This window comes from Saccharothrix coeruleofusca (assembly GCF_014648515.1).
Lineage (GTDB): Bacteria > Actinomycetota > Actinomycetes > Mycobacteriales > Pseudonocardiaceae > Actinosynnema > Actinosynnema coeruleofuscum.
In genome coordinates this window covers 36,630-92,367 of sequence record NZ_BMRG01000007.1, presented here as the reverse complement: position 1 = coordinate 92,367, position 55,738 = coordinate 36,630, and the positions used below count along the sequence as shown (strand labels likewise).

Below are 55,738 nucleotides of genomic sequence, written 5' to 3'. Positions count from 1 at the left end.
ACCCGCCGATCGACGACCTCCTGGAGCAGGTCAGCTCGAAGTACGCGCTGGTGATCTACGCGGCCAAGCGGGCGCGCCAGATCAACGACTACTACGCCCAGCTCGGCGAGGGGCTGCTGGAGTACGTCGGCCCGCTGGTCGAGCCGGGCCCGCGCGAGAAGCCGCTGTCGATCGCGCTGCGGGAGATCCACGCGGGTCTGCTCGAGCACACCGAGGGCGAGTGACCGAGACCCCGGATGCCCCCGCGCGACCCCGCGTGATCCTCGGGGTGGGTGGGGGCATCGCCGCGTACAAGGCCTGCGAGGTGCTGCGCAGGCTCACCGAGTCGGGTCACGACGTGCGCGTGGTGCCGACGGCGGGCGCGCTGGAGTTCGTCGGCGCGGCCACGTTCGAGGCGCTGTCCGGGCAGCCGGTGCGCACCGGCGTGTTCACCGACGTGCCCGAGGTGCCCCACGTCAAGCTCGGGCAGGGCGCGGACCTGGTGGTGGTGGCCCCGGCCACGGCGAACCTGCTGGCCAAGGCCGCCCACGGGCTGGCCGACGACCTGCTGACCAACACCCTGCTGACCGCGCGCTGCCCGGTACTGCTGGTGCCCGCGATGCACACCGAGATGTGGGAGCACCCGGCCACCCGTGACAACGTGGCGCTGCTGCGCTCCCGCGGCGTGGTCGTGGCCGAGCCCGCCAGCGGCAGGCTGACCGGCAAGGACACCGGCAAGGGCAGGCTGCCCGACCCGGCCGAGATCGTGGAGCTGTCCCGGTTGCTGCTGGAGCGCGCCGACGCGCTGCCGCGCGACCTGGAGGGCGTGCGCGTCGCGGTGTCGGCGGGCGGCACCCGCGAACCGCTGGACCCGGTGCGCTACCTGGGCAACCGCTCGTCGGGCAGGCAGGGCTTCGCGCTGGCGCGGGTGGCCGCCCAGCGCGGCGCGCGGGTGACGCTGGTCGCCGCGCACACCGCCGACCTGGGCACGCCCGCGGGCGTCGACCTGGTGCGCGTGGGCACCGCGGAGCAGTTGCGCGAGGCCATGCACGCGGCGGCCGCCGAGGCCGACGTGGTGGTGATGGCCGCCGCGGTGGCGGACTTCCGGCCGGTGGCACCGGCCGAGCACAAGATCAAGAAGAGCGACCGCGATCCCGACCCGGTCGCGCTGACCCGCAACCCCGACATCCTGGCCGAGCTGGTCGCCGCGCGGCGCCCCGGCCAGGTGGTGGTGGGTTTCGCCGCGGAGACCGGCGACGCCGAGGCGGGCGTGCTGGAGCACGGGCGGGCCAAGCTCAAGCGCAAGGGCTGCGACTGGCTGGTGGTCAACGCCGTCGGCGACGGCCGCGCGTTCGAGGTGGAGGACAACGCGGGCTGGCTGCTGTCGGCCGGGGGTTCGGAAACGCCCATCCCGCACGGGTCGAAGGCCCACCTGGCGTCCGCATTGTGGGACGCAGTCGTCCGTACTAGTAATTTCTGAGGTATCGCGCGCCGTAAGCTGGGTCTCCCAGCCCAGGTCGATGAGTCGAGGGAGTGCCGTGAGCCAGCACAGCAGCAGGCTGTTCACCAGTGAGTCGGTGACCGAGGGGCACCCGGACAAGATCTGCGACGCGATCAGCGACTCGATCCTGGACGCGCTGCTGGCCAAGGACCCCCGGTCGCGGGTGGCGGTGGAGACGCTGGTCACCACCGGCCAGGTGCACGTGGCGGGCGAGGTCACCACCGAGGCCTACGCCGACATCCCCTCGATCGTGCGGGACAAGATCCTGGAGATCGGCTACGACTCCTCGGCCAAGGGCTTCGACGGGCACTCGTGCGGCGTGAACGTGGCCATCGGCTCGCAGTCGCCGGACATCGCCCAGGGCGTGGACACCGCCTACGAGCAGCGGGTCGGCGACGCCGAGGACGAGATCGACAAGCAGGGCGCGGGCGACCAGGGCCTGATGTTCGGCTACGCGTGCACCGACACGCCCGAGCTGATGCCGCTGCCGATCGCGCTGGCGCACCGGCTGTCGCGGCGGCTGGCCGCGGTGCGCAAGGACGGCACCGTGCCCTACCTGCGCCCGGACGGCAAGACGCAGGTGACCATCGAGTACGCGGGCGACCAGCCGGTGCGGCTGGACACCGTGGTGGTGTCGACCCAGCACGCCGACGGCGTGGACCTGGAGCGGCTGCTCGGGGTGGACGTGCGCGAGCACGTGGTGGCCCCGGAGATCGCCGACCTGGGCCTGGACACCTCCGACGTGCGACTGCTGGTCAACCCGACCGGCCGGTTCGTCATCGGCGGCCCCATGGGCGACGCGGGCCTGACCGGCCGCAAGATCATCGTCGACACCTACGGCGGCATGGCGCGGCACGGCGGTGGCGCGTTCTCCGGCAAGGACCCGTCGAAGGTGGACCGCTCGGCGGCGTACGCCATGCGCTGGGTGGCCAAGAACGCCGTGGCGGCGGGCCTGGCCTCGCGCATCGAGGTCCAGGTGGCCTACGCCATCGGCAAGGCCGCGCCGGTGGGCCTGTTCGTGGAGACCTTCGGCACCGAGACGGTCGACCCGAGCAAGATCCAGCAGGCCATCACCGAGGTGTTCGACCTCCGGCCCGCCGCGATCATCCGCGATCTGGGCCTGCTGCGCCCGATCTACGCCCCGACCGCGGCCTACGGCCACTTCGGCCGCACCGACATCGCCCTGCCCTGGGAGAACACCGACCGCGCCGACGCCCTCCGCGCCGCCGCGGGCGCCTAACCCCGCCACACGTCTCCACACGCCCGTCACCGGTGTCACCCGGTTGCGGGCGTGTTGGGCGTGTCGCCCCCCGCGAGTCGAACGCTCAGACACCCTGAATTCAACATTCGCGCACCCCAAGCCGCGCTTCTGCGCCCACGGACCGCGCTTCCGCGCCCCTCGGGCAGTACTTACCGGCCCTCCCACACCCGCCGGGTAGTACTTGCCGACGCACCAGGGGCGCGCGCAGCGGGGTGCCCGCGAGCGCCGTCCTTGGCGACCTGCCGCGCGGCGAGCGCACCTTTGCTGGATAACTCAACCCGAACGACGAACTCAGGGGTCCTGAGGGTTCGACTCGCGGTACCTGGACGTTCGACTCGCGGGTGGTGCGAACGCGGGGGTGGGGGGTTGGGGGTGGGGGCGGGTGGGTACTCGAACGCGCGTTCGAGTTGAAGGGAGACGCGCGTGAACCGCACACCGGAGAAGGACCCGGACGACTGGACCACCGGGGACGAGCCGATGACCGGACCGCAGGAGTCCTACCTGCACACCTTGGCGCAGGAGGCGGGCGAGCAGGTGCCCGAGGAGCTGACCAAGGGCGAGGCGTCCCGGCTGATCGACCAGTTGCAGCAGAAGACCGGCCGGGGGCAGTAGCGCTGTCGGGGGTCTCTGGTACACCTCAGCACGTGGCGGCCAAGACGACGACCAGGCGCGGGGAGCGGGTTCCCGCCGCGACGCTGCCTGTCGCGCGGGTGTGCGTGGACGTGCCGCTGCCGCACCTGGACCGGCCGTTCGACTACCAGGTCTCCACCGAGCAGGACGAGGCGGCGGTGCCCGGCTGCCGGGTGCGGGTGCGCTTCGCCGGGCAGCTGGTCGACGGGTACCTGCTGGAGCGGGTCGAGTCCAGCGACTACGGGCGCAAGCTGACCTTCCTGGACCGGGTGATCTCCCCGGAGCCGGTGCTCGCGCCGGAGGTCGCCGAGCTGGCCCGCGTGGTCGCCGACCGGTACGCCGGGGCGCTGGTGGACGTGCTGCGCATGGCCGTCCCACCGCGCCACGCGCGGGTCGAGGCGCAGCCGTCCCCCGAGCCCGCGCCGCCTCCGGCCGCCCCGGAGCGGACGGGCTGGACCCGCTACCCGTTCGGCGCGAACTTCCTGGACGCGCTCAAGGCCGGGCGGCCCGCGCGGGCGGTGTGGCAGGCGCTGCCCGCCGAGGACTGGCCCGCGCGGCTGGCCGAGGTCGTCGCGACGGTGGCCAGCACCGGCCGGGGCGCGCTGGTGGTCGTCCCCGACCACCGCGACGTGGCCCGGCTGCACGCCGCCTGCGCGGCGCTGGTCGGCCCGGACGCGGTGGTCGCGCTGTCGGCCGACCTGGGGCCCGCCGAGCGGTACCGGCGGTGGCTGGCCGTGCGGCGCGGGTCGGTGCGGGTGGTGCTGGGCACCCGTGGCGCGTCCTTCGCGCCGGTGCACGACCTGGGCCTGGTGGCGGTGTGGGACGACGGCGACGACCTGCACGCCGAGCCCCGGATGCCCTACCCCAACGTGCGTGACGTGCTGGTCCAGCGCGCCCACCTGAGCGGGGCGGCGCTGCTGGTCGGCGGGTTCGCCCGGACCGCCGAGGCGCAGCTGCTGGTGGACAGCGGGTGGGCGCACGAGATCGTGGCGGCGCGGGAGGTGCTGCGGGCGGCGGCTCCGCGCGTGGCGGCGGTGGGCGACAGCGACTGGCAGGAGGTCAAGGACCCGGCCGCACGGTCGGCCCGGCTGCCGTCGATCGCCTTCGAGGCGGCGCGGGCGGCGCTGGCGGCGGATGCCCCGGTGCTGATCCAGGTGCCGCGCCGGGGCTACGTGCCCGCGCTGGCCTGCGGCGCGTGCCGGGCGCCCGCCCGGTGCCGCCGCTGCGCCGGGCCGCTGGCCCTGCCGGGTGGTTCGGACGACGGCGTGCCCCGGCCCGCCTACTGCCGCTGGTGCGGGGCCACCGAGGCGGCGTTCCGCTGCCCGGCGTGCGGTTCGCGGCGGCTGCGCGGCCAGGTCATCGGGGCCCGGCGCACCGCCGAGGAGCTGGGCCGGGCGTTCAGCGGGGTGCCGGTGCGCACCTCCGGCGCGGACGAGGTGCTGGCCTCGGTGCCCGGTGGGGCCGCGCTGGTGGTGTGCACACCGGGGGCGGAGCCGGTGGCCGAGGGCGGTTACGGCGCGGCGCTGCTGCTGGACGGGTGGGCGCTGCTCGGCCGGGCCGACCTGCGTGCCGCGGAGGAGGCGCTGCGCCGCTGGATGACCGCCGCCGCGCTGGTCCGGCCCGGTTCCGAGGGCGGGCGCGTGGTGGTCGTGGCCGAGTCCTCGCTGGCCCCGGTGCAGGCGCTGGTGCGGTGGGACCCGGTGTGGCACGCCAGGCAGGAGCTGGCCGCGCGCGGCGAGCTGGGGTTCCCGCCCGCGGTGCGGATGGCGACGGTGGACGGCTCGCCCGACGCGGTCGCCGGGCTGCTGGACGAGCTGCGGCTGCCGGAGTCGGGCGAGGTGCTGGGGCCGGTGCCGCTGGGCGAGGACCGCGAGCGGGCGCTGGTGCGGGTGCCCAGGGAGCGGGGCCGTGCGCTGGCGTCGGTGCTGGCGGAGGTGCTGGCCGTGCGCAGCGCGCGCAAGGAGCCCGATGTGGTGCGGGTCAAGCTCGACCCGCTCGAAGTCCTCTGACCGTTCGGTCAGGAGTGGTTCTCTTTCCGACCGGGGTGGGGTAGAAGGGGATGATGCTCCGGTCGACCGCGATCCTCGTCCTCGTCGCCGCCCTGCTCAGTCCCACCGGCACCGCCCACGCCTCCACCGCCGCGCCGCGCGTGCCCGAGGCGGTCGGGTTCGGCGGGGTGGTCTCCAGCATCGACCCCGACGCCTCCCAAATCGGGGTCGACGTGCTGCGGCGCGGCGGCAACGCCGTCGACGCGGCGGTGGCCGTGGCAGCGGCTCTGGGCGTCACCGACCCGTTCTCCGCGGGCGTGGGCGGTGGCGGCTTCTTCGTCCACTACGACGCCCGCACCCGCCGGGTGTCCACGCTGGACGGCAGGGAGACCGCGCCCGCCGGCGCCGACGAGGACCTGTTCGTGGAGGACGGGAAGGCCATCCCGTTCGCCGAGGCGGTGACCAGCGGGCTGTCCGTCGGCGTCCCCGGCACGCCGATGACGTGGCAGCGGGCGCTGCGCCAGTGGGGGACGCTGTCGCTGGACCAGGCGCTGCGGCCCGCCGAGCAGCTGGCCCGGCGGGGGTTCACCGTCGACGCGACCTTCCACCGGCAGGTCGGCGACAACGCCGCGCGGTTCGCCGACTTCACCTCCACCAGGCAGCTGTACCTGCCCGGTGGAGCGCCGCCAGCGGTCGGCAGCACCTTCCGCAACCCCGACCTGGCCGACACCTACCGCGAGCTGCGGGAGCGCGGCGTGTCCGCGCTCTACCGGGGGGACATCGGCCGCGACCTGGTGCGGACCGTGCGGCAGCCGCCGCTGGTCCCCGGCGCCACCCGCGTCGTCCGGCCGGGCGACCTGACCGCCGCCGACCTGGCCCGCTACGACGTGCCGCTGCGCGAGCCCACCCGGACCCGCTACCGCGACCTGGACGTCTACGGCATGGCCCCGCCGTCCTCCGGCGGCACCACGGTGGGCGAGGCGCTGAACATCCTGGAGACCACGCGGCTGTCCGCGGAGTCGCCCGAGCAGTACCTGCACCGCTTCCTGGAGGCCAGCAGGCTGTCCTTCGCCGACCGCAACCGGTGGGTCGGCGACCCGGCGTTCACCGACGTGCCTGCGCGGGAGCTGCTGTCCCAGCGCTTCGCCGACAGCCGCGCCTGCCTGATCTCGCCGACCAGGGCGATGACCGGCACCGTCGCGCCCGGCGACCCGCGCAGGCCCGCCGCGTGCGGCACCGCCGGGCAGCAGGCGCCGACGCCGTACGAGGGCACCGACACCACGCACCTCACCGTGGCCGACCGCTGGGGCAACGTGGTGGCGTACACGCTGACCATCGAGCAGGAGGGCGGCAGCGGGATCGTGGTGCCCGGTCGCGGGTTCCTGCTCAACAACGAGCTGACCGACTTCTCCTTCACCCCGGTCACCCCCGGCGTGCCCGACCCCAACCTGCCCGGCCCCGGCAAGCGCCCGCGCTCCTCGATGAGCCCGACGATCGTGCTCCGGCACGGCGAGCCGGTCCTCGCGCTCGGCTCGCCTGGCGGGGCCAGCATCATCACCACGGTGCTCCAGGTGCTGACCGAGCGCTTGGACCGGGGCCGCTCGCTGCTCGACGCGGTGGCCGCGCCGAGGGCGTCGCAGCGCAACGCCGCCACGACGCAGGCCGAGGCGGCGTTCCTGGCCACCCCGGAGGCGGCCCGGCTGGAGGCGCTGGGGCACCGGTTCACCTCCACCGCGGAGATCGGCGCGGCCACGGCCGTCGAGCGGCTGCCCGACGGCCGCTGGCGCGCGGTCGCCGAACCCACCCGCCGCGGCGGCGGTGCGGCCCGCGCCGTCATCCCCCGCTGACCCCGCGAGCCGACCCCGCGAGTTCAACGCTCGGGCACAAGGCCCGCTCACGACGGCCCGCTAAGGCATCAGCGGGCCGTCGTGCAGCACCGCGCCCGCCGCGTCCAAAGCCCGCACGTGCAGCTTGGTGACGTCGAGCTCGTAGCCGGGGCCACTGGTGCCCTCGGCGAAGTGCACCGCGAACGTGCCATCCACCACCGACACAGCCCCCTGCTTGTCCCGGTAAGTGACCACCATCGACGCCACCCGGTCGTCGACCCGGCCGCCGACGTAGGCGTCGAGCGCGGACGGGCCGCCGTGGGCCGAGTCGAGCATGAGCACCACGCCCCTGGACGCGCCGCGCGTGGCGAGGTTGACCGTCTCGGGCATGCCGTTGGCCAACTGGCAGTAGAGCGTCTCGCCGATCCCGTCGCGCAGCACCAGCAACCCGGTGCCGGGGGCTGCGCTCGCCAGCGCCCCGGCCCGCCACGCCTCGGGGCGCTCGGCCCCCGGCAGGTTCTGCCGCATCGCGTGGTCCAGGCAGCGCGCGACCATCTTGTCCTGCTCGGTCGGGTCGGGTCGGGGGAACACCTCCCGCACGGTCGAGTCACCGGGGGTGGTGGCCGCGTCGATCCGCTCGGTCGTGCGGCGCAGGTCCTCGGAGGTGAAGGTCAGGTCGATGTGCTGCGGACCGGGGGCGAGCACGAACCGCCCCTGGTGCAGCAGGACCGAGACCCGCTCCCGCCACCACGTCACGGTGGCCTCCGCCTGGGCGGTGCCCTTCGGCGCCTGGCCGACGACCACCCCGGTGGGGGATCGCCACTGGACCGCCATGCCCTCCTGACCGGAGAGCGCGCCACTGGTCTTTGACTTGGCCACGGTGGTGTAGGTCAGCTCGCAGAAGCCCTCGTCGGCCCACACGAGCCGACGGCCGGGCATCGGCACGGTGAACCGCGCGTGGGTGAACTCGCACAGCCGCAAGTCCTCGGCTGAGGCCGGGACCGCCCGCAGGTCTGGCTCCAGCGGGCCGCGCGGCGCGCTGGAGGTGGTGCTCGGCGGCGCCAGCGCCGCGGTGTCGGCGCCCTGGGTGGACTGCGCGAGGATCGCCCCACCCGCCACCAGCACCGTCACCGCCACCGCGGCGGCCATCGGCGTGCGTGCGCCGCCGTGCCCGGCCATGATCTTCCTCCGCATCCGTTCCCGCACCGCAGGCGGCAACGGCTTGCGCGGGGGCAGCTGCTCGATCACTTCGTCTCCTCCAATTCGGCCCGCAGCCGAGCGCGTGCCCGTGAGATGCGGGAGCGGATGCTGGATTCGGCCACGCCCAGCACGGCGGCGGCCTCCGCGGTGGACAGCTCGCCCAGCAGGCACAGCTCCACCGCCTCACGCTCGGCCCTGGGCAGTCCGCGCACCACGGCCAGTACCCGCTTGAGCGCGCGGTCGTCGTCCACCGACGCCACCACCCGCTCGGCGTGGTCGGGTTCCAGTCCTTCGTCCGGAACCCGGTGCAGCGCCCGTCGGAACCGTCCCAACCTGCGGAACTCGGTGCGCGCCATGTTGCCCGCCACCGCGTACAGCCACGGCAGGGCGCTGTCGTGCACCAGCGCCACCTCGGCACGCCTGCGCCAGGCGGCCAGGAACACCGCCGAGGTCAGGTCCTCGGCCTGGGACCACGACGCGGTGAGCCGGTAGGCGTGGTTCCACACCGCCTCGGCGTGTCGGTCGAACAGTGCCGCGAAGGACGCCTTGTCCCCGCGCGCCCACAGCTGGGCGTCGGTGGCTGCCAACGGCGGCTCCCCCTGCCAGCTTGTCGTCGCAACGGTCATGCCGGTAGGTAGCCACAGCGCACCCCGGCGTTGCACGCCAGGGTGCCGCGCTCTCCTAGACTGGTCCCCTGCCCCAGTGCGAGGAGAGTGCGTGACCGTCCAACCCATCCGCTTCTTCGGCGACCCGGTGCTGCGGACCCCCGCCGTCGAGGTCACCGACTTCGACGCGGAGCTGCGCAAGCTGGTCAGGGACCTGTGGGACACCATGAGCGACGCCGGTGGGGCTGGGCTCGCGGCGCCGCAGGTGGGCGTCGGGCTGCGGGTGTTCACCTACCACTGCGACGGCTTCGCGGGCCACCTGGTCAACCCGACCTTCGACGTGGTCGGCGACGAGTTCCAGGACGGCCCCGAGGGCTGCCTGTCCATCCCCGGCCTGTCCTGGGACTGCCGCAGGCACCGCCAGGTGGTGGCCAGGGGCTGGAACATGCACGGCGAGCCGGTCGAGGTGGAGGGCACCGACCTGCTGGCCCGCTGCATCCAGCACGAGACCGACCACCTCGACGGCGTGCTGTTCGTCGACCGGCTGGACGAGGCCACCCGCAAGGCGGCGATGCGCGAGATCCGGCAGCAGTCCTGGTTCGACGGCGGCGTGCCCACCATCAAGCAGAGCCCCCACCCGCTGTTCGGAGGGGCCTGACCATGAGGCTGGTCTTCGCGGGCACGCCCGAGGTGGCGCTGCCCTCGCTGCGCGCGCTGCTGGACTCGCGCCACGAGGTGGTGGCCGTGGTCACCCGCCCGGACGCCCCGGCCGGGCGCGGGCGGCGGGTCGAGCGGTCCCCGGTGGCGGCGCTGGCCGACGAGCACGGCGTCGAGGTGCTGACCCCGGCCAAGGCGGGCGACCCGGAGTTCCTGGCGCGGCTGGCCGAGCTGGCCCCGGACCTGTGCCCGGTGGTCGCCTACGGCGCGCTGCTGCCCGAGTCCGCGCTGGCGATCCCCCGCCACGGCTGGGTCAACCTGCACTTCTCCGTGCTGCCCGCGTGGCGCGGCGCGGCCCCGGTGCAGGCGGCCGTGCGGCACGGCGACGACATCACCGGCGCGACCACGTTCCGCATCGTCAAGGAGCTGGACGCGGGCCCGGTGTTCGGCGTGGTGACCGAGCGGGTGCGCGAGCGCGACACCTCCGGCGAGCTGCTGGCGCGGCTGGCCGAGTCCGGTGCGAAGCTGATGCTGTCCACCGTGGACGGCGTCGAGGACGGTTCGCTGCGGCCGGTGCCGCAGCCGGAGGAGGGCGTCAGCTACGCGCCCAAGGTGACCGTGGAGGACGCCCGGCTGGACTTCACCACCCCGGCGGGCGCGCTGGACCGCGTGGCGCGGGCGGTGACCCCGGAGCCGGGGGCGTGGGCGCGGTTCCGCGGTGAGCGGCTCAAGCTGGGCCCGGTCACCCCGGTGGCGGGCGACCCGCTGCCGCCGGGGGAGATCCGGGTGGAGCGCAAGCGCGTGCTGGTCGGCACGGCGACCGACCCGGTGGCGCTGGGCGAGGTGCAGGCGCAGGGCAAGAAGCGGATGGCGGCCACCGACTGGGCGCGCGGCGTCCGGATCGAGCCGGGGGAGCGGATCTCATGAGCGCGCAGCGACCGTCCCGACCGTCACGGCCGCGCGGGCCGCACCCGCCGCGCAGGCGCGTCGGCCCGTCGCGCCCGCCGGTGGAGGACCCGGCGCGGCTGGCCGCGCTGGACACCCTGCGCGCGGTCCGCCAGCGCGACGCCTACGCCAACCTGGTGCTGCCGGGGCTGCTGCGGGAGCGCCGGATCACCGGCCGCGACGCCGCGCTGGCCACCGAGCTGGCCTACGGCACCTCCCGCGCCCAGGGGCTGCTGGACGCGGTGCTGGGCGCGTGCTCGGACCGGCCGCTGTCGGAGGTGGACGGCTCGGTGCTGGACGCCCTGCGGCTGGGCGCCTACCAGCTGCTGCGCACCCGCATCCCGCCGCACGCCGCGGTGGCCTCCACGGTCGACCTGGTGCGCGCCGAGCTGGGCTCGGGCGCGGCCGGGTTCGCCAACGCCGTGCTGCGCCGGGTGACCGAGCAGGACGAGGCGGGCTGGGTGGAGGAGCTGGCGCCGGACGAGGACGCCGATCCGATCGGCTACCTGGCCATGGCCAGCGCGCACCCGAGGTGGGTCGCGCAGGCCTTCGCCGAGGCGCTGGGCAGCCGGGGCGAGCCGCTGCGGGCGGCGCTGGCCGCCGACGACGCCCGGCCCGCCGTGCACCTGGCCGCGCGGCCGGGTGAGGTCAGCGCCGACGAGCTGGCCGCGATGACCGGCGGCGAGGTCGCGCCGTACTCGCCCTACGGGGTGCACCTGGAGCCGGGCGCGGGCGACCCCGGCGACCTGGAGCCGGTGCGCGAGCGGCTGGCGGCGGTGCAGGACGAGGGCAGCCAGCTGTGCGCGCTGGCGCTGACCCGCGCCCCGCTGGAGGGCCCCGACGAGCGGTGGCTGGACCTGTGCGCCGGGCCCGGCGGCAAGGCCGTGCTGCTGGGCGCGCTGGCGCACCTGTCCGGTGCGACCGTGGACGCGGTGGAGAAGGCCCCGCACCGCGCGGAGCTGGTCCGCAAGGCCGTGGGCGACCTGCCGGTCACCGTGCACGTGGGGGACGGCCGCGACCCGGACCTGCCCGAGGGCGGGTTCGACCGGGTTCTGGTGGACGCCCCGTGCACCGGCCTGGGCGCGCTGCGGCGCAGGCCCGAGGCGCGCTGGCGGCGGCAGCCCGCGGACGTGGCACCGCTGGCCCGGTTGCAGCGCGAGCTGCTGACCTCGGCGCTGCGGCTGGTGCGGCCCGGCGGCGTGGTGGCCTACGTGGTCTGCTCGCCGCACCTGGCCGAGACCGTCGGCGTGGTCGCGGACGTGGCCCGCCGCACCGGCGCGGAGCGGCTGGACACCAGGCAGTTCTTCCCCGGCGTGCCGAACCTGGGCCAGGGGCCGCAGGTGCAGCTGTGGCCGCACGAGCACGGCACGGACGCGATGTTCTGCGCGCTGCTGCGCAGGCCCGCGTGACCGCGGGCGGGCCGGTGCTGGGGCTGGTCGCCTCGGCCGCGGGCGGGGTGGAGTCGTGGTTGCGCGCCGGGCTGGCCGAGCCGCTGGCCCGGCGCGGCTGGCGGCTGGCGGTCACGCTCACCCCGACCGCCGCGCGGTGGCTGGAGGCGGCGGGCGAGCTGGCGCCGCTGGCCGCGCTGACCGACCTGCCGGTGCGGTGGACCTCGCGGCTGCCCGCCGAGCCCAAGCCGCACCCGGTGCCGGACGTGTTCGCCTTCGCGCCCGCCACGGTGAACTCCACCGCCAAGCTGGCCCTGGGCATCGCCGACAACCAGGCGCTGACCGCGCTGGGCGAGGCGCTGGGCCGCCGCGCGCCGCTGGTGGCGCTGGTCCAGGGCAACGAGGACCAGCGCGCGCACCCCGCGTTCGACGGCCACCTGGCGACCCTGCGCCGGTGCGGCGCGCGGGTGCTGCTGTCCGGCGGACCGGCGGCGGTGCTGGAGGAAGTGGACCGGGTCACCGACCAGCCCGCGGGGCATCGGTGAGCGGCGGAAAAGGGCCGGGGAACCGCGCGACCGGCGGCGACGTGAGGTGCGACTCCCCGGTCGGCCCGCGCGGTGGCGCGACCCTAGACTGACCAGTCGTGGCCCACCCGCCGATGATCGCCCCCAGCATCCTGTCCGCCGACTTCGCGCGGCTGGCCGACGAGGCCGCCGCGGTGGCGGGGGCGGACTGGCTGCACGTCGACGTCATGGACGCGCACTTCGTGCCGAACCTGACCCTCGGCCTGCCCGTGGTCAAGGCGCTGCGCGAGGCCACCGACCTGCCGCTGGACTGCCACCTGATGATCGAGGACCCGGACCGCTGGGCGATCGGCTACGCCGAGGCGGGCGTCCACAACGTCACCGTGCACGTCGAGGCCGCCGCCGATCCGGTGCGGCTGGCCAAGGACCTGCGCGCCGCCGGGGCCATGGCGGGCCTGTCGCTCAAGCCGGGCACCCCGCTGGAGCCGCACCTGGACGTGCTCAAGCACTACGACACGCTGCTGGTGATGTCGGTGGAGCCGGGCTTCGGCGGCCAGAAGTTCATGCCCGAGGTGCTGGACAAGGTGCGCACCGCGCGCAGGCTGGTCGACACCGGGCACCTCACCCTGGTCGTGGAGATCGACGGCGGCATCAACGCCGACACCATCGAGCAGGCCGCCGAGGCCGGGGTGGACTGCTTCGTCGCGGGCTCCGCCGTCTACGACGCGGCCGACCCCGCCGAGGCGATGGAGCGGCTGCGCGCGCAGGCGGCCCGCGCCCGGTGAACCTCGACGAGGCGATGGCGAGGGCCATCGCGGCCAGCGCGCGGGTCCGCGGCACCACCAGCCCCAACCCCCCGGTCGGCTGCGTCGTGCTGGACGCGGCGGGCGAGCTCGTCGGCGAGGGCGCGACCCGGCCGCCCGGCCAGGCGCACGCCGAGGTCGTGGCGCTGGCGCGAGCGGGGGAGCGGGCCCGCGGCGGCACCGCCGTGGTCACCCTCGAACCGTGCTCCCACCAGGGCCGCACCCCGCCCTGCACCGACGCGCTGCTGCGCGCGGGCGTCGCGCGCGTGGTGCACGCCGTGGCCGATCCGAACCCCAAGGCCGCAGGCGGCGCCCAGGTGCTGCGCGCGGCGGGCGTGGTGGTCGAGTCCGGTCTGCGCGCCGAGGAGGTCGCGCTGGGGCCGCTGCGCGCGTGGCTGCACTTCGCCCGCACCGGCCGCCCGCACGTGACCTGGAAGTACGCCGCCACCCTCGACGGCCGCACCGCCGCCGAGGACGGCACCAGCCGCTGGATCAGCTCGGCGGAGTCCCGCGCCGAGGTGCACGGCCTGCGCACCGCGATCGACGCCATCGTCGTCGGCACCGGCACCGTGCTGGCCGACAACCCGCGGCTGACCGCGCGCGGCGAGGGCGTCACCCGCCAGCCGCTGCGGGTGGTGGTCGGCGAGAGCGACCTGCCACCGGGCTCGCACGTGCTCGACGACGAGGCCGAGACCGTCCACGTGCGCACCCACGACCCCGACGAGGTGCTGGCCGAGCTGGCACGGCGCGGCGCGGTGGACGTGCTGCTGGAGGGCGGGCCTACTCTGGCAGGGGCGTTCGTGCGCGCGGGCCGGGTGGACCGGGTGCTGGCGTACGTCGCGCCCAAGCTGCTCGGCGCGGGGCCCCCTGCGCTGCGGGACGCGGGCGTGTCGACCGTCACCGACGCCGTGGAGCTGGTGGTCGAGCAGGTGGGGATGTGCGGACCGGACGTGCGCGTCTCGGCCACGATCGCGGCCACCACGTCCGAGGGCTGACAGGAGGAACGTTGTTCACCGGGATCGTCGAGGAGCTGGGCGAGGTCGTCGCCGTGACCGACCTGCCGGACGCGGCCCGCGTCACCATCGCGGGCCCGCTGGTCACCAGCGACGCCAAGCACGGCGACTCCATCGCGGTGAACGGCGTGTGCCTCACCGTGGTGGAGGTCGCCGACGGCGCGTTCACCGCGGACGTGATGCGCGAGACGCTGGTCCGCAGCAGCCTGGCCAAGGTCGCCGAGGGCGACAAGGTCAACCTGGAGCGGGCCGCCGCGGTCGGCCAGCGGCTGGGCGGGCACATCGTGCAGGGCCACGTGGACGGCACCGGCACGGTGCTGGCGCGGGAGAAGGCCCAGCACTGGGAGCTGGTCCACATCGGACTGCCGCCGCAGCTGGCCCGCTACGTGGTGGAGAAGGGCTCGATCACCGTCGACGGCGTGTCGCTGACCGTGGTCTCGGTGGGCGTGGACGAGTTCACCGTCAGCCTCATCCCCACCACCCTGGAGCTGACCACGCTGGGTCGCCGCAAGCCCGGCGACCGGGTCAACCTGGAGGTGGACGTGCTGGCCAAGTACGTCGAGCGGCTGGCCACGCCGCACCTGCGCCGCGAGGAGGACCGGTGACCGACTTCACCGACGTCGAGCGGGCGATCGCCGACATCGCCAAGGGCAGGCCGGTCATCGTCGTGGACGACGAGGACCGCGAGAACGAGGGCGACCTGATCTTCGCCGCCGAGAAGGCCACGCCCGAGCTGCTGGCCTTCATGGTCCGCTACACCTCGGGCTACGTGTGCGTGTCGCTGACCGAGGCCGACTGCGACCGGCTGGACCTGCCGCCGATGTACCACACCAACCAGGACCAGCGGGGCACCGCCTACACCGTCACCGTGGACGCCCGCGAGGGCCTCGGCACCGGCATCTCCGCCGCCGACCGGGCCCGCACCATCCGGCTGCTGGCCGACCCGAACGCGGGCCCCAAGGACTTCACCCGGCCCGGCCACGTGGTGCCGCTGCGCGCCAAGGACGGCGGCGTGCTGCGCCGCCCCGGTCACACCGAGGCGGGCGTGGACCTGGCCCGGCTGGCCGGCCTGGCCCCGGCGGGGGTGCTCTGCGAGATCGTGTCGCAGAAGGACGAGGGCGACATGGCCCGCCGCGACGAGCTGGAGGTCTTCGCCCGCGAGCACGACCTGGCGCTGATCACCATCGCCGACCTGATCGCCTACCGCAGGCGGGTGGAGACCCAGGTCGAGCGGGTCGCCGAGGCGCGCATCCCGACCGCCCACGGCACGTTCCGCGCGGTCGGCTACGACAGCAAGATCGACGGCATCGAGCACGTGGCGCTGGTCTACGGCGAGATCGGCGACGGCGAGGACGTGCTGGTGCGCGTGCACTCCGAGTGCCTGACCGGCGACGTGTTCGGCTCGCTGCGCTGCGACTGCGGCCCGCAGCTGGACGCGGCGCTGGAGGCGGTGGCCGCGCAGGGCCGCGGCGTGGTGCTCTACATGCGCGGCCACGAGGGCCGCGGCATCGGCCTGATGCACAAGCTGCAGGCGTACCAGCTGCAGGACGCGGGGGCGGACACCGTGGACGCGAACCTGGGGCTGGGGCTGCCCGCCGACGCCCGCGACTACGGCACCGGCGCGCAGATCCTGTCCGAGCTGGGCATCAAGTCGATGCGGCTGCTGACCAACAACCCGGCCAAGCGGGTCGGGCTGGAGGGCTACGGGCTGCGGGTGGTCGACCGGGTGCCGCTGCCCATCTCACCGAACCCGGAGAACCTGCGCTACCTGCGCACCAAGCGCGACCGGATGGGGCACGAGCTGCACCAGCTGGAGCAGTACGAGGCGCTGGGCCAGGGTGGCGCGATCGTCAGCACGGAGGGCGCGGAATGAGCGGCGAAGGCCGTCCCGACATCGACGTCCCGACCGCGGCGGGCCTGCGCCTGGCCGTGGTGGCGACCCGGTGGCACACCCGGATCACCGACAACCTGGTGGCCCGCGCGCTGGTGGCCGCCGAGAAGGCGGGCATCGCCGAGCCGACCGTGGCGCGCGTGGCGGGCGCGGTCGAGCTGCCCGTGGTGGCCCAGGAGCTGGCCCGCACGCACGACGCGGTGGTCGCGCTGGGCGTGGTCATCCGCGGCGGCACCCCGCACTTCGAGTACGTGTGCGACGCGGTGACGGCGGGCCTGACGCGGGTGGCGCTGGACGAGTCGACCCCGGTGGGCAACGGCGTGCTCACCTGCGACACCGAGGAGCAGGCGCTGGCGCGGGCCGGGTTCCCGGACTCGGTGGAGGACAAGGGTTTCGAGGCGTGCGCCGCCGCGCTGGACACGGCGCTGGTGCTGCGCGGACTCAGGGAGGGCCGGTGACCACCGCCGTGGCAGTCGAGTTCCGCCCCAAGAAGATCCGCCTGGTCGCCGCGGTCTGCGCGGTGTTCCTGGTGGTGGTGTTCACCATCGTCGGCCTGCTGCTGGGCGACACCCCCACGGGTGTCATCTTCCGCACCTCCGACCAGGTGGCGATGATCATCCTGGGGGTGCTGCTGGCCTGCGGCGTGCTGCTGCTGGCCCGGCCGAGGGTGCGCGCCGACGCCGAGGGCGTCGAGGTGCGCAACGTGATCACCTCGCACCGGTTCGCCTGGTCCGACGTGCTGCACGTGAGCTTCCCCGACGGCGCGTCGTGGGCGCGGCTGGAGCTGCCCGACGACGAGTACATCTCGATCATGGCCGTGCAGGCGGTGGACCGCGAGCACGCGGTGGCCGCCGTCCGCGCGCTGCGGGAGCTGCACCGGGCCGCTCGCGGCTGAGGCCCTACCGATGGCGTGGTGCTGTTGGCGGACAGGGTGTCCGCCAACAGCACCTTTCCGGACTGGTCGTGGCTGCCTAGGTTCGAGGTGATCGACAACCTCTGGGGGCAGCCATGCGCAGACGTCATCTCCTGGCAGGAACCGCGGCGGGCGTGGTGGCGCTCGGCCTGAACCCGGCGGCGGCGCACGCCCAGCGCCCCGGCGCCTCCGCCGCGCCGGACCTGCACCTGGGCGACCTGCCGGTGGTGGGGCGCGTGCGGGCGCGCAACGCGATGGAGCACCTCCACGTGCTCAGCGAGCGGATCGGCCAGCGCATCGGCGGCACCGAGTCCGAGCACCGCGCCCGCGACTACCTCGCCCGCGTGCTGCGCGACCTGCGCTACCGGGTCGAGCTGCAGCCGTTCCCCGCGCCGGACAAGTACCTCTCGCAGCTGGCGCTGCCCGACGGCACCCGCTGGCACGCGGGCGCGTCCCGCTCCGGCGCCCTCGGGGTGACCGCGCGCGGCCCCGTGGTGGACCTGGACGCGGGCGCGACGCTGCCCGACGACCTGACCGGCAAGATCGCCCTGCTGGTGAACCTCCCGACCGGCTCCACCGCCGCCGTCGAGGCGGCGCGGCGCGGCGCGGCGGCCGTGCTGATCGGCCGCGTCTCCACCCCGCCCGCGGGCAAGACCAGCGCGTTCTCGCCCGCGTTGACCGAGAACGTGGCCCCGCCGGTGCTGGGCATCGCCCAGGTGCAGGTGGAGCGGCTGCGCGCGGCGGGTGCGGTCGAGCTGACCGTGTCCACCACCGCCCACACCAACCTGACCTCGTACAACGTCATCGCCGAACGCCCGGCGACGTTCCCCGGCTCGGACGGCGTGGTCATGGTGACCGCGCACTACGACAGCGTCCCCGGCTCGCCGGGCGCCAACGACGACGGCAGCGGCACCGTGCTGGCGCTGGAGCTGGCCCGCGTGCTGCGCCTGCTGCCCACCCGCAAGGCGCTGCGGTTCGCCCTGTGGGGTTCGGAGGAGCAGGGCCTGATCGGCTCGCGGTACTACGTCAACCAGCTGGCCGAGGCCGAGGCGGCGCGCATCACCGGGGTGTTCCAGAACGACATGGTGGCCACCAGCCACGGCCCCGCGACGGCGTACTGGCTGCTGTCCGTCGACGGCACCGCCAACGCCGCGACCAGCGAGGTCGCCGCCGCGGCCGCGCGCCTGGGCTACGGCGCGCGGGTGCACGGGCCCACGCCCCGCGGCAGCAGCGACCACGTGCCGTTCCACGAGCGCGGCATCGCGGCGGCCAACTTCAGCTGGCGCGGGGAAGGCGGACCGCACGAGCTGGAGCCGCTGTACCACACCCCGGAGGACACGATCGCGGCCAACGTCAGCCCGCAGCGCTTGCAGGTGTCCCTGGAGCTGATCGGCGCCGCCGCCTACCGCCTGGCCGCCTCCCGCTAACACCCCAAGACGCCCACCACGCCCGTCCCCGGTGTCACCCACCTATGGGCGTGTTGGGCGTGTCGCCCCCGCGAGTCGAACCTCCAGGACCCCTGAATTCAACCTTCGCGCACCCTGACCCGCACTTTCGCGCCCTCGACCGCCCTTCTCGGACCCCGGCCCACGCACCCCCCGCTTCCGCGCCTCGGGTAGTAGTTACCGGCCTTCTCGGCCCCGTCGGGTAGTACTTGCCGACGCACCAGGGCGTGCGCGGAGCGGGCGCAGCGGGGTGCCCGCGAGCGCCGTCCTTGGCGACCTGCCGCGCGGCGAGCGCGCCGCCCTTGCCCCACCCCAACGACGAACTCGCGGTACCTGAGCGTTCGACTCGCGGGGGTGAGCGGTCACAGGACTCCGACCATGATCACCGCCAGTGCCGCGGCGAGCAGGCACAGCCCTAACCGCCTATGCATCGGAGGGGTCCTGCGCCGCCGCTTCGAGGCGTTCGATGCGGGCCAGCACCGGTTCCAGCTCCCGGCGTACCACGGCGGCGACCAGGGCCGCCGGGTCCGCTTGCTGGGTGTTGGCGCGCAGCTGGGCGTAGCCGCTGAGCGCCGCCACCACGGCCTGCCGGGTCGAGCGGGAGTCCACGCCCAACTCGCGCAGCACGGCCCCGGCGCTCCCGTCGGGCTCGGCGAGCAGCCCCAGCAGCAGGTGCTCGCAGCCGACGTAGTTGTGCCCCAGCGAGATCGCCTCGGTGACGCTGAGCTCCAGCGCGTTGGCGGCCGGACCGCTGAACCCGCTCGCCGAGCCCGGCGCACTCGGGGCGGGCAGCGCCCGCGCGACCCGCTCGGGCGAGACCTCCAGGACGCGCAGCACGCGCAGGGCCAGGTTGTCGCCCTCGTCGAGCACCCCGCGCAGCAGGTGCTCGGTGCCGACCGCCGCGCCATCCGCGCGGGCGTGCTCGATCGCGAGCCGGAGGGCGGTGCGGGCGCGGTCGGTGAGCTGCGACAGCTGCGCGTTCGGGTCGGGGGTGGCCAGGTCGTCCAGGGTCATCGCGCGGATCGCGGCGACCCGGCGCACCGACTGCTCCAGCGCCCGCTGGCAGATCGCCGACACCGGCACGCCCGACTGCTTGACCTGCTCGGCGAGCTCGTCCGGCAGGTAGACGTTGATCTTCGGCATGACCGCTCCCCTCGGGATACCACTGTGTACCCCCAGGTGTACCCCCACGAGGGGTTACATGTCAACGCCAGTGGCGCGCAGGAAGCGCTCACCGAGTACGCGCAGGTGTTCCACCAGCTCCGGCGGCTCCTTCACGTCGAAATCGATGCCGATCATGCCGATCCACAGCCCGACCTCCTCCAACGACGGCGTGCCGACGGTGAGCAGGGTGCGCTCGTCGTCGATCCGGGTCAGGTGCACCGAGGTGGCCGACGTCCGCGCCGCCACCACCTCCAGCGGCGCGTGCACCACCAGCTCCACCTGGTAGGTGTACGGGGCCACGGAGATCTGCCGCGACACGTAGGACGCCAGGTCCTCGGCGGGCGGCTCACGCGGGGTGAACCGGGCCCCGAGCGCGGGCGGGCCCTCGATCCGGTCCACCCGGAACGTCCGCCAGTCCGCCCGGTCCACGTCCCAGGCCACGAAGTACCAGCGCCGCCCGGTGTGGGCCAGCCCCAGCGGCTCGACGTGCCGCTGGGACGCGCCGTCCCGCCCGGCGTAGCCGAACCGCAGCCGCTGGTGGTCCCGGCACGCCCCGGCGAGCACGGTCAGCACTTCCGGGTCGACCGTGGCCACGGTCGGGGTCAGCGCCACCACGTGCGCGTGCAGCGCGTTGACCCGCCTGCGCAGGCGGGAGGGCAGCACCTGCTCCAGCTTGGCCAGCGCGCGCACGGAGGTCTCCTCGATGCCCGCGATGGTGCCGCCCGCGGCGGTGCGCAGCCCCACGGCCACGGCCACCGCCTCGTCGTCGTCCAGCAGCAGCGGGGGCAGCTCCGCACCCGCGCCCAGCTGGTAGCCGCCCGCCGCGCCGGGCACCGAGTTCACCGGGTAGCCCAGGGTGCGCAACTTGTCCACGTCGCGCCGCACGGTGCGCACGTCCACGCCCAGCCGCCGGGCCAGGTCCGCCCCGGTCCAGTCGCGGCGGACCTGGAGCAGGGACAGCAGGCGCAGCAAGCGGGCCGAGGTCTCCAGCACGCCGCAAGTCTGCCGGCGGTCGAGGACGACTACGGTCCTCGTTCGGCGCCCTCCGGCCACACCACGACCACCGGCACGCCGGACGCCCGCGCGTGCTCGACCACGTCGCCGGTGCCGCCGCGCCCGCCCGCGGGCTGCCCGTCCCACACCGCCACCAGCAGTTCGACGCTGGCCAGCATCCGCTCGTTGGCCATCACGTAGGCGTGCCGCCCGGACAGCTCGTTGGGCAGGATGCTCACCACGTGCGCCTGGGCCAGCAGCTCGTCGTACTCGGCGACCCGCTCCGGCTTGAGCCGGTCCCGGTAGTCCATCGCGGGCAGCACGACCTCGACCCGTCCGCCCAGCTCCAGCACCACCCGCGCGAACAGCTGGTCCGCGCCTGGCGCCAGGCAGGTCACCCCGACCAGGGGTGACCCGCCCGACGCCTCGGTTTCCAGCACTTCGCGGATCGCCGCCTTCACGACGTCCACGCAGTCGGGCACGAGGTTGCTGTGCCCGGTGATCCCCACTCGCATCAGGCCGTCCGCATCCCTCGGATCGCCTCACGGGTGTCGCGCACCAGCGGCAGGTCGCGGTGCCGCTCCGCCTCCTTGGCGAAGTCCTGCAACTTGCGCACCACCCGCCCGGACGCCAGGCCCGCCGCGGTCGGCAGCACCTCCTGGATCAGCGCGCACGCCTCCTCGGGCTGGCCCGCCACCATCTTGGTGCGGGCCAGGCTGATGACGTCGAAGGCCCGGTTGCGCACCCGCGCCGGGTCGCGCAGCCGCAGCGCCCGCCGGATGTGCACCTCGGCCTGCGGCGCCTGCGCCGGGTCGTGCACGGCGAGGTCGCGCATCCGCGCTCCGATCACCCCTTCCAGTTCCGCTTCGTCGAAGCTGTCCAGCCACCACGGCTCGCCGCCGGAGCGCCGCTGGGCGAAGCAGTCCTGCGCCTGCCCCACCGCCCGGTGGAACTCCCGCACCTTGCCCAGCTGCGCGTACGCCCACGCCTCGCGGGTCAGCAGCAGGGCCTGCAGCGTCGGGGTGGCGTTGCGCCGCGTCCCGTACTGCCCCAGCTGCACCAGTTCCAGGCCGTCCTCCGGGCGGCCCAGGTCGAACATCTGCCGCGCCATCGCCGCCAGGCACAGCGCGGCGAACGGGTCGTTGCGCCCGGCCTTGGCCATGCGCACGCCCAGCACGTAGTAGCGCTGCGCCGCGTCGTGCATCCCGGCGTCCCAGGACATGCTGGCCGCGACCTTGGACAGCTCCGCGCCGATGAAGAACGCCCGCTCAGTGGTCGGTCCCGCGGGCGCGCGGGACAGGCGCTCGGCCAGTTCCTCCAACTGCCCGAGCACCGCTTTGCGGGCCAGTCCGTACCCGCCCCGGCCGCCCCAGCCGCGCAGCCCGTCCGCGACGTGCTGCAACGCGGCCAGCTCCTCCTCGCTGATCGCCGCGTTGGACGACCAACGGGACAGGGGCTGCAGCGGGTGTAGCCACCGCTGCAGCGGTTCGACCAGTGCGGGACCCATAGCCACCGCGGCGGCTCCGGAGAGCGCCGCTCGTCTGCTGATCGCCAAGTCGTTCCTCGCCGTCTCTTCGACCGATCTGGCAATGCTCGACGCGTCCCACGCCGCGCCGAGCACATCGGGCGGGGCACCGCGCTCGGGGCCCGCCTGGCTTGGGATTCCGATCCGGTCGAACCACAGCCGGTCGCCGGGGACGCCCAGCGCGCGCGCGAAGTGGCGCAGGCGGTCGATCCGGTCGATCGGGTTCTCCCCGGTCTCGTACCGCGAAAGCTGTGCTTGGCTGATCCCCAGCCAGGACGCCATGCGGTCCTGGGTGATGCGGCTGACGTGCTGCGGGTGGTGCCGGTAGGCGGCGAGGAGCGCCCCCATGTCCCGCTGGGCGAACGCCGCGGCCATCACGGGGTGGTCCCAGAACTCGTCGGTGAGCAGCGGCGGGCCGTACAGCTCGGTGCGGGCGTTGCGCCTGCACCGGTGGCACAGCCGGTCGGTGTTGTCGGCGGCGATCAGCGCTCCGCACGACGGGCAGGCACGCCTGGTGCTGGATGCTCTACGACCGTTCGCTTCCATCGGCTCGCTCCCGTCACTGAGCGTGCGCACCAGCATAGAGAGATGTGCTCCCCAGTCCATGCATTTCATGCATAAGAGGCGGTGGGTCTCACCGCACGGAGGCGGTGACGCCTCGTGCTGGATGCCGGTGATCCGCGCGCTGCATGGATCGGACCCGGTTCGGGTGTGGTGACCCAGCGCGCTCACCAGCACGCTGCGTGGTGTGCGGGCGCAGGGAGGACCTCCTGCCCGCGGACCACAACGCCGCTCGTCCACCCGATCGGGAGGGACACCGCCAATGAGCATCACCGCAACGACCCACGCAGAGAGCTCCACACCGCGCCCTGGCCCCCGTGACCGCGCGCACCAGCAGGCGCTCGGCGAGGCCATCGCGGGCTACCGGTTGCTCGGCTGGAGGGTCTCCGTGACCGAGCAGGGCGTCTTCCTGCCGCTGGGCCCCGCCACGACCGCGCTGGCCATGCCCGCCCGGATCGGCTCGCGCGTGTTAGCCGACTTGAAGGCCCGGATGCTGGCCGGTCCGGTCACCGTCATCCCCGGCCCCCGCGAGCACTGGATCTTCCTGGCCGAGCTGGTGGCGCTGCTGCCGACGCACCTCAAGGCACCCCCGGAGGTGCAGTTCGTGCGCTCGCCGCAGCGCATCGCGCTGCCGCCGACGATGACCCGCTACGGCTCGCTGCGCTGGGCCAACCCGCCGTCGCACTCCAGGCACTGGTTCCCGCCGTTCACCGCGGTGCTCGCGCTGGCCCGCACGGCGGTGTCCCAGGACCGGTAGCCGCCGGCCGCCAGGCTCGGCCGGGGAGGACGGGCGGGTGGTGCGCCGAGACGCCGCCCGCCCGGTCCGCTCGTCGGGCGGGCGCGGGGAAGACCGGCGGGGCGGGCTGGTGGCGCCGCCCGTCCCGCCGCGCGCCGCGCGACCGGTGCGCGGCGGGTGGCGCGCCTCCCACCACCCGCCGCGACACCGCCGCCCGACCCCGCCGCCCCGACCCGGCCGGAGGGCGGTGCCGCGGCCCGCCACCCGCCGGGGTGGAATGGGGGCGTGCACCGTCGAACACTCCTGTGCGGACTCCTCGCGCTCACCGCCTGCGGCACCCCCTCGCCCGGCCGCACCCCCGGACCCGGCTCCGCCCGGCCCGGCGACCGGATCGCGGGCCTGGCCGACCTGCCGGTCGGCTCCGGGGCGCTGGTGGACACCCCCGGCGGCGGGCAGCTGCTGCTGGTCCGGCCCGCCGACACCGAGGTCCGCGCGTTCAACCCGGCCTGCCCGCACCAGGGCACCGTCGTCAACCCGCCTGCGGGCGGCGCGATCGTCTGCCCGACCCACCGCAGCGAGTTCGACCCGGCCACCGGCGCGGTCACCAGGGGACCGGCGGTCAAGGGGCTGGCCGAGGTGGCCGTGCGGCTGGCGGGCCAGGACGTGCTGCTGGCCTGACCGGTTCGAAATCCGTCGAAGTGCTGAACCTCCCCGTCCCGTGGGGTCGTATTGGAGGTGTACTCCCGAACACCCCCACCACATCGCGGAGGATCGGTTGACCACCACCGAGAACGCAGCCCTGTCCCGGCGCAAGATGCTGTGCGGCGTCCTGGTCGCGCTGGCCGTCCCCGGCGGCCTGGCCGCGTGCGGCGACGCGGCCACCACCGGCGACTCGTCCGGGACGACGGGCGGCACCACCGGCGGCAGCACCGGCGGGACCACGGGCGGCAGCACCGGCTCGGCGGGCGCCGCGGCCATCGTGGCGCTGGCCGACGTGCCCGACGGCGGCGGCGTCATCGCGGGCAACCCGGCCAACAGCAAGCCCCTGGTCCTGGTGCGCACCGGCGACACCGTCAAGGCCTTCGACGCGGCCTGCCCGCACGCGGGCACCACCGTCGCCGAGCCCGAGGGCGGCACCATCACCTGCCCCAACCACGGCAGCCAGTTCGACGCCGCCACCGGCGCGGTGCGCAAGGGGCCCGCCACGAAGGGGCTGCCCGAGGTCGAGGTCAAGGTCGAGGGCGGGCAGGTGGTGCTGGCCTGAGCGGGGCGACGGGTCGGCCGGGCGGGGCGCTGTCGGTGCCCGCACGTAGGCTTGTCGGCGTGGCCGACCCGTCGACCTATCGCCCCGCTCCCGGCACCATCCCGGAGGCCCCCGGCGTCTACAAGTTCCGCGACGCGGGTGGCCGGGTGGTCTACGTCGGCAAGGCCAAGAGCCTGCGCTCCCGGCTGAACTCCTACTTCGCCGACATCGCCGGGCTGCACCCGCGCACCCGGCAGATGGTCACCACGGCCGCCGCCGTCGAGTGGACCGTGGTCAGCACCGAGGTCGAGGCGCTCCAGCTGGAGTACAACTGGATCAAGGAGTTCGACCCCCGGTTCAACGTCCGCTACCGCGACGACAAGACCTACCCGGTGCTGGCCGTGACGCTGAACGAGGAGTACCCCCGGCTGCACGTCTACCGCGGCCCCCGGCGCAAGGGAGTGCGCTACTTCGGCCCCTACGCGCACGCGTGGGCCATCCGCGAGACGCTGGACCTGCTGCTGCGGGTCTTCCCCGCGCGCACCTGCTCGGCCGGGGTGTTCAAGCGGCACAACCAGATCGGCCGCCCCTGCCTGCTGGGCTACATCGACAAGTGCTCGGCCCCCTGCGTGGGCAAGGTCAGCGCCGAGCAGCACCGCGGGATCGTCGAGGACTTCTGCGACTTCCTGGCGGGCCGCACCGACGCGATGGTGCGCAGGCTGGAGCGGGAGATGACCGCCGCGGCCGAGGAGCTGGAGTTCGAGAAGGCCGCCCGGTTGCGCGACGACCAGGCCGCGCTGCGCCGCGCCATGGAGAAGCAGGCCGTGGTGCTCGGCGACGGCACCGACGCCGACGTGGTCGCCTTCGCCGCCGACGAGCTGGAGGTCTCGGTCCAGGTCTTCCACGTGCGCGGGGGCCGGGTGCGCGGCCAGCGCGGCTGGGTGGTGGACCGGGTGGACGAGGCGGGCACGGCCGAGCTGGTCGACCAGTTCGTCACCCAGTTCTACGGCGCGCAGGCGGAGTCCGCCGAGGCGGGCGGGGTGGAGGCGGCCCCGGTGCCGCGCGAGGTGCTGGTGCCCGAGCTGCCCGACGACGCCCCCGCCGTGGAGCGCTGGCTGTCGGACCTGCGCGGCGGCCGGGTGGTGCTGCGGGTGCCGCAGCGCGGCGACAAGCGGGCGCTGATGGAGACCGTGGAGCGCAACGCCAAGGAGGCGTTCCAGCAGCACAAGATGCGCCGCGCGGGCGACCTGACGGCGCGCTCGGCGGCGTTGCAGGAGCTGCAGGAGGCGCTGGGGCTGGACACCGCGCCGCTGCGCATCGAGTGCACCGACATCAGCCACGTGCAGGGCACCGACGTGGTGGCCTCGCTGGTGGTGTTCGAGGACGGCCTGCCGCGCAAGTCCGAGTACCGCCGGTTCGCCATCCGCGAGGGCGCCGAGCAGGGCGACGTGGGCTCGATCGCCGAGGTGGTGCGCCGCCGGTTCCAGGCGTACTTGAAGGAGACCGCCTCGGGCGTGCAGGGCCCCAACCCCGGCATCGACCCGGAGACCGGCAAGCCGCGCAGGTTCGCCTACGCGCCGAACCTGCTGGTCGTCGACGGCGGCGCGCCCCAGGCGGCGGTGGCCTCGGACGTGCTGGCCGAGCTGGGCATCACCGACGTGGCCGTGGTCGGCCTGGCCAAGCGGCTGGAGGAGGTCTGGGTGCCCGGCGAGCCGGACCCGGTGATCCTGCCCCGCACCAGCGAGGCCCTCTACCTGTTGCAGCGCGTGCGCGACGAGGCGCACCGGTTCGCGGTGGCCTACCACCGGCAGAAGCGGTCCAAGCGGATGACCACCTCGGCGCTGGACGACGTGCCGGGGCTGGGCGCCACCCGCCGGGCCGCGCTGCTCAAGCACTTCGGCTCGTTGAAGAGACTGCGCGAGGCGAGCATCGAGGAGATCAGCGGGGTGCCCGGAGTGGGCAGGCGCACCGCCGAGGCCGTGCACGCGACGTTGAGCGCGGCCGGTACCGAAGGGGAGCAGACGTGAACGCACCGGCCGGTGAGAAGTCCGGCATCGAGGTCGCGGTGGTGACCGGCCTGTCCGGCGCGGGCCGCAGCACCGCCGCGAAGTGCCTGGAGGACCTGGGCTGGTTCGTGGTGGACAACCTGCCGCCCGAGCTGATCGCCACCATGGTGGAGCTCGGGGCGCAGGCCAGGGGCGCCATCACCAGGGTCGCGGTGGTCATGGACGTGCGCAGCCGCGCGTTCACCGAGGACCTGGCGGCGGTGATCAAGGACCTGGACGCGCGCGGCTACAAGCCCAGGGTGCTGTTCCTGGAGGCCACCGACGAGGTGCTGATCCGCCGGTTCGAGTCGGTGCGCCGGGGCCACCCGCTGCAGGCCGACGGGCGGCTGGCGGACGGCATCGAGGCCGAGCGCGTGCTGCTCACGCCGCTGCGCGAGGAGGCCGACCTGGTGCTGGACACCTCGGCGCTGTCGGTGCACCAGCTGCGCGCCAAGATCGAGGACACCTTCGGCACCGAGTCGGCCACCCGCACGCGGGTCACCGTGCTGTCCTTCGGCTACAAGTACGGCCTGCCGATGGACTCCGACCTGGTCATGGACGTGCGGTTCCTGCCGAACCCGTTCTGGATCCCGGAGCTGCGCGAGCAGACCGGCCTGGACGGCGACGTGCGCAACTACGTGCTCAGCCAGGAGGGCGCCGAGGAGTTCCTGGACCGCTACCACGAGCTGCTGCGGCTGATCGGCGCGGGCTACCGGCGCGAGGGCAAGCGGTACCTGACCCTGGCGGTGGGCTGCACCGGCGGCAAGCACCGCAGCGTGGCGATCTCCGAGGAGCTGGCGAGCAGGCTGGCCGCCGAGGACGGCGTGGCGGTCAAGGTCGTGCACCGGGACCTGGGTCGCGAGTGAGAGCGGTCGCGCTGGGCGGTGGTCACGGCCTGCACGCGACGCTCACGGCGCTGCGCGTGCTGACCGACGACGTCACGGCCGTGGTGACGGTCGCCGACGACGGCGGCTCGTCGGGGCGGTTGCGCCGCGAGCTGGGCCTGCTGCCACCCGGCGACCTGCGCAAGGCGATGGTCGCGCTGGCCGGGGCGGACGAGGCCAGCGGGCTGTGGGCACGGCTGTTCCAGCACCGCTTCGGCGGCACCGGCGCGCTGGCCGGGCACGCGGTGGGCAACCTGGTGCTGGCGGGCCTGCTGGAGCAGCTGGGCGACCCGGTGGCGGTGCTGCGGGAGGCCGGACGGCTGCTGGGGGTGCGCGGGACGGTGCTGCCGATGTGCACCGAGCCGCTGGAGATCGAGGCCGACGTGACCGGCCTGGACGACGACGCCGACGTGGTGCGGCGCATCCGCGGCCAGGTCGCCATCGCCACCACGCCGGGACGGGTGCAGCGCATCCGGCTGCACGGCCCCGGTGGTCCCGGCGAGCCGCCGCGCGGCTGCCCGGAGGCGGTGCGCGCGGTGCTGGGCGCGGACGTGGTGCTGCTGGGGCCGGGGTCGTGGTTCACCAGCGTGCTGCCGCACCTGCTGGTGCCCGAGCTGCACGATGCGCTGATCCGCACGCGGGCGCGCCGGGTGGTGGTGCTCAACCTTGTCCCCCAACCGGGGGAAACAGAAGGTTTCTCGCCGGAGTCGCACCTGGACGTGCTGAGCGAACACGCCCCCGATCTCCGGGTCGACGCGGTGATCGCGGACGTGGACGCGGTGGCCGTGCCGGACCGGTTGCGGCGTGCCGCCGCAGCTCTGGGGGCTGCCGCGCACCTGTCGCCGATCGCGCTGCCCGGCGCCCCGGACCGCCACGACGCCGCGGCGCTGGCGTCGAGCATCCGGCTGGCGTTGGCCGGGCCGACCGAGGCGCTCGCGCGGCCGTCGAGTACAACGCTGCAGGAACGAAGCCGGACCGAGGGAGGCGAACAGCCGTGGCGATGACGTCAGCGGTGAAGGACGAGCTGAGCAGGCTGGCCGTCTCCAAGACCTGTTGCCGCCGGGCGGAGGTCGCCTCGCTGCTGCGCTTCGCGGGTGGCCTGCACATCGTCGGCGGTCGGGTGGTGGTCGAGGCCGAGCTGGACCTCGGGTCCACCGCGCGCAGGCTGCGCCGGGAGATCCACGAGCTGTACGGGCACCAGTCCGACGTGTTCACCATCACCTCCAGCGGGCTGCGCAAGGGCACCCGGTTCGTGGTGCGGGTGGTCAAGGACGGCGAGGGCCTGGCCAGGCAGACCGGCTTGCTGGACCCGCGCGGCCGACCGGTGCGCGGCCTGCCCGCGCCGGTGGTCTCCGGCGGGGTGTGCGACGCGGAGGCGGCGTGGCGCGGCGCGTTCCTGGCGCACGGCTCGCTCACCGAGCCCGGCCGCTCCTCGGCGCTGGAGGTCACCTGCCCCGGCCCGGAGGCGGCGCTGGCGCTGGTGGGCGCGGCGCGGCGGATGGGCATCGGCGCCAAGTCGCGCGAGGTGCGCGGCGCGGAGCGGGTGGTGATCCGCGACGGCGACGCCATCGGCGCGATGCTGACCCGGCTCGGCGCGCACGACAGCGTGCTGGCCTGGGAGGAGCGCCGGATGCGCCGCGAGGTGCGCGCCACGGCCAACCGGCTGGCCAACTTCGACGACGCGAACCTGCGCCGCTCGGCGCGCGCCGCGGTGGCCGCCGCCGCGCGGGTGCAGCGGGCGCTGGAGATCCTCGGCCCGGAGGCCCCCGAGCACCTGGCCGCCGCGGGTCACCTGCGGCTGGCGCACCGCCAGGCGTCGCTGGAGGAGCTGGGCCAGCTGTCGGAGCCGCAGATGACCAAGGACGCGGTGGCGGGCCGCATCCGCCGCCTGCTGGCGATGGCCGACAAGCGCGCCAAGGACCTCGGCCTGCCCGACACCGAGTCGGCCGTCACCGCCGAGATGCTGGAAGCCGAGGTGTGAGTCGCGCGCGGTGAGGGCGCGGCGGCTCAGGGCTCGCGGCCCGCGGTGGTGATCTTCCAGCCGGTCCACCCGAGGTCGACCAGGAAGGCGATGGTCCAGAACCGGCCCGCGCCGTAGGCGAAGGCGGCCAGGCCCTCGTGCGGCACGCCGCCGAGCAGGACGCCGCGGGTGTCCTCGGTGAGCAGGTCCCGCAGCCAGGACAGGCCGAACAGGGCCAGCGCGACCTGGGCCGCGATGAAGACCGCGGCGTGCCCGACGAGGTTGCGGACCAGGACGCGCCGGGGGAGCGGCGCGGGCGGGGGACCGGCGTCCGCGGCGGGTTCCGGCGTGGGTTCCGCAGTGCGTTCCGCAGTGCGTTCCGCAGTGCGTTCCGCAGTGCGTTCCGCAGTGCGTTCCGGGGCGGGCTCGGGCTCCGCTGCCGGGGGCGGGGGTGGCACGTCGGGGACGCCGAGGCGGCGCACCGCGCGCGGGACGAGCACCGCGCCCGCGAGGATGACGCCCGCGGCGGTCAGGCAGGCCGCGGTCCAGTTCACGCCGTCGTAGAGCACGCCCGAGGCCAGGCTGCCCGCGAACGCCCCGACCAGGCTCGCCGACTCGTACACGCCCATCCCCCTGCCGACCTGGCCGGGGGTGGCCTCGGTGATCACGGCCTGGTGGACCGGGATCACCGCCGCCCACGCCAGCCCGCTGAGCACCCACAGCCCGGCGATGACGTACGGGTTGGGCGCCCAGGCCAGGCAGGCGGCGAACAGGCCGCTGGCCACCGAGGCCCACACCAGCACCCGTGACCGGCCGAAGCGCACCACGTACTCGTGCAGGTGCTCGCTCGCCACGCTCATCGCGATCGCGCCGGGCAGGAAGACCAGGGCGATCTGGACGACCTCCAGGTGGAAGCCGCGCTGCAGGTGCAGCAGGAGCAGCAGGGACACCGCCGTCTCCGCCGCCATGGTCAGCGCCACGGCCAGCAGCAGCGGGCGCAGCTTGCGGCCCACGGCCCCCAACCCGGCCGCCTCGACGCCCTCGGCGGCGTGCCCCCGCCCGCGCGGGGTCCGCAGCAGCACCCCGGCCGCGACGGCGCACGCCGCCGCGCACGCCCAGAACAGGCCGCTGTAGCCGATGAACCCGAGCAGCGAGAGCCCGGCCACGAACGCCACCCACGCCCCGGTCTCCTGCACCGCTTGGAGGCGGGGGAAGACCGCCGAGTCCTCCGCCAGGCGCTCGCCGATGATCGCCCGCACGCTCACCCACAGCAGCGCGCCGCCCACCCCGCCGACGGCCGCCGCCGCGTAGGCAGGCGCCGCGCCGCCCGCCAGCGCGTAGCCCGCGCAGCTCGCGGCGTACAGCGCCGCGCCCGCGGCGGCGACGTGCCTGCGCTCCCGGCGGTCGGCCAGCACACCCGCCAGCGGCCGGGCGACCACGGAGAAGGCCATCTCCACCGCCACCAGCAGGCCGACGCCGGTGGCGCCCAGCCCCGCCGCCGCCCCCGCCCACAGCGGCAGGACGAAGTCGATCAGCTCGGTCGGGCCGTTGGTGAGCGCCGCCGCCAGCAGCGTGCGCCGCTCCCGGCGGCGCGCCCGGTCGGCCCCCGCGACCGCTTCGGTCATCCCGGTCCCCCTTGAAACTCCGAATGCCGTTCGGTTAACTCCGAACGGTATACTGAGTTTTGTCATGAGCGCAAAGGACGACCGCAGGCGAGCCCTGGAGCTGCTGTGGAACGGCGACCGGCGACCGGCGCGCGGACCGCAGCGCGGGCTGACCCTGGAGCGGATCGTCGAAGCCGCCCTGGAGGTCGTGCGGGCCGAGGGGCTCGACGCGCTGTCGATGCGGCGGGTGGCCACCCACCTCGGCGTGGGCACCGCGTCGCTCTACACCTACGTGCCCGGCAAGGCCGAGCTGGTGGCGCTGATGGTCGACGCGCTGGTGGGCGGCGACGTGCTGCCGCACGAGCGGCCCGGCGACTGGCGGGCGAAGCTGGAGCAGTGGGCCCGCTCGGACTGGGCCGAGTTCCGCGCCCACCCGTGGGCGCTGAGCCTGGCCGCCGCCACCCCCGCACCCGGCCCCAACACGCTGCGCTGGCTGGACTCGGCGCTGCTGGTGCTCGACGGCACCGGGCTGACCGAGCCGGAGAAGGTGGCCGTCGTCGAGTCGGTCGACGCCTACGTGCGCGGCCTGGCCCGGCTGCACCTGGAGGGCGAGCAGGGGGCCGAGCAGGTGCGGGAGCGCGACGAGGAGCTGGGCAGGCTGGTGGACTTCTCCCGCTACCCGGCCCTCGGCCGCGCGCTGGCGGGCGGGGCCGCGCCCTACACCACCGACCAGTTCGAGTTCGGCCTGCGGCTGCTGCTCGACGGCGTCGCGGCGCTGATCGCCGAGCGCCGCGGACCCGCGCCCGCCGGTTGAGGTCCACCGCCCGCGCCGGTCAGGGCAGCCGCACCACGCCGTCGAAGGTCTTGCCGGGGTACCAGGGGCGGTCGAGCAGGTCGGCGAAGCCGGGGATGGCCTCCATGTGCCGCACCATGCGCTGGCGGGTGCGCTGGTCCGGCAGCGGGCCGCGCATCGCGCCCAGGTTCTCGCTCATGTGGTCGGGGTCGGTGGTGGCGGGCAGCGCGCAGGTGACCGCCGGGTGCGCCAGCACGTACTTGAGGAAGAACTGCGCCCAGTTCCGCGCGCCGAACTCGGCGGCGAAGCCGGGCAGCGGGCGGTCGCGGACCAGGTCGTGCAGCCGCGCCTTCTCCAGCGGCGTGTTGACCAGCACCGCGGTGCCGTGGTCGACGGCGGCGGGCAGCAGGGAGGTCTCCGCCACGCGGTTGCGGATGGAGTAGCCGACCTGGACGAAGTCCATGTCGCCGTCGCGGACGAGCTGCTCGATGATCGGGAAGTACGCGGGCTCGTGGTGGCTGACGCCGAAGTAGCGGATGCGCCCCTCGCGCTTCCACGCCCGCAGCACGGGCAGCACCGTGCCGACGTTGGTCAGGCTGTGCACCTGCACCAGGTCGATCCGGTCCCGCCACAGCCGGTTCAGGGACTGCTCGAACTGCCTGCGGGCGTGGCTGTCGTCGCCCAGGTGCTCGCCGGTGACCCAGGTCTTGCCGGTGAGGAACAGCCCGCCCGCGATGCCGAGGTCGGCGGCCAGGTCGCCGACGGTCACCTCGGCCAGCCCGTACATCGGCGAGGTGTCCAGCACCCGGCCGCCGCCGCGCCAGAACCGGTCGAGCACCTCGCGCAGGTGCCCGCGCTCGGCGCCGGGGCGCTTGTCGAAGGTCATGAACGTGCCCATGCCGATGGCGGGCACCACTTCGCCGCCGCGCGGGACGCGCCGGGTGATCAGGTCCCCGGTGGGCTGGGCGGCTGCGGTGGCGGTGGCTCCGGTGGCGGCGGCGAGGGTGGTCGCCGCGCCCGCCTGGAGCACCGCGCGTCGGGACATCGCGGTCATGGGTCCTCCTCGTGGTCGTCTCCGGTGGGATCGTCACGGGGCGGAGTGGGTGGCGTCTTCCACGATCGCGGGCGGGTTGCGGGATCACGGCAGGCGGCGGTCCAGCCGGTAGGCGTGCGGGGTGTCGCCGAAGGCGCGGCGGAACAGCGTGGTCAGGTGGCTCTGACCGGACAGCCCGACCCGGTGGGCGATCTCGGCGATCGGCAGGTCGGTGCGGGCCAGCAGCTCGGCGGCCCGCTCCACCCGCCGCCGGGTGACGTACCGGTGCGGCGGGACGCCGGTGGCGGCCTTGAACGCCCGGCCGAAGCGGTCGACCCCCAGGCCCGCCTGCGCCGCCAGCGCGGCCAGCCGCAGGTCATCGGCGAGGTGCTCGTCGATGAACCCGATCACCCGGCCCAGCCGCGCCCCGGCCAGCGCGGTCGCCCGCCCGGCGCGCTCCGGCCGCCGCCGCAGCAGGTGCAGGCCCAGCGCGGTGGCCACGCTGTCCACGAACAGCGCGCCGCCCGCGCCCCCGCCGCGCGCCTCGTCCCGCAGCGCCAGGGCGAGCTGCCAGACCAGCGGGTCGGGCTGGTTGGTGAACCCGACCGGCTCACCGTCGAACCGGGGCGCCAGCCGGATCGCGCCGTACTCGATCCGACCGCCCGCGTGCCAGGCCCGCCGCCGCTGCCCGGCGGGCAGGAAGGTGACCGCGCCGGGGAAGTCCGCGCCCCGGTAGCGCGGGCCGTCCCCGATGGCGGCCTCGGTGCGCTCGGTGCGCCCGCTGAAGGTGACGAAGACCAGGTGGTCGGGCAGCTGGAGGAGGGCCTCCGGGTCGGACCCCGGCCGCCAGCGCGCCAGCTCCAGGCTGACGCCGTCCCACTGCCTGCGGCGCACCGCCAGCAGGTGGCCGCCGTTCCTGCGGACCTCCACCCGGCCAGTGTCGGGCGCGGCCGGTGTGCGGCGGGTGAACTCGTCGCGCACCGCCGTGCGCGGAGCGCGACCGCAGTGCGTTACCAGCTGGTAGCACTCCCGGAACGCTGGATTTCCTTGTTCGATCAAGAGATGCTGGAGGTCCACGTGACCAGGGACTCACCGCGGGGGATAGGCTGGCTGTCGGCCGCCCCGGCGGCCACTCCGCAACCCCCTGGCGCAAGCCAGTCGAGAATCGAGGAGACGCACCGTGACGGTTCGCGTAGGTGTCAACGGTTTCGGCCGCATCGGTCGCAACTTCTGGCGCGCCGTTCAGGCCAGCGGGCACGACATCGAGATCGTCGCCTTCAACGACCTCGGTGACGTCAACACGATGGCTCACCTGCTCAAGTACGACAGCGTGCTGGGTCGCCTGAACGCCGAGGTCTCGGTGTCCGACGAGGGCATCGTGGTCGACGGCAAGACCATCAAGGCCCTCGCCGAGCGCGACCCCGGCAAGCTGCCCTGGAAGGACCTGGGCGTCGACGTGGTCGTCGAGTCCACCGGCTTCTTCACCGACGCCGCCGCCGCGCGCAAGCACGTCGACGAGGGCGGCGCGAAGAAGGTCATCATCTCCGCCCCGGCCAAGGGCGAGGACCTGACCGTGGTGCTGGGCGCGAACGACGACCAGTACGACGGCTCGCAGACGGTCATCTCCAACGCCTCCTGCACCACCAACTGCCTGGCCCCGCTGGCCAAGGTGCTGCACGACGCGTTCACCATCGAGCGTGGCCTGATGACCACCATCCACGCCTACACGCAGGACCAGAACCTGCAGGACGCGCCGCACAAGGACCTGCGCCGCGCCCGCGCCGCCGCGCTGAACATCGTGCCCACCAGCACCGGCGCGGCCAAGGCCATCGGCCTGGTGCTGCCCGAGCTCAAGGGCAAGCTGGACGGCTACGCCCTGCGCGTGCCGGTGCCCACCGGCTCGGCCACCGACCTGACCGTGACCGTCGGCCGCGAGGTCACCGTCGACGAGGTCAACGCCGCCTACAAGGCCGCCGCCGACGGCGCGCTCAAGGGCTACCTGCGCTACAACACCGACCCGATCGTGTCGACCGACATCGTCACCGACCCGGCGTCGTGCATCTACGACGCGCCGCTGACCAAGGTCATCGGCAACCAGGTCAAGGTCGTCGGCTGGTACGACAACGAGTGGGGCTACTCCAACCGCCTCGCCGACCTGGTCAACCTCGTCGCCAGCAAGCTCTGAGGCGGACTGTGAAGACTCTCGACGACCTGCTCGCCGAGGGTGTGTCGGGTCGGCGCGTGCTGGTGCGCGCCGACCTGAACGTCCCCCTCGACGGCGACAAGATCACCGACGACGGCCGCGTGCGCGCGTCGGTGCCGACGATCAAGAAGCTGGTCGACGCGGGCGCCCGCGTCCTGGTGGCCGCGCACCTGGGCCGCCCCAAGGGCGGCCCAGACCCGAAGTTCTCCCTGGCCCCGGTCGCCCGGCGGCTGGGCGAGCTGCTCGGGCAGCCGGTGGAGCTGGGCGCGCAGACCGCCGGTGACGGCTCCGTGGTGCTGCTGGAGAACATCCGCTTCGACCCGCGCGAGACCAGCAAGGACGAGGCCGAGCGCGGCGCGCTGGCCGACGAGCTGGCGGCCAAGGCCGACGCGTTCGTCTCCGACGGCTTCGGCGTCGTGCACCGCAAGCAGGCCTCGGTCTACGACGTGGCCCAGCGGCTGCCGCACTACGCGGGCGGCCTGGTGCTGGCCGAGGTCCAGGTGCTGCACAAGCTCACCGAGGACCTCCAGCGGCCCTACGTCGTGGTGCTGGGCGGGGCGAAGGTCTCCGACAAGCTCGGCGTCATCGCCAACCTGCTGACCAAGGTCGACCGGCTGCTCATCGGCGGCGGCATGGCCTACACGTTCCTCAAGGCCCAGGGCCACGAGGTCGGCCAGTCGCTGCTGCAGGAGGACCAGATCGAGCAGGTCCTCGGCTTCCTGGAGCAGGCGCGGGAGCGCGGCGTGGAGCTGGTGCTCCCGGTCGACTTCCTGGCCGCCACCGGCTTCTCGGCCGACGCCGAGTTCGACGTGGTGCCCTTCGACGCCATCCCGGCCGACCGCGAGTGCCTGGACATCGGCCCGAAGACCCGCGAGCTGTTCGCGGCCAAGCTGGCCGACGCCAGGACGGTCTTCTGGAACGGCCCGATGGGCGTGTTCGAGTTCGAGGCGTTCTCCGGCGGCACCCGCGCGGTCGCCGAGGCCCTGGTGGCCAGCGACGCGTTCACCGTGGTCGGCGGCGGCGACTCGGCCGCGGCGGTGCGGGCGCTCGGCCTGCCCGAGGACGGCTTCTCGCACATCTCCACCGGTGGTGGGGCCTCGCTGGAGTTCCTGGAGGGCAAGGAACTCCCCGGCGTGTCCGTCCTGGAGGGCTGATGGCCACCCGACAGCCGCTGATCGCGGGCAACTGGAAGATGAACCTCAACCACTTCGAGGCCATCGCCCTGGTGCAGAAGATCGCCTTCTCGCTGCCCGAGAAGTACTACGCCAAGGTCGAGGTGGCGGTGCTGCCGCCGTTCACCGACATCCGCAGCGTGCAGACCCTGGTCGACGGCGACAAGCTGCTGCTCAAGTACGGCGCGCAGGACCTGTCGCCGCACGACTCGGGCGCCTACACCGGTGACGTGTCCGGCCCGATGCTGGCCAAGCTCGGGTGCTCCTACGTCACCGTGGGCCACTCGGAGCGGCGCGAGTACCACCACGAGGACGACGCGGTGGTCAACAAGAAGGTCAAGGCCGCGCTCAAGCACGGCATCACCCCGATCTTCTGCCTCGGCGAGCGCGTCGAGGTCCGGGACGCGGGCGGGCACGTCGAGCACTGCACCGAGCAGCTGGTGGCAGGCCTCAAGGGCCTGTCCGCCGAGCAGGTGCGCGGCGTGGTGATCGCCTACGAACCGGTGTGGGCCATCGGCACCGGCAAGGTCGCCAGCTCGGCCGACGCCCAAGAGGTGTGCGCGGCGCTGCGCGCCAAGCTCGCCGAGCTCCACGGCGAGGACGTCGCCTCGGCCGTTCGGGTGCTTTACGGCGGCTCGGTGAAGTCGGGCAACATCGGCGAGCTCATCGCGCAGAAGGACGTCGACGGCGCCCTGGTGGGCGGTGCGAGCCTGGACGCGGACGAGTTCACCAAGCTGTGCGCGCTGGCGGCGGGCGGCCCTCTACCCTGATGTCGGTGAACCAGACGTCCCCCCGCGGTGGTCCACGGTCGGCAGTTGACCGGGTACTCTGTGGCGTCACCTGCCTGACAGCGAGGAAGAAATGAACCTGTTCCTGCAGATCCTTCTGATCGTGTCCAGCCTGCTGCTGATCCTGCTGGTGCTGCTGCACCGCGGCCGTGGTGGCGGTCTGTCCTCGCTGTTCGGCGGCGGTATGCAGTCGAGCCTGTCCGGGTCCAGCGTGGTGGAGAAGAACCTGGACCGCCTGACGCTGTTCGTCGGCGCGATCTGGGTGATCGCCATCGTGGGCATCGGACTGCTCCAGAAGGTCAACTGACACCGGGTCAGTGGACTCAGGGAATCCACGTGGTGGGGGTGTGAGGGTCGATGGCTGGTGGTAACGCGATTCGCGGTACCCGCGTCGGCGCAGGCCCGATGGGTGAGTCGGAGCGCGGCGAGTCCGCGCCCCGGCGTCGGGTGTCGTACTGGTGCGCCAACGGGCACGAGTCGCGTCCGTCGTTCGCGGTCGAGGCGGAGATCCCGGAGATGTGGGATTGTCCGCGCTGCGGTCTTCCGGCCGGGCGGGATGAGCAGGCTCCCCCTGCTCCTCCGCGCAACGAGCCGTACAAGACGCACCTGGCCTACGTGAAGGAGCGCCGCTCCGACGCGGATGGCGAGGCGATCCTCGAAGAGGCGCTCACCAAGCTGCGCAAGCAGCGCGAAGAGCCCTAGCAGGCAAGCGACGAGGAAGGCCCCGCGGGAATCCCGCCGCGGGGCCTTCCGCGCGTTTTCAGGCCCTGCGGCGCAGCCCGGCGAACTGGCGGCGCAGCAGGGCCGCGCCGAGCAGCAGGACCAGCCCCACCACCACGAGCGTCGGGGTCGTCCCGCTGGTCGAGCTGGTCACCGCCACGTCCACGCTGCCGACCAGGACGATCCCGCAGTCCGCCCGGATCACGTGCCGCCCCGGCTGGACGGTGGTGAACTCCACCCCGGTGCTGAACCGGCCCGTGCCGTCGGCGGTGGTGGTGCCCAGGTCCTGGTCCTGCGACGACAGCGTCACGGTCGCACCGGGCTGACAGCCCGTGCCGGTCGCCGTCAGCGGGTCGCCCGGCTGCACGTGCTCCCTGTCCAGGGTCAGCACGCCGTCCCCGGACGTCGGCTCGCTCTGCGACGTCGGCGGGGTCGAACCGCTGCTGCCGGTGGTCGTCGTCGTGGTCGTGGTGGGGGCAGTGGTGGTCGTGGTCGGGCGCGTCGTGGTGGTGGGCGCAGGGGCGGTGGTGGTGGCCTGCGGCGCGGTCGTGGGAGCGGGCGGTGGCGCGGTCGTCGTGGGCTGCGGCACCGTCACGGTGAAGGTGGCGCCGGGGTTGCCCGACGAGCCGCACAGGGGCCTGGCCGTCACCTGGTGCCCGCCGGGGGTCGCCCCGGACGGCACGACCGCCGAGCCGGAGCCGCTGCCGCGCCACCCCAGCGGCCCACCCCCGATCGCGGTCCGGCCGTCCCACAGGATCTGCACCGCGTAGTCGCGGCAGTCGCGGCCGGGGTACAGGCCGGTCCAGCTGGCCGTGAAGCGCGTCCCGGCCGGGCCGCTGGCGACGGACAGGGTGAGCGAGGGGGCTTGCGGCTGGGCCGACGCGGGAGCGGCGACGAGCGCGGTAGCGCCGTAGGCGACGACACCCAGTAGAGCTAGTGTTCCAGCCGTTCGCATGTCCGTCCCCTGAACTTCGAGGTGCCCTTGTGAGACGCATTATGGGCAGGGTCGGATCGCTGCTCCTGTGCGGGATCGTCCTCTCGGGGCTCGTCGCGGGCACGGGGCGCGCGGCCGACGGCGCCGTCACCATGAACGCCACTGTGGACGGTGCGCCCGTGGGGGCCGATGTGCTGGTGCTGGCCCCCGGCGGGTCCAGCCGCATCTCGGTGACCGTCCACAACGGGACCGCCGCGACCCGCTACGTGAAGACGATCCGGTTGTCCGGCACCGCGCTGGCGCTGCCCTTCTTCTCCTACGACACCACCATCCCGTTCGAGGTCCCCGCCGGGCGCAGCGTCACCCGCGGCTTCGTGCTCGACCTCGCCCAGCTCGGCGGCCAGGCCACCGGCCTGCTGCCCGCCCGCCTGCAGGTGCTCGACGCCAACCGGGACGTGATCGCCGCCGTCTCCGCCACCGCGGACGTGCGCGGGTCGACGTGGTCGGTCTACGGGCTGTTCGGCCTCGCGCTCGCCGTGCTGGCCGCGCTGGCCTGGGCGGCGGCGCTGCTCGCGCTGGCCAGGCAGCGCCTGCCCGCGAGCCGGTGGCGGCGCGCCCTGCGGTTCCTGCCCGCCGGGGTGGGCAGCGGGCTGGCGGCGGTGGTGCTGCTGTCCGCGCTGCGGGTCGTCACGCCCACACCGGTCGCCGAGGCGGTGCTGGTGCTGGGCTGCGCCGCGGTGGCGCTGGTCCTGGGCGCGCTCACGCCTCCCCCGGAGACCGTCGAGGCCCCGCTCGCCGACCCGGAGGCCACCCAGCGCCTGCGGCCGGTGGCGGGCCGCGGCGCCTGAGTCACCGGGCCAGCGGCAGCGCGACGCGGACCAGGAAGCCCCCGTCATCGGTCGGGCCCGCGTGGAACTCGCCGTCGAGCAGCACCGCCCGCTCGCGCAGGCCGACCAGGCCGTGGCCGCCACCGGGCAGGGCGGGCTCGGGCCGCTGGGACGGGCACGGGTCCGGGCGCTCGTTGCGGACCTCCACCCGCACCCGGTCGCCCTCGGCGTCGACCAGCACGGCGGCCGCCGCGCCGTGGGCGTGCTTGCGCACGTTGGTCAGCGCTTCCTGCACGGTCCGGTAGACCGCGCCGGACACCGGCGCGGGCGCCCGGCCCACCGGTCCCCGCACGGTCAGCGACGCGGGCACCGCCGAGGTGGCGACCAGCTGCGGCAGGTCCTCGATGCGCGGCTGCGGCGCGTCGTCACCGCTGGTCGTGCGCAGCACGCTGACCAGCTGGCGCAGTTCGTCCAGGGTCCGGGTGCTCAGCGCGCGGATGGTGCCCGCGACCTGCTTCGCGTTCGGGTCGGCCGCCACCACGCGCAGCGCGCCCGCCTGCATCGCGATCAGGCTGACCTGGTGGGACACCACGTCGTGCATCTCCCGCGCCAGGCGGGCCCGCTCGTCGGCGCGCACCGCGTGGGCGTGCAGCACCCGCTCGCGCTCGCGGCTGGCGGCCAGCTCGGCGATCCGGGCGGACAGCTGCTCCCGCGCGTGCGCCAGCAGCGCGATGGCGATGGGCATCCCCGCCACGATGCAGCCGTAGATGGCGTTGTGGACGTGCGACTTCCACTCCTGCGCCAGGAACTCCTCGACCGGCCAGACGAAGAACCGGCTCAGCCACACCAGCACCGCGCCCACGACGGTGGGCAGCGCCAGCAGCCTGCGCCGCGCCAGCGTGCCCAGCGCGATCATCGCGGCCAGCTGCGCCCACCCGGCCAGGAAGCCGGGGACGGTGACCAGGACCACCAGGAACGGGAACTGCCGCCGCAGCGCCACCGCGACCACCGCGATGACGGACAGGACGTAGTTGTACGGCTCGGCCTCCGGAATCACGCGCAGCCACACGTCCAGCGCGGCGACGGCGACCGCCGCCACGTCGAACGCGAGCTGCCGGTAGCCGACCAGCACCGCCTTCAGCCCGCGAGCGGCCCGTTCGGCCGCGGCCCCGTCAGCCCGGCTGCTCGGCAGCGCACCCGTCCCGCTGTCCGCCCCGCCGTCCGCCCCGGTGTCCGTCGCGCTGTCCACCGCCGCCCGTCTGCCCGCGTCCATCACCCATCGGTTGTCACCCTGCTGCGCCGCTGTCGCACTTGGCATGACCAGCCCCCTCCACCCCCGACGTGACCGTCACCCCTCGAGACGCCGCGGTTACCCGAAAGGGACGCGGACCCCACGATAAAGTTGCGAGCGCGAACGCTCACCAGTGGCTGACCAGATCCTGCACGTCGGGGAAGTCGGGCCGCTGGTCGAAGACCTCCAGCGGGAACGTGCCGTGCGGCCACTGCCGGAACGGCTCCGCCCACAGCCGGGACAGCGAGGGCGGGAAGCGCACCAGCTCGGCGACCGGCACGCCGTGGAGGGCCTTGAGGTCGTCGGGGTCGACGCAGTGGTCGCACAGGTCGATGGTGGGCGGCAGCCCGTAGTCCGCGAACACCCGGTAGACCCCGCGCAGGGCCTGGGCGAGAGATGTCACGTGTCGATGCTGCTTGCCGTGTCAGCGGCATTCTCCCGCCCTGAGCGGCGCTCCATCTCCGCCAGGACGTCGACGACGCCCGCTACTTGGACGACAACCAGTCGGTGCACGTCTACGACCGGCTGTGGGCCCACGTCACCTCGGCCGCGCTCGGTGAGGAAGAGTCGAGGAGGTTCATCCTGCGCGTGGCGCACGAGTTCGAGTAGAGGAGGAAGAGGGATGGCCACCAGGTTCGCGTGTTCGCGGTGGATCAAGTCGAGCTACAGCGATGGCAACGGGCAGTGCGTCGAAGTCGGGTTCGGCGGGCGCCGGGTCGGCGCTCGGGACTCCAAGAACACCGGTCCCGAGCTGGCGTTCCCCGGGGCGTCGTGGGCGGCGTTCCTCGTCGCTGTGAAGGCAGGCTGACCCGCGCCTGAGCAGGCACATCACAGATTGGTCTTTATTCCTCCGCGCATGGCACCGGAACCGCCGCCACCGCGTTCCAGGGGGCATGGTCAGGGGAAACGAGGACGAGCCGCAGCCGCCCCGGTGGGCGGTGTGGGTCGCGCGCGTCATCGCCGTGGTGGTCGTGGTGCCGGTGAAGCTGGCCTGGGAGGCGCTGAAGACCGCTGCGCGAGCCGTGAGCGAGGCGGTGCGCGTCTTCGGCGGGTTCCTGCGGCGCAGGCTGCTCTCGCCCCTTGGCAGGGCGATCGGCGGGTTCCTGCGGCTGCTGGGGCTCGGGTTCGACGCGGTCGGCCGGGTGCTGCGGTGGGTGTTCGGCGCGTTGGGCGAGTACGTGCTCCGGCCCATGGGGCGTGGACTGCGCGGGTTGGCCGATCTCCTCGGACGTGGGCTGCGCGGCCTGGGCCGCGCGCTCGGGGCTGTTCTGGAGGCGGTGCGCCGTCACCTGGCCGCGATCTTCGGCGGTGGCCGCCTCAGGCGGGCGCTGGCGCTGGTCGGCAGGCCGCTGCTCCGGTGCTGGCAGGTGCTGGTGGCGGCCCCGCTGCGGTGGTTGTGGCGGAACGTGGCCGTGCGGGCGGGCACCGCGCTGCAGAAGGCGCTGGAGAAGGCGCTGGAGTTCGTCGGCACCGTCCTGGGGCGGGTGCTGCGCGGCATCGGCCGAGGGCTGGCGAGGGTGGCCGCCCTGGTGTGGGACGGGCTGAAGTGGGCGGGCCGGGAGGTGGTCGCGCCGCTGTGGCGGGCGGTGCGGGCGGTCGGCCGCGCGGTCGCGGACGTGTTGGGCTGGGTGGTGCGCGGGGTGCGGCGGGTGCTCGCGGCGCTGGGCGGGGCGGTGCGCGAGTGGGTGCTGTCGCCGCTGTGGCGGGTGGTGCGCGCGGTCGGCCGCGTGATCGGGGAGGCGTTCGCCTGGGCGGGTCGCGTGGTGTCGCGGGGGCTCAGGGCGCTGGGACGGGCGGTGCGCAGGTGGGTGCTGTCGCCGCTGTGGCGGATGGCGCGCGGAGTCGGCCGCGCGGTCGCGAGCGCCTTCGGCTGGGCGGTGCGCGGAGCGCGGCGGGTGTTCCGCGCGGTGGTCGTCACCCCGGCGCGCTGGGTGCGCGGCGCGGTGCTCGCGCCGATCGGCCGGGCCGTCCGGCGGGGCTGGGAAGCGGCGGTGGTGGCCCCGGCGCGCTGGGCGCGCGGCTCGCTGCTGGACCCGGTGCGCCTGGCGGGCCGCAAGGTGCGCGGGCAGTTGCGCGCCGCGCTGGGACGCCGCTGAAGAGGTGCTGTTGAAGCGGTGCGGGACGGTCGCCGCCGTCCCGCACCGCGGTCCTCACGCCAGCGGGGGCGTGAACAGCTCCGGCACCTTGGCCGCCGCCGCCGAGTCCAGCAGCCACAGCGTCCGCCGCTGGCCGGTGGCACCCGCCGCGGGCAGCTGCACCTCGCCCGCGCCGGTCAGCGCCATGGACACCGCCGCCGCCTTGGCCGCGCCCGTGGTCATCAGCCACACCTCGCGGGAGCGGCGGATCGCGGGCAGGGTCAGGCTGACCCTGATGGGCGGCGGCTTGGGGCAGTTGCGCACCGCCACGACGCTGCGCTCGGCCTCGTAGACGGCGGGCGAGGACGGGAAGACCGACGCCACGTGACCCTCCTCGCCCACCCCCAGCAGGCACACGTCGAAGGTCGGCACCGAGCCGTGGTCCTCCGGGCGCGCCGCGGCGGCCAGCTCGTCGGCGTAGGCGTCCGCCGCGGCCTCCGGGTCGTCGCCGAAGGGGCCGTCGGAGGGGGCCATCACGTGCACCCGCGCCGGGTCGACCGGCACGTGGTCGAGCAGGGCTCGCCGCGCCTGGGTCTCGTTGCGCTCGGCGTGCCCGGAGGGCAGGAAGCGCTCGTCGCCCCAGTACAGGTCCACCCGGCCCCAGTCGACCGCGTCCCGCGCGGGCGTGGCGCGCAGGTGCTCCAGCACGGCGATGCCGGTGCGCCCGCCGGTCAGCACCAGCGACGCCGAGCCGCGCGCGGCCTGCGCGTCCACCAGCCTGGTCACCAGCCGGGCCGCCGCGGCGGCGGCCAGCAGGTCGCCGTCGCGGTGCACCACCACTTCCGGACGGCTCACGAACCCGCCTTCGCCCTGGCCGCCTGCTTGGCCGCCTTCACCGGCTTGGCCGAAGCCTTCACCGCGGCTTTCGCCGGGGCCTTGTCAGCGGTCTTCTCCGCGGCCTTGTCCGCCGCCTTCTCCGGCTCGGCGGCCTCGGCGGGCGCGGTGCCGTTGGTGGCGGGCTTCGCGGGCTTGGCCGCGACCTTCGTGGAAGTCCGGCCGCGCGAGACCTTGCCGAGCGCCTTCAGCGAGGTCTCGTACACCTCGTCCGGGTCCAGCCTGCGCAGCTCCTCGGCCAGGCAGTCGCGGACCTCGCGGCGCTGCAGCGCCACCCGCCGCTCCGGCTGGCCGGGCTGGGTCAGGGTGCCCACCCTGCCGTCGGGCCGCACCAGCTCCACCGCGCCGGAGCGCCGCTCCAGCTTCACGTCCACGATGCCCTCGCCGTGGGTGGCCTTGAGCCGCTTCACCGGCGCCCGCAGGTACGCGGCCAGCCACGCCGCCAGCAGGTCGGTCGACGGCGAGTCCGCCTCGCCGCTGACCTCCGCCTCGGTGACCTTCTCGTACGGCGGCAGGTCCAGCGCCGAGGCCAGCATGGCCCGCCACAGCGTCAACCGGGTCCACGCCAGGTCCGTGTCGCCCGGCGTGTAGCCCGCCCGGCGCTGCTCCAGCGCCTTGATCGGGTTCTTCTCCGCCGCCGCGTCGGTGATCCGGCGCTGCGCGAGCATCCCGATCGGGTCCTTCGCGGGCACCGCGGGCGCGTCGTTGGGCCACCACGCCACCACCGGGGTGTCCGGCAGCAGCAGCGGCACCACGCAGCTGGCGCCTTCGTTGGCCAGCTCCCCGTACAGCCGCAGCACGATGACCTCGGAGGCGCCCGCGTCGCCGCCGACGCGGATCTGCGCGTCGAGCCGGGCCGCCGCCTTGCGCGCGCCGCGCGCCACCACGATCACCCGGCACGGGTGCTCGCGGCTGGCGTCGTTGGCCGCGTCCACGGCCTCCTCGGTCTTGGCGCCGTCGTCGGTCACGATGACCAGCGTCAGCACCCGGCCCAGGGTGACCGCGCCACCCTCCTCGCGCAGCTGCACGAGCTTGCTGTTGACCTGCGACGTGGTGGTCGAGGGCAGGTCGATGATCACGGACGCCTCCAGTGCCTGCCGGTCCTGGCCATCATCGCCTCGGCCGAGGCCGGTCCCCAGGTTCCTGCCTTGTACTTCTCCGGCGCGCCGTGGCTCGCCCAGTGCTTGATGACGGGGTCGAGGATCTCCCAGGACAGCTCGACCTCGTCGTTCTTCGGGAACAGCGACGGCTCGCCCAGCAGCACGTCCAGCAGCAGCCGCTCGTAGGCCTCGGGGGAGGACTCGGTGAACGCGTGGCCGTAGCCGAAGTCCATCGTGACGTCCCGGACCTCCATGGAGTTGCCCGGCACCTTCGAGCCGAACCGCATGGTCACGCCCTCGTCCGGCTGCACCCGCACCACCAGGGCGTTCTGCCCCAGCTCCTCGGTGGCGGTGTCGTCGAAGGGCAGGTGCGGCGCGCGCTTGAACACCACGGCCACCTCGGTGACGCGGCGGCCCAGGCGCTTGCCGGTGCGCAGGTAGAACGGCACGCCCGCCCAGCGCCGGGTGTTGACCTCGGCGGTGATCGCCGCGTAGGTCTCGGTGGTGGAGTCCTTGGCGAAGCCGCCCTCCTCCAGCAGACCGGGCACCTTCTGCCCGCCCTGCCAGCCACCGGTGTACTGGCCGCGCGAGGTGGTCTCGTCGAACGGCCCGATCAGCCGGGTCGCCGAGAGCACCTTGACCTTCTCCGCCCGCAGGTCGCTGGGGCGGAAGGAGACCGGCTCCTCCATCGCGGTCAGCGCCAGCAGCTGCAGCAGGTGGTTCTGGATCACGTCGCGGGCCGCGCCGATGCCGTCGTAGTAGCCGGCGCGCCCGCCGAGGCCGATGTCCTCGGCCATGGTGATCTGCACGTGGTCGACGTAGTTGGCGTTCCAGATGGGCTCGTAGAGCTGGTTGGCGAAGCGCAGCGCCAGGATGTTCTGCACCGTCTCCTTGCCGAGGTAGTGGTCGATGCGGAACACCGACTCCTCGGGGAAGACGTCGTTGACGATCTTGTTCAGCTGCTTGGCGCTGGTCAGGTCGTGGCCGAACGGCTTCTCGATGACCACCCGCCGCCACTGGCCGGGGTGCGTGCCCGGCGCCTTGGCCAGGCCCGAGCGGCTGAGCTGGTTGACCACCGTGGTGAACGCGCTGGGCGGCACCGACAGGTAGAACGCGTGGTTGCCGCCGGTGCCGCGCTCCTCGTCCAGCTGCCGCACCGTCTCGGCCAGCGAGTCGAACGCGGCGTCGTCGTCGAAGGTGCCCTGCACGAAGCGGATGCCCTCGGCCAGCTGCTCCCAGACCGCCTGCCGGAACGGGGTGCGCGCGTGCTGCTTGACCGCGTCGTGCACGACCTCCATGAAGTCCTGGTCGGCCCAGTCCCGCCGGGCGAACCCGACCAGGCCGAAGCCCGGCGGCAGCAGGCCGCGGTTGGCCAGGTCGTAGATGGCGGGCATGAGCTTCTTGCGCGACAGGTCACCGGTCACGCCGAAGATCACCAGGCCGCAGGGCCCCGCGATGCGGGGCAGCCGCTTGTCCCTGGCGTCGCGCAGGGGATTGCGCTTGGTGGGCGCGGTCACGAACCGTCCTCCTGAATGGCTTCGACGAGCTGGGCGAGCCCGGCGACCCGGTCGGTGAGGTGCAGCCGCAGCACCGGGCGCCCGCGCTCGGCGAGCACCTGGCCGTCGCCCAGCGCCTGGGCCAGCTGCAGGGTGGCGAGGTCGTAGGGCCGTCCCGGCACCTCCAGCCGCGTCGGCGACGCGCCGGTGATCTGCAGGAACACCCCGTTCTGATGACCGCCCTTGTGGTACTGGCCGGTCGAGTGCAGGAACCGGGGGCCCCAGCCGAACGTGGTCTGCCGGTGCGCGCGACGGGCCACCTCGGCGCGCAGCAGCGCGAACGAGGCGTCGTCGAGCCGGTCGAGGTAGGCCTGCACGGACACGTAGCCGTGCTCCGGCGCCGCCGCGAACAGCGCCTGGAGCGCCTCGGCCGCGGTGCGCACGCCGCCGGGCAGCCAGTCGCCGCCCACGTGGACCTCGATCGTGCCGTCGGTGAACGCGGGCTCGACCGGCTCGGCCGCGGGCGCGTCCAGCAGCGAGCGCGCCGCCTTCTTGGCCGCCTCGACGTCGGGCTGGTCGAACGGGTTGATGCCAAGGCCGCGGCCCGCCAGCGCGGTCGCGGTCTCCCAGAGCAGGAACTGCGCGCCCAGCGAGCCCTCGACGGCGATCGAGGACGAGCCGGTCGCCGGGCCGATGGCCACGGTCGTGGCGTCCGAGCCCGCGTCGACGAAGCCCGCCGCGCCCGGACCCTCCACCACCACCGGCAGCAGGCCGGTGCCGTCCTTGCCGGTGGACTCGGCGATCAGCTGCTCGGCCCAGTCGCCGAGCCCCTTGATGCCCGAGCCGGTGTCGGCGAGGACGACCTTCTCCGCGCCGTGCGCGTGCGCGACGACGAGGTTGGCCGCCAGCAGCACCGCCGGGTTGTCCACCGAGTCGGCGGCCAGCAGCGGCGCCGCCTGCGCGGCCTCGTCCAGCAGCTTCGCGACGTCCGCGCCCGCCAGGCCCGAGGGCACCAGCCCGAACGCGGTCAGCGCGGAGTAGCGGCCGCCCACGTGCGGGTCGGCCAGGAACACCTTGCGGTACCCGGCCTCCTTGGCCGCCGCCTCCAGCGGCGAGCCGGGGTCGGTCACCACGACGATCCGCGAAGCGGCGTCCACGCCCGCGTCGGCGAACGCCTTCTCGAAGATGCGCCGGTGGCTGTCGGTCTCGACGGTCCCGCCGGACTTCGACGACACCACCAGCACGGTCCGCGCCAGGTCGCCCGCCAGCGCCTCGGCCACCTGGCCGGGGTCGGTGGTGTCCAGCACCACCAGCGGCACGCCCGCGGTGGCGGTGATCACCTCGGGCGCGAGCGAGGAACCGCCCATGCCCGCGAGCACCACCCGGTCAACGCCCTCGGCGAGCAGCTCGGCGCGCAGCGCCGCGATTTCCTCCACCAGCGGGCGCGACGACTCGTGCAGCGTCGTCCAGGACAGCCGGATGGCCGCCTCGGACTCGGCGGCCGGACCCCACAGCGTGGGGTCCTGGGCCGCGAGCCTGCTGGGCACCGACTCCTGGAGCAGCTCGGCCACCACGGTGTCGAGCTGCTCCTGGTTCGGCGTGCGGACGATCTCCGCGGAGATCACCTCGGTCATGTCAGCCCTTCGCCTGGTCCAGCTGGCCGGTCACGGTCTCCAGCAGCTCCGCCCACGACTTTTCGAACTTCTCCACGCCCTCGGTCTCCAGCGTGACGAAGACGTCGTCGACGTCGATGCCCAGCGCGGCGAGCCGGTCGAAGACCTCCTGCGCCTGCGCGGCCCGGCCGGTCACCGTGTCACCGGTGATCGCACCGTGGTCGGCGACGGCGTGCAAGGTCTTCTCGGGCATCGTGTTGACCACGCCCGCCACGACCAGCTGGTCCACGTACTGGGTGTCGGAGTAGTTCGGGTCCTTCACGCCGGTGGAGGCCCACAGCGGCCGCTGCGCGCGGGCGCCGTCGGCGGCCAGCGCCTCCCAGCGCGGACCGGCGAAGGTCTCCTCGTAGGCGGCGTAGGCCAGCAGGGCGTTGGCGATGGCGGCCTTGCCGCGCAGCTCGGCGGCGGCCGGGTCGTCGATCTTGTCCAGCCGCTTGTCGACCTCGGTGTCCACGCGGGACACGAAGAACGACGCCACCGAGTGGATGCCGCGCAGGTCGTGGCCGTTGGCCTTGGCCTGCTCCAGGCCCGTGATGAACGCCTCCATCACGTCGCGGTAGCGCTCGACGGAGAAGATCAGCGTCACGTTGACGCTGACGCCCTCGGCCAGCGTGCGGGTGATCGCGGGCAGGCCCTCGACGGTGGCCGGGATCTTCACCATCAGGTTCGGCCGGTCCACCGCCTTCCACAGGTCCAGCGCCTCGGCCGCGGTGCGCTCGGTGTCGTTGGCCAGCCGCGGGTCCACCTCGATGGACACCCGGCCGTCCACGCCGTCGGTGGACTCGTAGATGTCGCGGAACAGGTCGCAGGCGTTGCGCACGTCCGTGGTGGTGATCTCGCGGACCGCCGCCTCGGTGTCGGCGCCGCGCGCGGCCAGCGCGCGCACCTGCTCGTCGTAGGACTCGCCGTTCGACAGCGCCGAGGCGAAGATGGTCGGGTTGGTGGTCACGCCGACGACGTGCTTGGTGGCGATGAGCTCGCCCAGGTTGCCCGTGGTGAGCCGCTCGCGCGACAGGTCGTCCAGCCAGATCGACACACCGGCTTCGCTCAGCGCGGCCAGCGGGTTCGCAGTCATGTCTTCTCTCCTGCAGCTGTAGGGGTCAGCGGGTCCTGGCCAGCGACCGTCGGGCGGCGGCGACGACGTTCTCGGTGGTGAAGCCGAACTCCCGGAACAGCGTCTGGTAGTCGGCGGACGCGCCGAAGTGCTCGATGGAGACGATCTCGCCCGCGTCGCCCGCGAAGCGGTACCACGGCTGGGCGATGCCCGCCTCGACCACCACGCGCGCCTTCACCGACGAGGGCAGGACCCGCTCGCGGTAGTCCTCGTCCTGGGCGTCGAAGAACTCGACGCAGGGCATGGACACCACACGCGTGGCAACGCCGTCGGCCTCCAGAACCTTCCGCGCCTCGACCGCCATCTGCAGCTCCGAGCCGGTGGCGACGATGATCAGCTCCGGCTCGCCGTTGGCGGCGTCGTGCAGCACGTAGCCGCCCTTGGCCACGCCCTCGGCGGCCTTCTCCCTGGTGCCCTCGAGCACGGGCAGGTTCTGCCTGGTCAGCGCCAGGCCGGAGGGGGCCGTCGGGTCCTCGATCACGGCCCGCCACGCGGCCGCGGTCTCGTTGGCGTCACCGGGGCGCAGCACGCGCAGGCCGGGGATGGCGCGCAGCGCGGCCAGGTGCTCGATCGGCTGGTGGGTCGGGCCGTCCTCGCCAAGGCCGATGGAGTCGTGCGTCCACACGTAGGTGACCGCGGACTTCATCAGCGCGGCCAGCCGGACCGCCGGGCGCATGTAGTCGCTGAACACCAGGAAGGTGCCGCCGTAGGGGCGGGTCGGGCCGTGCAGCGCGATGCCGTTGAGGATCGAGCCCATCGCGTGCTCGCGGACGCCGAAGTGCAGCGTGCGGCCGTACGGGTTGGCGTTCCACTCCTTGGTGGAGGTCTCCGCCGGGCCGAACGAGTCCGCGCCCTTCATCGTGGTGTTGTTGGACTCGGCCAGGTCGGCCGAGCCGCCCCACAGCTCCGGCAGCACCGGCGCCAGCGCGTTGAGCACCTCGCCGCTGGCCTTGCGGGTGGCCACGCCCTTGGCGTCGGGCTCCCACGAGGGCAGCGCGTCCGCCCAGCCCTCGGGCAGGTCGCGGCCGATCAGCCGGTCCAGCAGCGCCTTGCGCTCCGGGTTGGCCTGTGCCCAGGCGTCGAAGGACTTCTGCCACTCGGCCTTGGCCTGCTCGCCGCGCTTGACCACCGCGCGGGTGTGCTCCAGCACCTCGTCGGAGACCTCGAAGGTCTGCTCCGGGTCGAACCCGAGGATCTTCTTGACCTCGCGGATCTCGTCCTCGCCCAGCGCGGCGCCGTGCGCCTTGCCGGTGTTCATCTTGTTCGGCGCCGGGTAGCCGATGATCGTGCGCAGCAGGATGAACGAGGGGCGCTCGGTCTCGGCCTTGGCGGCCTCCAGCGCGGCCAGGATGCCCGCGACGTTCTCGCCGCTCTCGACGACCTGCACGTGCCAGCCGTAGGACTCGTAGCGCTTGGCCGTGTCCTCGGTCAGCGCGATGGTGGTGTCGTCCTCGATGGAGATCTTGTTGTCGTCGTAGATGACGGTGAGGTTGCCCAGCTTCTGGTGGCCCGCCAGGGACGAGGCCTCCGAGGTCACGCCCTCCTCGATGTCGCCGTCCGAGGCGATGACGAAGATGTGGTGGTCGAACGGGCTCTGGCCGACCGGGGTGTCCGGGTCGAACAGGCCGCGCTCGCGGCGCGCGCCCATCGCCATGCCGACCGCGGAGGCCAGGCCCTGGCCCAGCGGGCCGGTGGTGATCTCCACGCCCGGGGTGTGCCGGTGCTCGGGGTGGCCGGGGGTCTTGGAGCCCCAGGTGCGCAGCGCCTTGAGGTCGTCCAGCTCCAGCCCGTAGCCCGCCAGGAACAGCTGGATGTACAGCGTCAGGCTGGAGTGGCCCGCGGACAGCACGAACCGGTCGCGGCCGATCCAGTCGGGGTCGGCGGGGTCGTGCCGCATGACGCGCTGGAACAGGGTGTAGGCCAGCGGGGCCAGGCTCATGGCGGTGCCGGGGTGGCCGTTGCCCACCTTCTGCACCGCGTCCGCGGCCAGCACGCGGACGGTGTCGACCGCGCGCTTGTCGAGCTCGGTCCAGTCGTCTGGCAGGGTGGCCTCGGTCAGCCGGGTGATGTCATCGGTGACGGACACGGACTTCCAGCTCCAGTCTCAGCGTAGGCGGCGGACGCCCTCGGGTGCTTCTCAATCGATCCCGTCAGGCCCGATCCGCGATTTCCCTCATCCGCCGGCCAGCCTAGTCCGCTGATCCGGCGCTCGTGCCCCGAGCACGCCGGAAGATCTCTGTGGGTGTACGCACAAGGTGCGCGACCGCCCTTCCCGGCTCTTCAGGGCGTACCCGTGCGAGCCGGGTTCCCAACACGCGGTTACGATTTGCCCATCCCCGACCTGCTGAGGAGCGCGACGCCATGAGTGCTGCCCCCGAGGCTCCGGCGCGGTCGCCCCGACAGGTCGTCGGCGCGTACGTGGCGCTGACCAAGCCGAGGGTGATCGAGCTGCTGCTGATCACCACCATCCCGGCGATGCTGCTGGCCGCCCGCGGCCTGCCGCCGCTGTGGCTGATCGCCTGCACCCTGGCGGGCGGCACGCTGGCCGCGGGCAGCGCCAACGCGCTGAACTGCTACGTCGACGCCGACATCGACGCGGTGATGAAGCGCACGGGGGCCCGGCCGCTGGCGCAGAACGCCATCCCGCCGCGCAACGCGCTGATCTTCGGCGTGGTGCTGGGGGTGGTGTCGTTCGGGTTCCTGTGGATCACCACGAACCTGATGTCCGCGGTGTTCGCGGTGCTCACCATCCTGTTCTACATCTTCGTCTACACCCTGGTGCTCAAGCGCCGGACGTCGCAGAACATCATCTGGGGCGGCATGGCGGGCTGCATGCCGGTGATCATCGGCTGGTCCGCGGTGACCGGCACGGTGGGCTGGCCCGCGCTGGCGATGTTCGGGGTGATCTTCTTCTGGACCCCGCCGCACACCTGGGCGCTGGCGATGAAGTTCAAGGAGGACTACGCCCGCGCGGGCGTGCCGATGCTGCCCGTGGTGGCCACGGCGCAGCAGGTGACCAGGCAGATCGTCATCTACTCGTGGATCACGGTGCTGTGCACGCTGCTGCTGGCGCCCGTGGCGGGCTGGATCTACCTGGCGGTCGCGGTGGCGTCGGGGGTGTGGTTCGCGGTGTTCGCGCACCGGCTGCACGGGGTCGTGCGGCGCGGCGGCTCGACGAACACGATGAAGTTCTTCCACATGTCGAACCTGTACCTGATGCTGGTGTTCTGCGGCCTCGCGGTGGACGCCGTCATCGGCCTGCCCGCACTCGGCTGGCCCTTCTGAGGTCCGGCACCCCGGCCCGGCGCGGGATCACCGCGCGCGGTGGGCGCCCGGCGTGTGGCCGAAAGCGCGGCGGAAGACGTCGATGAACGCGCTGGTGGACGACCAGCCGCAGGCGTGCGCCACGGTGGTCACCGGCGCGTCCTCCGCCAGCAGGACCAGGGCGTGGTGGAGCCGCAGCTGGGTGCGCCACTGCGGGAAGGTCATGCCGAGGTCGGCCTTGAAGAGCCGGGTCAGGGTGCGCTCGCTCGCGCCGACCCGCGCGCCGAGGGCGGCCAGGGTGCGGTTGTCGGCGGGGTCGGCGCGCAGCAGCGCGCACAGCGCCCGCAGCCGGGGGTCGGTGGGGCTGGGCAGGTGCACGGGTTGCTGCGGTGAGGCGCGGAGCTGGTCGAGCAGGACGGCGCGCAGCCTGCGCCGCTCCGGGACGTCTTCGCGCGGCGGACGGGTGTAGGCGAGGATCAGCTCGCGCAGCAGCGGTCCGACGGCCAGCACGCCCGGCTCGGCCCACCCCAGCGGGTTGTCGGTCGCGGGCAGGCCCACCAGGTGGAGTTCGAGCTCCCCGTGCGCCCGGTGGGCGTGCGCGGTCCCGGCGGGCACCCAGATGGCGCGGGTGGCCGGGGCGACCCAGGTTCCCCGGTCGGTCGTGATGGCCAGCACGCCCCTGGCCGCGTACGCGATCTGGTGGTCGTCGTGGCGGTGCGCGTCGATGCCCGCCCCGGAGGCCAGCGGCTGGACCCGCGTCGGCGCGGTCGACACGTGGCGGACTTGCGGCATCGAATGGCACTTTATCGGAAGCGCGACAGCCCGTCCGGTGGCGAGCATGGCGGGGTGTCGCGGAAGAAGTCGATCATCCTGCTGTCCGTCGGGCATGCCTGCGTGGACGTCTACCAGGGCTCGGTGGCCGCGCTGGTGCCGTTCTTCGTCGCCGAGCGCGCTTACGGCTACGCCGCGGCGTCGGGCGTCGTGCTCGCGGCGTCGCTGCTGTCCTCGGTGGCGCAGCCGCTGTTCGGCGCGCTGACCGACCGGTGGGCCATGCCGTGGCTGCTGCCCGTGAGCACGGTCCTCGGCGGCCTCGGCGTCGCACTCAGCGGCGTCAGCGGCTCCTACCCGCTGACGCTGCTCTTCGTGGCGGTGTCCGGGCTCGGCGTCGCCGCCTACCACCCGGAGGCCGCCCGCGCCGCCCGGATCGCGGCGGGCGGCAGTCACACCGCGATGGGCTGGTTCTCCCTCGGGGGCAACATCGGGTTCGCCGCCGCGCCCGTCGTGGTCGCCGCCGTCGTGACCGCGGGCGGGCTGCGGCTGTCCCCGCTGCTCATCCTCCCGGCCCTGGTCGGCAGCGTGCTGTGCCTGCCGGTCCTGCGAGCGCTCACCGGACGGGCCCGCACCGGCGCCACCACCGCGAGCCCGCCTGGCGCCGACGACCGGGCCTCCTTCGGCAAGCTGTCCCTGGTCGTGGTGTTCCGGTCGATCGCGTTCACCGGCCTGAGCACCTTCATCGCGCTGCACGCCCAGCAGCGAACCGGCGGCGGCCCCGCGACGGGCGCCGCCGCGCTGCTCCTGCTCTACCTCGGCGGGGCCGCGGGCACCGTGCTGGGCAGCAGGCTGGCCGACCGGTGGGACCGCGTCACCGTGGTCCGCTGGTCCTACCTGGCCGCCACCGGCGGGGTCGCGGGGGTGGTGTTCGTCCCGGGACCTGCCCTCCACCTGTTCGTCGTGCTGACCTCCGCCTGCCTCTACCTCCCGTTCGCCCTGCAGATCACGCTCGCCCAGGACTACCTGCCCACCCGCGTGGGCACCGCGAGCGGCGTCACCCTCGGCCTGACCGTCAGCGTCGGCGGCCTGGCCAGCCCGCTGATCGGTGCCCTGGCCGACCGCACGTCGCTGCAGGCGGCTCTCGCCCCGCTGGTCGTCCTGCCCGTCCTGGGCTGGCTCGCGGCCCGCACGCTGCCCGAACCAGCCGCCCCGGTCCGCTCGGAACCCGCCGGGGAGCGCTCCTGAGGCGGCCTACAGGTCCGCGGCCGCGCGGGAGTCCAGTTCCCGGCGCAGCCTGCTGAGGGCGCGGTGCTGCGCCACCCGCACCGCGCCCGGTGTCGAGCCCACCGCGGCGGCGGCCTCCTCGGCGGACAGCCCGACCACCACCCGCAGCACCAGCACCTCGCGCTGCTTGTCCGGCAGCACCTTGAGCAGCTGCGCCATCCGCTCGGACAGCTCGCCCCGCACCGCCAGCGCCTCCGGGCCCGCCTCCACCGACGGCGAGTCCGGCACGTCCTCCACCGGCTCGGCGCGGTTGCGGGCCGCGGCGCGGTGGGCGTCGGCCACCTTGTGCGCGGCGATGCCGTAGACGAACGCCAGGAACGGCCTGCCCTGGTCGCGGTAACCGGGCAGCGCCTTGAGCACGGCCAGGCAGACCTCCTGGGCCACGTCGTCCGCGGTCGTCGAGGACCAGCCCACGCGGGCGCGGCAGTACCGCACGACCGCCGGGCGCACGGTGGTCAGCAGTCGATCCACCGCACGGCGGTCACCCGCCACGGCGCCTTCGACGTCGGTCTTCGACACACGGGGAACCGCCCGCCCCGCTGCCGGGGTTAACGATCCCTCGCCGTGCAGTTCCATCGCGGAACACCCCCACGCGTCACGCCGCCCGAGCGCGGCATCACCCTCTTGTGGGAGGGGGACGGCCGGGCGAGTTAGCTCTTACGGAGGTTCCGGAGAAATTTTTCCCGCTCCACCACGACCACGCGGACGGGCTACGAGACGGCCGAGAGCAGCTCCGCCACGCTCGGGTCGTCCAGCGACTCGACGATGCACTGCCACAGCTCCAGGTTCGCCGTGGCCCACCGCGAGTACAGCGCCGCCGCCTCCGGGTCGTAGAAGTAGTAGCCCTCGTCGTGCTTGTCCCGCTGCTCGCCGACGATCTTGTGCGCCAGCTCGCGCAGGGTGATGCCGTTCTCCTCCAGGTACTTGGGCGCGAGCACGACCGGTGTCACCGGCAGCGCCTTGAACAGGGTGTCCGCGTCGGACAGCGCCTGCGCCGCCGGGGAGATGTCGCGGTGGCGCAG

At 74.1% G+C, this 55,738-nt stretch carries 56 protein-coding genes and 1 pseudogene (1 of these 57 running past the window's edge); 36 read left to right on the top strand and 21 right to left on the bottom strand.

Annotation, left to right across the window (positions count from 1 at the left end; translation table 11 throughout):
• From rpoZ to ggt, 6 genes are all read left to right on the top strand, one after another.
• Positions 1-224, top strand: the 3' portion of a protein-coding gene (rpoZ, locus tag IEZ00_RS19310) for a DNA-directed RNA polymerase subunit omega (protein WP_189224683.1). The gene continues 55 nt to the left of window position 1, outside the view; the window shows 224 of its 279 coding nt (coding positions 56-279); its start codon lies beyond the left edge, outside the window; it ends in the stop codon at positions 222-224.
• A complete protein-coding gene (gene coaBC, locus IEZ00_RS19305) occupies positions 221-1,459 on the top strand; it encodes a bifunctional phosphopantothenoylcysteine decarboxylase/phosphopantothenate--cysteine ligase CoaBC (RefSeq protein ID WP_189224682.1) in 1,239 nt (412 codons plus the stop codon). The genes rpoZ and coaBC overlap by 4 nt, the downstream gene beginning before the upstream one ends.
• A 58-nt stretch (positions 1,460-1,517) precedes the next feature.
• Positions 1,518-2,720 (top strand): methionine adenosyltransferase, encoded by a 1,203-nt coding sequence (gene metK / locus IEZ00_RS19300; RefSeq protein ID WP_229795893.1) that lies wholly within the window; start codon positions 1,518-1,520, stop codon positions 2,718-2,720.
• Between the two features lie 498 nt (positions 2,721-3,218).
• Entirely contained in the window at positions 3,219-3,353 is a 135-nt protein-coding gene (locus tag IEZ00_RS19295; protein WP_229795933.1) for a DUF3072 domain-containing protein, read from the top strand.
• A 32-nt stretch (positions 3,354-3,385) separates the two neighbouring features.
• Positions 3,386-5,380 carry a primosomal protein N' gene (locus IEZ00_RS19290; RefSeq protein WP_189224679.1) on the top strand — a complete coding sequence of 665 codons (1,995 nt, stop codon included), beginning with the start codon at positions 3,386-3,388 and terminating at the stop codon, positions 5,378-5,380.
• A gap of 53 nt (positions 5,381-5,433) precedes the next feature.
• Positions 5,434-7,206 carry a gamma-glutamyltransferase gene (gene ggt / locus IEZ00_RS19285; protein WP_189224678.1) on the top strand — a complete coding sequence of 591 codons (1,773 nt, stop codon included), beginning with the start codon at positions 5,434-5,436 and terminating at the stop codon, positions 7,204-7,206.
• Between the two features lie 60 nt (positions 7,207-7,266).
• On the opposite strand, the gene IEZ00_RS19280 is transcribed toward ggt, so the two are convergent.
• Both IEZ00_RS19280 and IEZ00_RS19275 read right to left on the bottom strand, forming a co-directional pair.
• Complete coding sequence (locus tag IEZ00_RS19280; protein WP_189224677.1) at positions 7,267-8,433, bottom strand: hypothetical protein; 1,167 nt, start codon at positions 8,431-8,433, stop codon at positions 7,267-7,269.
• Positions 8,430-9,011: an RNA polymerase sigma factor gene (locus IEZ00_RS19275; RefSeq protein ID WP_189224676.1), complete on the bottom strand. Its 582-nt coding sequence runs from the start codon at positions 9,009-9,011 to the stop codon at positions 8,430-8,432. Before IEZ00_RS19275 ends, IEZ00_RS19280 begins: the two co-directional genes overlap by 4 nt.
• Before the next feature lie 91 nt (positions 9,012-9,102).
• Here IEZ00_RS19275 and def point away from each other — a divergent pair, with 91 nt between their 5' ends.
• The 11 genes from def (at position 9,103) to IEZ00_RS19220 (ending at position 18,551) form a co-directional block, all read left to right on the top strand.
• Positions 9,103-9,648: a peptide deformylase gene (gene def, locus IEZ00_RS19270; protein WP_189224675.1), complete on the top strand. Its 546-nt coding sequence runs from the start codon at positions 9,103-9,105 to the stop codon at positions 9,646-9,648.
• A 2-nt stretch (positions 9,649-9,650) separates the two neighbouring features.
• A complete protein-coding gene (gene fmt, locus IEZ00_RS19265; RefSeq protein WP_189224674.1) occupies positions 9,651-10,574 on the top strand; it encodes a methionyl-tRNA formyltransferase in 924 nt (307 codons plus the stop codon).
• Positions 10,571-12,001 (top strand): RsmB/NOP family class I SAM-dependent RNA methyltransferase, encoded by a 1,431-nt coding sequence (locus IEZ00_RS19260; protein ID WP_189224673.1) that lies wholly within the window; start codon positions 10,571-10,573, stop codon positions 11,999-12,001. Before fmt ends, IEZ00_RS19260 begins: the two co-directional genes overlap by 4 nt.
• On the top strand, positions 11,998-12,525 hold the full coding sequence (locus IEZ00_RS19255; RefSeq protein ID WP_189224672.1) for a flavoprotein: 528 nt from the start codon (positions 11,998-12,000) through the stop codon (positions 12,523-12,525). The genes IEZ00_RS19260 and IEZ00_RS19255 overlap by 4 nt, the downstream gene beginning before the upstream one ends.
• A 113-nt stretch (positions 12,526-12,638) precedes the next feature.
• The gene (gene rpe / locus IEZ00_RS19250) at positions 12,639-13,289 is read left to right on the top strand and encodes a ribulose-phosphate 3-epimerase (protein ID WP_189224871.1); all 651 of its coding nucleotides are present in this window, start codon (positions 12,639-12,641) and stop codon (positions 13,287-13,289) included.
• A gap of 14 nt (positions 13,290-13,303) precedes the next feature.
• Complete coding sequence (gene ribD / locus IEZ00_RS19245; RefSeq protein ID WP_189224671.1) at positions 13,304-14,302, top strand: bifunctional diaminohydroxyphosphoribosylaminopyrimidine deaminase/5-amino-6-(5-phosphoribosylamino)uracil reductase RibD; 999 nt, start codon at positions 13,304-13,306, stop codon at positions 14,300-14,302.
• Positions 14,303-14,313: 11 nt separating this feature from the next.
• Positions 14,314-14,925, top strand: coding sequence for a riboflavin synthase (locus tag IEZ00_RS19240; protein WP_189224670.1), 612 nt, complete (start codon positions 14,314-14,316; stop codon positions 14,923-14,925).
• Positions 14,922-16,193 (top strand): bifunctional 3,4-dihydroxy-2-butanone-4-phosphate synthase/GTP cyclohydrolase II, encoded by a 1,272-nt coding sequence (locus IEZ00_RS19235; RefSeq protein ID WP_189224669.1) that lies wholly within the window; start codon positions 14,922-14,924, stop codon positions 16,191-16,193. Before IEZ00_RS19240 ends, IEZ00_RS19235 begins: the two co-directional genes overlap by 4 nt.
• Positions 16,190-16,669 carry a 6,7-dimethyl-8-ribityllumazine synthase gene (gene ribH / locus IEZ00_RS19230; RefSeq protein WP_189224668.1) on the top strand — a complete coding sequence of 160 codons (480 nt, stop codon included), beginning with the start codon at positions 16,190-16,192 and terminating at the stop codon, positions 16,667-16,669. Before IEZ00_RS19235 ends, ribH begins: the two co-directional genes overlap by 4 nt.
• The gene (locus IEZ00_RS19225; protein WP_229795892.1) at positions 16,666-17,106 is read left to right on the top strand and encodes a PH domain-containing protein; all 441 of its coding nucleotides are present in this window, start codon (positions 16,666-16,668) and stop codon (positions 17,104-17,106) included. Before ribH ends, IEZ00_RS19225 begins: the two co-directional genes overlap by 4 nt.
• Before the next feature lie 113 nt (positions 17,107-17,219).
• On the top strand, positions 17,220-18,551 hold the full coding sequence (locus tag IEZ00_RS19220; RefSeq protein ID WP_189224667.1) for a M28 family peptidase: 1,332 nt from the start codon (positions 17,220-17,222) through the stop codon (positions 18,549-18,551).
• A gap of 441 nt (positions 18,552-18,992) precedes the next feature.
• On the opposite strand, the gene IEZ00_RS19215 is transcribed toward IEZ00_RS19220, so the two are convergent.
• The 4 genes from IEZ00_RS19215 to IEZ00_RS19200 are packed head-to-tail and all read right to left on the bottom strand — an operon-like array spanning position 18,993 to position 22,797.
• Positions 18,993-19,712 carry a Clp protease N-terminal domain-containing protein gene (locus IEZ00_RS19215; RefSeq protein WP_189224666.1) on the bottom strand — a complete coding sequence of 240 codons (720 nt, stop codon included), beginning with the start codon at positions 19,710-19,712 and terminating at the stop codon, positions 18,993-18,995.
• A gap of 54 nt (positions 19,713-19,766) precedes the next feature.
• The gene (locus IEZ00_RS19210) at positions 19,767-20,726 is read right to left on the bottom strand and encodes a helix-turn-helix transcriptional regulator (RefSeq protein ID WP_189224665.1); all 960 of its coding nucleotides are present in this window, start codon (positions 20,724-20,726) and stop codon (positions 19,767-19,769) included.
• Positions 20,727-20,755: 29 nt separating this feature from the next.
• Positions 20,756-21,241, bottom strand: a complete 486-nt coding sequence (locus IEZ00_RS19205) for a hypothetical protein (protein ID WP_189224664.1) — start codon at positions 21,239-21,241, stop codon at positions 20,756-20,758.
• Positions 21,241-22,797, bottom strand: coding sequence for a helix-turn-helix domain-containing protein (locus tag IEZ00_RS19200; RefSeq protein WP_229795891.1), 1,557 nt, complete (start codon positions 22,795-22,797; stop codon positions 21,241-21,243). The genes IEZ00_RS19205 and IEZ00_RS19200 overlap by 1 nt, the downstream gene beginning before the upstream one ends.
• A 277-nt stretch (positions 22,798-23,074) precedes the next feature.
• On the opposite strand from IEZ00_RS19200, the gene IEZ00_RS19195 reads away from it, so the two are divergent.
• From IEZ00_RS19195 to whiA, 7 genes are all read left to right on the top strand, one after another.
• Positions 23,075-23,569, top strand: a complete 495-nt coding sequence (locus tag IEZ00_RS19195) for a hypothetical protein (protein WP_189224662.1) — start codon at positions 23,075-23,077, stop codon at positions 23,567-23,569.
• 264 nt (positions 23,570-23,833) lie between these two features.
• Positions 23,834-24,226: a Rieske (2Fe-2S) protein gene (locus tag IEZ00_RS19190; protein ID WP_189224661.1), complete on the top strand. Its 393-nt coding sequence runs from the start codon at positions 23,834-23,836 to the stop codon at positions 24,224-24,226.
• Positions 24,227-24,323: 97 nt separating this feature from the next.
• On the top strand, positions 24,324-24,812 hold the full coding sequence (locus IEZ00_RS19185) for a Rieske (2Fe-2S) protein (protein ID WP_189224660.1): 489 nt from the start codon (positions 24,324-24,326) through the stop codon (positions 24,810-24,812).
• A 59-nt stretch (positions 24,813-24,871) separates the two neighbouring features.
• Positions 24,872-26,818: an excinuclease ABC subunit UvrC gene (gene uvrC, locus IEZ00_RS19180; protein WP_189224659.1), complete on the top strand. Its 1,947-nt coding sequence runs from the start codon at positions 24,872-24,874 to the stop codon at positions 26,816-26,818.
• A gap of 26 nt (positions 26,819-26,844) precedes the next feature.
• On the top strand, positions 26,845-27,702 hold the full coding sequence (rapZ, locus tag IEZ00_RS19175; protein WP_372448530.1) for an RNase adapter RapZ: 858 nt from the start codon (positions 26,845-26,847) through the stop codon (positions 27,700-27,702).
• Positions 27,699-28,724 (top strand): gluconeogenesis factor YvcK family protein, encoded by a 1,026-nt coding sequence (locus IEZ00_RS19170; RefSeq protein ID WP_189224657.1) that lies wholly within the window; start codon positions 27,699-27,701, stop codon positions 28,722-28,724. The genes rapZ and IEZ00_RS19170 overlap by 4 nt, the downstream gene beginning before the upstream one ends.
• Complete coding sequence (gene whiA, locus IEZ00_RS19165; RefSeq protein WP_189224656.1) at positions 28,715-29,701, top strand: DNA-binding protein WhiA; 987 nt, start codon at positions 28,715-28,717, stop codon at positions 29,699-29,701. Before IEZ00_RS19170 ends, whiA begins: the two co-directional genes overlap by 10 nt.
• A 26-nt stretch (positions 29,702-29,727) precedes the next feature.
• Here whiA and IEZ00_RS19160 read toward each other — a convergent pair whose 3' ends face one another.
• Positions 29,728-31,305, bottom strand: a complete 1,578-nt coding sequence (locus IEZ00_RS19160; protein WP_189224655.1) for an MFS transporter — start codon at positions 31,303-31,305, stop codon at positions 29,728-29,730.
• 64 nt (positions 31,306-31,369) lie between these two features.
• Between IEZ00_RS19160 and IEZ00_RS19155 the strand changes: the two genes are divergently transcribed.
• Positions 31,370-32,098, top strand: a complete 729-nt coding sequence (locus tag IEZ00_RS19155; RefSeq protein WP_189224654.1) for a TetR/AcrR family transcriptional regulator — start codon at positions 31,370-31,372, stop codon at positions 32,096-32,098.
• Between the two features lie 19 nt (positions 32,099-32,117).
• On the opposite strand, the gene IEZ00_RS19150 is transcribed toward IEZ00_RS19155, so the two are convergent.
• Entirely contained in the window at positions 32,118-33,131 is a 1,014-nt protein-coding gene (locus IEZ00_RS19150; RefSeq protein WP_189224653.1) for an aldo/keto reductase, read from the bottom strand.
• Positions 33,132-33,215: 84 nt separating this feature from the next.
• Positions 33,216-34,040 carry a helix-turn-helix transcriptional regulator gene (locus IEZ00_RS19145; protein WP_189224652.1) on the bottom strand — a complete coding sequence of 275 codons (825 nt, stop codon included), beginning with the start codon at positions 34,038-34,040 and terminating at the stop codon, positions 33,216-33,218.
• A 250-nt stretch (positions 34,041-34,290) separates the two neighbouring features.
• On the opposite strand from IEZ00_RS19145, the gene gap reads away from it, so the two are divergent.
• From gap to IEZ00_RS19120, 5 genes are all read left to right on the top strand, one after another.
• The gene (gap, locus tag IEZ00_RS19140; protein WP_189224651.1) at positions 34,291-35,295 is read left to right on the top strand and encodes a type I glyceraldehyde-3-phosphate dehydrogenase; all 1,005 of its coding nucleotides are present in this window, start codon (positions 34,291-34,293) and stop codon (positions 35,293-35,295) included.
• A gap of 8 nt (positions 35,296-35,303) precedes the next feature.
• On the top strand, positions 35,304-36,467 hold the full coding sequence (locus IEZ00_RS19135; RefSeq protein WP_189224650.1) for a phosphoglycerate kinase: 1,164 nt from the start codon (positions 35,304-35,306) through the stop codon (positions 36,465-36,467).
• Positions 36,467-37,255, top strand: coding sequence for a triose-phosphate isomerase (gene tpiA, locus IEZ00_RS19130; RefSeq protein WP_189224649.1), 789 nt, complete (start codon positions 36,467-36,469; stop codon positions 37,253-37,255). Before IEZ00_RS19135 ends, tpiA begins: the two co-directional genes overlap by 1 nt.
• 91 nt (positions 37,256-37,346) lie before the next feature.
• Positions 37,347-37,580: a preprotein translocase subunit SecG gene (gene secG / locus IEZ00_RS19125; protein ID WP_189224648.1), complete on the top strand. Its 234-nt coding sequence runs from the start codon at positions 37,347-37,349 to the stop codon at positions 37,578-37,580.
• Between the two features lie 50 nt (positions 37,581-37,630).
• Positions 37,631-37,975 (top strand): RNA polymerase-binding protein RbpA, encoded by a 345-nt coding sequence (locus IEZ00_RS19120; RefSeq protein WP_189224647.1) that lies wholly within the window; start codon positions 37,631-37,633, stop codon positions 37,973-37,975.
• A 58-nt stretch (positions 37,976-38,033) separates the two neighbouring features.
• On the opposite strand, the gene IEZ00_RS36795 is transcribed toward IEZ00_RS19120, so the two are convergent.
• On the bottom strand, positions 38,034-38,948 hold the full coding sequence (locus IEZ00_RS36795; RefSeq protein ID WP_229795890.1) for a hypothetical protein: 915 nt from the start codon (positions 38,946-38,948) through the stop codon (positions 38,034-38,036).
• A gap of 29 nt (positions 38,949-38,977) precedes the next feature.
• Here IEZ00_RS36795 and IEZ00_RS19110 point away from each other — a divergent pair, with 29 nt between their 5' ends.
• Positions 38,978-39,775 (top strand): hypothetical protein, encoded by a 798-nt coding sequence (locus IEZ00_RS19110; RefSeq protein ID WP_229795889.1) that lies wholly within the window; start codon positions 38,978-38,980, stop codon positions 39,773-39,775.
• 1 nt (position 39,776) lies between these two features.
• On the opposite strand, the gene IEZ00_RS19105 is transcribed toward IEZ00_RS19110, so the two are convergent.
• Positions 39,777-41,072 (bottom strand): sensor histidine kinase, encoded by a 1,296-nt coding sequence (locus IEZ00_RS19105; RefSeq protein WP_189224645.1) that lies wholly within the window; start codon positions 41,070-41,072, stop codon positions 39,777-39,779.
• 100 nt (positions 41,073-41,172) lie between these two features.
• Entirely contained in the window at positions 41,173-41,448 is a 276-nt protein-coding gene (locus IEZ00_RS19100) for a hypothetical protein (protein ID WP_189224644.1), read from the bottom strand.
• Between the two features lie 86 nt (positions 41,449-41,534).
• On the opposite strand from IEZ00_RS19100, the gene IEZ00_RS36790 reads away from it, so the two are divergent.
• The 3 genes from IEZ00_RS36790 (at position 41,535) to IEZ00_RS19090 (ending at position 43,141) form a co-directional block, all read left to right on the top strand.
• Positions 41,535-41,654 (top strand): hypothetical protein, encoded by a 120-nt coding sequence (locus tag IEZ00_RS36790; RefSeq protein ID WP_229795888.1) that lies wholly within the window; start codon positions 41,535-41,537, stop codon positions 41,652-41,654.
• A gap of 13 nt (positions 41,655-41,667) precedes the next feature.
• The gene (locus IEZ00_RS19095) at positions 41,668-41,853 is read left to right on the top strand and encodes a DUF397 domain-containing protein (protein WP_189224643.1); all 186 of its coding nucleotides are present in this window, start codon (positions 41,668-41,670) and stop codon (positions 41,851-41,853) included.
• An 85-nt stretch (positions 41,854-41,938) separates the two neighbouring features.
• Positions 41,939-43,141: a hypothetical protein gene (locus IEZ00_RS19090; RefSeq protein WP_189224642.1), complete on the top strand. Its 1,203-nt coding sequence runs from the start codon at positions 41,939-41,941 to the stop codon at positions 43,139-43,141.
• A gap of 54 nt (positions 43,142-43,195) precedes the next feature.
• Here IEZ00_RS19090 and pgl read toward each other — a convergent pair whose 3' ends face one another.
• Genes pgl through tkt form a run of 6 tightly spaced genes read right to left on the bottom strand, consistent with a single transcriptional unit; the run spans position 43,196 to position 51,483 of the window.
• Positions 43,196-43,975 (bottom strand): 6-phosphogluconolactonase, encoded by a 780-nt coding sequence (gene pgl, locus IEZ00_RS19085; RefSeq protein ID WP_189224641.1) that lies wholly within the window; start codon positions 43,973-43,975, stop codon positions 43,196-43,198.
• Complete coding sequence (opcA, locus tag IEZ00_RS19080) at positions 43,972-45,093, bottom strand: glucose-6-phosphate dehydrogenase assembly protein OpcA (protein ID WP_189224640.1); 1,122 nt, start codon at positions 45,091-45,093, stop codon at positions 43,972-43,974. The genes pgl and opcA overlap by 4 nt, the downstream gene beginning before the upstream one ends.
• The gene (zwf, locus tag IEZ00_RS19075; protein ID WP_189224639.1) at positions 45,090-46,631 is read right to left on the bottom strand and encodes a glucose-6-phosphate dehydrogenase; all 1,542 of its coding nucleotides are present in this window, start codon (positions 46,629-46,631) and stop codon (positions 45,090-45,092) included. The genes opcA and zwf overlap by 4 nt, the downstream gene beginning before the upstream one ends.
• A complete protein-coding gene (locus IEZ00_RS19070) occupies positions 46,628-48,244 on the bottom strand; it encodes a phosphoglucose isomerase-related protein (RefSeq protein ID WP_189224638.1) in 1,617 nt (538 codons plus the stop codon). Before IEZ00_RS19070 ends, zwf begins: the two co-directional genes overlap by 4 nt.
• 1 nt (position 48,245) lies before the next feature.
• Entirely contained in the window at positions 48,246-49,358 is a 1,113-nt protein-coding gene (gene tal, locus IEZ00_RS19065; RefSeq protein WP_189224637.1) for a transaldolase, read from the bottom strand.
• A 25-nt stretch (positions 49,359-49,383) separates the two neighbouring features.
• Positions 49,384-51,483, bottom strand: coding sequence for a transketolase (gene tkt / locus IEZ00_RS19060; protein WP_189224636.1), 2,100 nt, complete (start codon positions 51,481-51,483; stop codon positions 49,384-49,386).
• A 275-nt stretch (positions 51,484-51,758) separates the two neighbouring features.
• Here tkt and IEZ00_RS19055 point away from each other — a divergent pair, with 275 nt between their 5' ends.
• On the top strand, positions 51,759-52,682 hold the full coding sequence (locus IEZ00_RS19055; protein WP_189224635.1) for a heme o synthase: 924 nt from the start codon (positions 51,759-51,761) through the stop codon (positions 52,680-52,682).
• A gap of 27 nt (positions 52,683-52,709) precedes the next feature.
• On the opposite strand, the gene IEZ00_RS19050 is transcribed toward IEZ00_RS19055, so the two are convergent.
• Positions 52,710-53,453 carry a helix-turn-helix transcriptional regulator gene (locus IEZ00_RS19050; protein ID WP_189224634.1) on the bottom strand — a complete coding sequence of 248 codons (744 nt, stop codon included), beginning with the start codon at positions 53,451-53,453 and terminating at the stop codon, positions 52,710-52,712.
• A 54-nt stretch (positions 53,454-53,507) separates the two neighbouring features.
• On the opposite strand from IEZ00_RS19050, the gene IEZ00_RS19045 reads away from it, so the two are divergent.
• The gene (locus IEZ00_RS19045; protein ID WP_189224633.1) at positions 53,508-54,677 is read left to right on the top strand and encodes an MFS transporter; all 1,170 of its coding nucleotides are present in this window, start codon (positions 53,508-53,510) and stop codon (positions 54,675-54,677) included.
• A 6-nt stretch (positions 54,678-54,683) separates the two neighbouring features.
• On the opposite strand, the gene shbA is transcribed toward IEZ00_RS19045, so the two are convergent.
• Together shbA and IEZ00_RS36785 are read right to left on the bottom strand one after the other, a co-directional pair.
• A complete protein-coding gene (gene shbA, locus IEZ00_RS19040) occupies positions 54,684-55,235 on the bottom strand; it encodes an RNA polymerase sigma factor ShbA (protein ID WP_276530107.1) in 552 nt (183 codons plus the stop codon).
• A gap of 191 nt (positions 55,236-55,426) precedes the next feature.
• Positions 55,427-55,738, bottom strand: a pseudogene (locus tag IEZ00_RS36785) (HD family phosphohydrolase); the annotation flags it as partial.

Bases quoted from the DNA above. Each gene is read 5' to 3' on its own strand.
- ribD (WP_189224671.1), top strand. From the start codon at position 13,304: ATGGCGAGGGCCATCGCGGCCAGCGCGCGGGTCCGCGGCACCACCAGC.
- IEZ00_RS19155 (WP_189224654.1), top strand. From the start codon at position 31,370: ATGAGCGCAAAGGACGACCGCAGGCGAGCCCTGGAGCTGCTGTGGAAC.
- rpe (WP_189224871.1), top strand. From the start codon at position 12,639: ATGATCGCCCCCAGCATCCTGTCCGCCGACTTCGCGCGGCTGGCCGAC.
- secG (WP_189224648.1), top strand. From the start codon at position 37,347: ATGAACCTGTTCCTGCAGATCCTTCTGATCGTGTCCAGCCTGCTGCTG.
- IEZ00_RS19220 (WP_189224667.1), top strand. From the start codon at position 17,220: ATGCGCAGACGTCATCTCCTGGCAGGAACCGCGGCGGGCGTGGTGGCG.
- IEZ00_RS19050 (WP_189224634.1), bottom strand. From the start codon at position 53,453: ATGCCGCAAGTCCGCCACGTGTCGACCGCGCCGACGCGGGTCCAGCCG.
- IEZ00_RS19160 (WP_189224655.1), bottom strand. From the start codon at position 31,305: ATGACCGAAGCGGTCGCGGGGGCCGACCGGGCGCGCCGCCGGGAGCGG.
- tpiA (WP_189224649.1), top strand. From the start codon at position 36,467: ATGGCCACCCGACAGCCGCTGATCGCGGGCAACTGGAAGATGAACCTC.
- IEZ00_RS19200 (WP_229795891.1), bottom strand. From the start codon at position 22,797: ATGGAAGCGAACGGTCGTAGAGCATCCAGCACCAGGCGTGCCTGCCCG.
- IEZ00_RS19120 (WP_189224647.1), top strand. From the start codon at position 37,631: ATGGCTGGTGGTAACGCGATTCGCGGTACCCGCGTCGGCGCAGGCCCG.
- ribH (WP_189224668.1), top strand. From the start codon at position 16,190: ATGAGCGGCGAAGGCCGTCCCGACATCGACGTCCCGACCGCGGCGGGC.
- IEZ00_RS19275 (WP_189224676.1), bottom strand. From the start codon at position 9,011: ATGACCGTTGCGACGACAAGCTGGCAGGGGGAGCCGCCGTTGGCAGCC.
- IEZ00_RS19215 (WP_189224666.1), bottom strand. From the start codon at position 19,712: ATGCCGAAGATCAACGTCTACCTGCCGGACGAGCTCGCCGAGCAGGTC.
- IEZ00_RS19055 (WP_189224635.1), top strand. From the start codon at position 51,759: ATGAGTGCTGCCCCCGAGGCTCCGGCGCGGTCGCCCCGACAGGTCGTC.
- IEZ00_RS19195 (WP_189224662.1), top strand. From the start codon at position 23,075: ATGAGCATCACCGCAACGACCCACGCAGAGAGCTCCACACCGCGCCCT.
- IEZ00_RS36795 (WP_229795890.1), bottom strand. From the start codon at position 38,948: ATGCGAACGGCTGGAACACTAGCTCTACTGGGTGTCGTCGCCTACGGC.
- IEZ00_RS19105 (WP_189224645.1), bottom strand. From the start codon at position 41,072: ATGCCAAGTGCGACAGCGGCGCAGCAGGGTGACAACCGATGGGTGATG.
- IEZ00_RS19070 (WP_189224638.1), bottom strand. From the start codon at position 48,244: ATGACCGAGGTGATCTCCGCGGAGATCGTCCGCACGCCGAACCAGGAG.
- IEZ00_RS19295 (WP_229795933.1), top strand. From the start codon at position 3,219: ATGACCGGACCGCAGGAGTCCTACCTGCACACCTTGGCGCAGGAGGCG.
- IEZ00_RS19095 (WP_189224643.1), top strand. From the start codon at position 41,668: ATGGCCACCAGGTTCGCGTGTTCGCGGTGGATCAAGTCGAGCTACAGC.
- IEZ00_RS19260 (WP_189224673.1), top strand. From the start codon at position 10,571: ATGAGCGCGCAGCGACCGTCCCGACCGTCACGGCCGCGCGGGCCGCAC.
- IEZ00_RS19090 (WP_189224642.1), top strand. From the start codon at position 41,939: ATGGTCAGGGGAAACGAGGACGAGCCGCAGCCGCCCCGGTGGGCGGTG.
- IEZ00_RS19150 (WP_189224653.1), bottom strand. From the start codon at position 33,131: ATGACCGCGATGTCCCGACGCGCGGTGCTCCAGGCGGGCGCGGCGACC.
- ggt (WP_189224678.1), top strand. From the start codon at position 5,434: ATGCTCCGGTCGACCGCGATCCTCGTCCTCGTCGCCGCCCTGCTCAGT.
- fmt (WP_189224674.1), top strand. From the start codon at position 9,651: ATGAGGCTGGTCTTCGCGGGCACGCCCGAGGTGGCGCTGCCCTCGCTG.
- tal (WP_189224637.1), bottom strand. From the start codon at position 49,358: ATGACTGCGAACCCGCTGGCCGCGCTGAGCGAAGCCGGTGTGTCGATC.
- IEZ00_RS19205 (WP_189224664.1), bottom strand. From the start codon at position 21,241: ATGCGAGTGGGGATCACCGGGCACAGCAACCTCGTGCCCGACTGCGTG.